The sequence below is a fragment of the Bacillus sp. GbtcB10 genome, from assembly GCF_019091365.1.
GTDB lineage: Bacteria > Bacillota > Bacilli > Bacillales > Bacillaceae > Bacillus > Bacillus altitudinis.
Genome location: NZ_JAGXJP010000006.1, coordinates 113,166 through 170,836, shown reverse-complemented (window position 1 = coordinate 170,836; position 57,671 = coordinate 113,166). Strand labels below are relative to the sequence as shown.

Here is a 57,671-nt window from a genome sequence, read left to right as displayed (position 1 = left end):
CCTGAACGTTTTAAAGAAAAAATGGAGATCATCTTGATGCATTGTGTTGAAACGAGCGGCGGCTTTACACCATCTGATTTTCCGATGGTTCAGCTCACGCAAAAGCAAATAGATGAACTTCCAGACAATGTAGTCGATGTGTATCCGCTGTCTCCAATGCAGCAAGGAATGCTGTTTCATGCACTGCTAGATCAAGCCTCACAAGCTTATTTTGGTCAGGTGCATATGACGCTCCAAGGCTTAACAAACGGCGATGCCTATGAACAAGCTTGGAATCTTCTTGTAGAACGTCATTCCATTTTGAGAACAAAATTCGCTTGGGAAGGGCTGAAGGAGCCTGTTCAGTTCATTCAATCAGAAGGAAGCATCCACCTCACTCTGCACGATGTGCGCCACCTGAGTGACGAGGAGCAAGAAGAGACAATCGAACACTTTTTAGTATCTGATCGTTCAAAGGATTTCAATTTAGACCATATAGATGAACCGCTGATTCGGATTGCTTTATTCCGTTGTGATGAGGAAAGATGCACGTTTGTCTTTAGTTTTCATCACATTTTAATCGATGGATGGAGTTTGTTCAGCTTTATTCAGGAATCCTTTGCGCTTTATCGCTCTCTTGTGGACGAACGAGAGATCAGTCTTTCTACAGTCCGTCCATATAAAGATTTTATCGAATGGCTGCAAAAGCAGGATCAAGAGAAGGCGCAAGAATTCTGGCAGCGTTATATGTCAGGCGTAGAGGAAGCGACACCGCTTCCAGGAGACGGCGAAGAACATGCTTCAGACCAAGAAGCAAGCATGGCGCAGTCCAGCGTCAAATTGACGCCAGAGATGCAACTGAAGCTGGAGAAGATGACAGGCAAGCAGAAGGTCACGTTGAGCACACTGATTCAATCAGCGTGGGGACTGCTCTTGCACCTTCATTCAGGCGCAGAGGATGTCATATTTGGGGTGACCGTATCTGGCCGGCCAGCCGACTTACCAGAAGTGGAAAGCATGACAGGGCTCTTTATTAACACATTGCCGCTTCGTCTTTCGATCCATTCGGACTGGACGATTGCGCGATTGCTCGCCTATACACAGGAAACCGTTTTTCAGATGAGAGAATACGAGTATACTGTACTGCCAGATATTCAGCAGATGACGGAAATTCCAAATGGAGAGGCATTGTTTCACAGCATTGTCGTGTTTGAAAACTATCCGATTGAGTCCATTGAGCCGTATGGCGTACGCATTTTAGACATCGCCAGTCATGAAGAAACAAATTATGACTTAACCCTTGTCGCAGTGCCGGGAGATACACTGGAGCTTCGGATCACATACAACTTACATCAATATACAGAAAAGCAAATACAAACGCTGATGCAACAGCTGATTCACACACTTGAAGCCATGACAGAACAAGTGGATACGCCGCTATCTTCCTTCACAATTGTGACAAATGAGGAAAAAGAGCGGATGATCAGTGATTGGGCGAAAAACGCACATGTCAGCGTGCTATACCCAGACCAAGAAGAAATATATGCAGGCGTACATGATTCTACCTATGAAACGGAAATATATGTCCTGAATGAAGAACATCAGCTCATGCCGGTTGGATTTCCTGGAGATATTTTTATCGGCGCAAAAGAGATCAAAGCACTTTTTGGAGAGCTAGCCGATTGGATGGAGGCGCATAAAATTCCGCATCCATTCAAACATCAAACAGGCGAATACCTTTATCCGACAGGGGATGTCGGCGTTTGGACAGAAGAAAGCAAGATTCAGATTTTGGATTGGATGTAGGAGGAGAAGAAGAATGCTAGTTAGTAGACGAAAAGGAAATGCAGCAAATCATATTGTCAGGATCAATGGAAAACGAATCGATCTCAAAGCATTAGAGAAAGTCTTCATGCTTCACTTTCCACTAAAGGAATGTGCGCTCATCCCGAAGAAAAATCAAGAAGGAGGCCTATCGCTTGTGCTTTTTGCACAAGCGAAGGACCCTTCGCTGACAAGAGAGGATTTGATGAAAGGCCCGCTTCATCCTGATGAAGTGCCAGCCACACTCGTCCTAGTCCCTTCCTTGCCGCGAAAAGAAAGTGGAGCGGTCGATACCGAGGCGCTGCTTGCCATTGATGTACTAGATGAAGAGGAACGAAGAAAGATAGAAGAGCGCACGAAAGCCATAGATGGAGTAGAGGAAGCAGCCGTTTTGATAGAGAGTCAGACAGAAAAACAAACACCCTATCATTTAGATGACCTCTTCCCAGATAGACAGCGTACAAATGGAAACGAATCGTTTTCAAAAGATGAAGTCAGCCAAACCATACAATCCTCCGCACAAGAAAAACCACCAGCTCTTGTTTATGGAGGTGATGTGATCAGAAAGCCAGGTACACCAGTCACATTGACAGAGGTACTGATCCGAGCCGCCTTTATGTCACCAAATCGCGGAGTCACGTATCTCAAAGAAGGCGGTCATGAGGTGATCCAGACTTACCCGGAATTACTCACAGGAGCGGAACGTGTCCTATCTGGATTAAGGGCAGCCGGACTTTCAAACGGCGATCAAGTGCTGCTTCAATTGAAGGACCATCAAGATTTTATCACGGTATTCTGGGGCTGTATTCTCGGTGGAATCATTCCAACCCCAGTCTCTGTACCGCCTGTGTATGATGAAATGAATCAAGGAGTGAACAAGCTCAAGGGCGTGTTTCAGCTGCAAAATGAGCCATTCATTATTACAAACGAAGCGAGTGCTGAGGACATTGCAGGACTGCGTGAAACATTTGAATCAAAAGCGATTCCGATTTTAACAATCGAAACATTACTTGCCTGTGATCCAGATGAACAGCATTATGAGCCAGAGCCGGATGAGCCTGTGCTTCAGTTGCTGTCCTCAGGAAGTACGGGTGTGCCAAAGTGTATCCGGCACAACCATCAAAGCATTTTATCTAGAATCATTTCCTTTGAGCAGGCAAATGGTTTCACGCATGAGGATGTATCAATGAACTGGATGCCGCTTGATCATGTAGGGGGCATTGTCATGTTTCATGTACATGATGTGTACCTCGGCTGCCAGCAAATTAGTCCATCCATTGATCAATTTATCGAACGGCCGATGGTGTGGCTGGATTGGGTAGAAAGATACGGTGTCACAAGGACGTGGGCGCCAAACTTTGCCTTTGCGATGATGAATGAATATGAAGACGACATTCGCAAAGGGAGCTGGGATCTCTCCACCTTGACCTATATCATGAACGCCGCCGAAGCAGTTGTTCCAAAAGTGACGCAGCGTTTCATGCACATCATGGGTGAGCACGGATTAAGCCGCCATGCGATGGTGCCGGCTTATGGCATGTCAGAAACATCATCAGCCATTGTCCAGTCAAAAGAATTCATGCGTCATGATGATCAGGGTGGACAACTGACCATTGATCAGACCTCATTAACAAGTGAGATTCAATATGTGGCGCACGATCATCCGCACAAGATGACCTTTACAGAAGTTGGTGCACCCATCCCTTCTGTATGGATTCGGATTGTAGACGAGCATCACCATGTGCTGCCAGAAGATCAAGTCGGCCGCTTGCAGGTGAAGAGTCCAACGATTATGATGGGCTACTATCAAAATGAGGAAGCGAATGAAGAAGTATTTGCGGAAAACGGCTGGTTTCATACAGGAGATTTAGGATTTATTCATGAAGGGCGCCTAGTCCTCACAGGACGGGAAAAGGATATCATCGTCATCAACGGAGCGAACTATTTGAATTACGAAATTGAAGCCGTTGTGGAAGAGGTTGAGGGGGTTGAAGTCACCTTTGCCGCTGCGTACGGCATTTACAATCCCGAATCAAGTAATGACACACTCGCCGTCTTTTTTGTCACGCAGAAGGATTCGATAGAGGATCAAATCACAATGATTCAGCAGATTAGAGAGAGCATCATTCGCAAAATGGGAATCGAACCTGACCACATCATTCCGGTGAAAAAAGACCAATTTCCGAAAACAGAAAGCGGAAAAATCCAACGTGCTCAACTAGGTGCGGCACTGAAAGCTGGGGTGTTTCATGACATTGAACGTGCACTTGATCTTGCTTCGGAAAATGAACAAACCCTCCCAGATTGGTTCTTTAAACGTATTTGGGTAAAAGAGAATATCGGTCCATCTCAGCCGGTATCCACTGATCATGTACTCGTATTTGAGGATGAAAAAGGGCTTTATCAATCGCTTTATGCCCAATTTGAACAAATGAACCTATCTTATGTTTCTGTGAAAAAGGGTCATGAATTTTTACGCCTGTCAAAAGGGATGTATCAGATGAACCCTCGAATCAAGGGGGATTACGTCAGGCTTGTGGCGGCGCTTGAAGCCGATGAATTAAAAATTGACCGTATGCTTCACTTGTGGAATGTGTCAGACAAGGAGATGATTGCGAGCCCTGCGCAGTTCAAAGAACTGAATGCAAGCACCAGCCAATCCATTTTGTATTTGTATCAAGCATTGAGACAAGAAAATAAAGAGCCGATGCGTCTCGTTGTTGTCACAAAAGGTGGTCAATTGGTGAAACCGCAAGATGAGCTTCATGTGGAGAAAACGTCTCTTGCCGGATTATTAAAAACCATCCCGCAAGAATGGGAAGGGGCAGAAGTGTCTCACCTTGATATTGAAGCGGAGAATGTGGAACAGGATGCCAAGCATATTGCGGACGAACTAGGTGCGATTCATTTGAAAGCAGAAGTGTCTTACCGGCATGGCCAGCGCCTCGTACCAAAGCTGGAAAAAGTGAATATGATGACGGCACCTCAGACAGAAGGGTTTTTAGAATATGAAGGCTTGTACTTGCTGACTGGCGGGCTTGGCGGTATTGGATTTGAACTGTCTAAGCAAATGCTCCAATTTGGCTTGAAGCTCGTGTTAATTGGACGGACATCCCTTGAAGAAGACAGAGAAAAAGAGGCGTCATTCTCACAGCTTAAAGGTCTGGGAGACGTCCTTTATGTACAAGCCGATGTGACGAATTTATGTGACGTCGAGCAGGCGATTTATGAAGCAGAAAAGCATTTCGGACAGTCGATCCGAGGAGCGCTTCATTTAGCCGGTGCTGGCAATGTATCTGAGCACTTTCAGCATGTGGATACGTACACATTGGCTCATACAACAGAAGAAGATTTCGTCAAAGAACTTTCAGGGAAGGCAGATGGCGCTTGGGTGCTGCAAGAAGCCTTCAAGCATGACCCGTCAGTTCCACTCGTCTTTTTTGGATCAGTGAATGGCTATTTTGGCGGCACAACATTTGGTGCATATTCTGCTGCAAACAGCTTTTTAGATGGACTCGCACATGCCCTTACCTATCATGAGGGAAGAAGAGCGATTTCCTTGAATTTCAGCATGTGGGATAATCTTGGTTTGTCTCAGGGACATACTGGGGCCGCGCTAACCGTTCGCAAGGGCTTTCAATTGATTGGAAAAAAACAAGGACTCCATTCATTATGTCTAGGTGTTCGGCTGAATGAAGCGCATCTATTTATCGGCCTAGATGGGGCGAATCAAGAAATCGCTGAACATCTTCAACCAGCACCAATACCATTTTTTGAAAAGAAACTGTACTATACGGTGCAATCAGGCAAAGAAGTGGATGCTGACAAGATCACAGGCATCATAGAGGGGAAATGGGACATCAGGCAAGTGGAAGATATACCGAAAAAACAAGATGGCTCTATTGATCACGAAGCCCTCAAACAGTTCCATCACAAACACGCACAGCCGTTTGAAAAGCAATTGCCAGAAACGAAGACAGAGCAGGTGCTTGCGGCCATATGGGAGGATATTTTAGAAGTCGATCGTGTGTACAAAGAGGATCAATTCTTTGACCTTGGTGGACATTCATTAAAGGCCACTCAAACGATTTCACGTATTAATCATGAGTTTTCACTAAAGGCGCCGCTAAAAATATTGTTTGAAAGCAAGAATCTAGCACACTTGGCACAAATGGTCGATGACATCAATGAAGCACCAGCCATTCAGGAAGCCAGCATTCCAAAGATGGAAAAACGAACAAGCTATGAGCTGTCACACGCTCAAAAGCGGATTTGGTTCTTATCTACATTAGAAAAGAGCCATCATTACAATATATTAGGTGCTTGGAAGCTGATGGGCCAATTACACATCCAAACGTTAACAAAGGCGATCGGTCTCTTAACAAAACGTCATGAAGCACTGCGCGCAACATTTCAAACCATTGGCGGCAAGCCGGTTCAAGTCATCCGTGAAGACCTTCCGCCATCAGTAACCGTTGCGAATTTCTCATTATTTAATGAAAAAACAAGAGCGAGAAGATTGGAACAGCTGATTCAGCAAGAGGCGAACCGCATCTATGACTTAGAACGGGGACCGCTTGCACAGTGGACAATTGTTGATATGGGGAAAGAGGAATATTACTTGCTTTGTGCGCAGCATCATATCATTTCCGATGCATGGTCGCTCAGCCTGCTTATTCAAGAATTAGAAGTCGTGTATGGTGCGCTATTATCAGAGGAAACGCCTGAGCTACCTGCACTTGAGGTTGAATGGACCGATTATGTTCATTGGGAGAATGAGCAATTAAAGAACCACCAGAAGGCTCAGAGCTATTGGCTTGAAACGTTACAAGGAGAGTTGCCGGTATTAGAGCTCCCGTTTGACCGTCCTCGTCCGCCGGTTCAAACATTTAATGGGGCTACAGAGCAAATCGTGATAGATGAACCGCTTGTTCGTCGTTTACATGCCTTGTCGAGGCAGCAGGGGACAACACTATTTATGACGATGTTGTCAGCCTATTATGTCCTGCTTCACAAGTTGTCTGGACAAACAGATGTCATTGTTGGATCGCCGATCGCTGGCCGTGATGTCGAACAATCAGAGAAGCTCGTCGGCATGTTTGTCAATACGTTGGCGCTGAGACAGGACGTTTCAAAAGCCGATACCTTTGCCGATTTACTGGCAAAGGTGAAAGAAATGACGTTAAAAGCCTTTGAGCATCAGCATTATCCATTCGACAAGCTTGTGGATGACCTTTCAATTGATAGAGACCTAAGTCGTTCACCAATTTTCCAAGTCGCCATGGGGTATGTCACTGATTCGCTGGATATCAACCTAAAAGGACTGACATCGGAACAAGTGATGGTCCATCATACCGTCTCTAAATTTGATCTCACCTTGCATGTATTTGAGCAGGAGGACAAGCTGTCTATCCATGTGGAATATAATACGGATTTATTTGAGCAAGAAACGATCCACCGTATGATGAATTATTATCTCAATCTGTTAGATGGCATGACGGCTCAGCCTGAACGGACATTTGCTGACTTTTGCGTCATGGACAAAACAGAACAGGATGCCATGATCATAGGGAAAAATCAAACTGACACGCCTTATCCAAAGCGTACGCTGCAAGAATTATTTGAAGAACAAGTGCAGCGTGACCCGCACCGGATTGCTGTATCTTATATGGAAGAGCATATGACGTATCAAGATTTAGACGAGAAGGCGACAAAACTGGCTGCCTATTTACAATCAAAGGGCGTTGGACCAGGTTCACTTGTCCCGATGCTGTTTGATCGTTCGTTTGACATGATGGTCTCAGTTCTAGGGATCGTCAAGTCGGGTGCTGCTTATGTACCGATGTCACCTGAGTATCCAGATGCCCGCATTGGTCTGATCGTTCGCGATACACAAAGCGATATCATCTTAACCCAGTCGCATCTGATCAATCGTTTAGACGGTCTGAGCGGCACAAAGATTGAAATGGACAAGCCGTTACCAGAAACAGACGCAGTGTATCAAAGGGAAAAATCGATTGTAGGAGAAGACCAGCTTGCCTATGTGAACTACACTTCAGGCTCAACAGGCACACCAAAAGGCGTGATGCTTCCTCATGCAGGTGTGGTCCGCTTAGTGAAAGAAACAAACTATATTGAGCTTGGTTCAGAAGATAAAATGCTTCAGCTGTCTAACTATGCATTTGATGCCTTTACCTTTGAATTATGGGGAATGCTGCTAAGTGGCGGTCAGCTGGTTCTGATCCCGAAATATGCTGCTCTAAATATGGACGAATTAACTCGTTTAATCAAAACGCATCAAGTCACAGCCAACTGTTTGCCAACTGCATTATTCAACCGGCTGATTGAGCATGATCCAAAAAGTGTGGCTGGATACCGTACATTACTCGTTGGCGGAGAAGCCATGTCTAGTGAGCATGCACGAAAGGCATTGCCACATATGAAGGGTGTGCTGATCAATGCTTACGGTCCAACAGAAAACACAACATTAGCGACCACTTATCAAGTCACACACGTACCGGAGGATGCAAGATCAGTGCCAATCGGTGTGCCAGTCGCCAACTCAACGGTTGTCATACTTGATGATCATCTCAATCCAGTACCAACAGGCGTCAAAGGAGAAATCTATATCGGCGGAACAGGGCTGGCAAAAGGATATCTGCATGACCCAGAGCGCACGAAGGAGCGGTTTATTGACAATCCATTCCCGGCATTAAAAGGGGACAAACTGTATCGTTCCGGTGACCTAGGGAAATGGCGGTCTGATGGCAGTATTGAATACCTTGGCCGAAAAGACAACTTGGTCAAAATTAGAGGCTACCGAATTGAATGTGGAGAAATCGAGACAGCCCTGCTCAAACACCCACAAGTAAAAGAATGTACCGTCATTGCTAAAACGTACGGCAGCTCAAAACGGCTGGCAGCTTACCTTGTCATAGATGGGGGAGAGCCTGTTCCCGGATGGAAAGCATTTTTACAGGAAAGCCTGCCAGGCTATATGATTCCAAGTTACTTTATCGTACTTGACGCAATTCCTGTCACAACAAATGGGAAGGTCGATCAAAAAGCACTGCCGGAGCCGACAGACGCAGTCTCATCCTCACATGAAGACGATCAACCGGCAACAGAAACACAGCAGCTGATTGTGACAGCTTTCAGTGAAGTGCTTGGTGTCAAACGAGTAGGAATTCATGATTCATTCTTTGATTTAGGTGGAGATTCCATTATGAGTATTCAAGCCGTTGCCAAATTAAAAGAAAAAGGTGTCCGTGTTGATCCGAAATGGATTTTTATGCACCCAGCGCCAGCACAGTTAGCGGCATATTTGGACACAGTGCCAGAAACAGGCGAGCCTGTCGAAAGAGCGCCGAAAGACTATGTAATCGAGTTGAAAAAAGGGGATCCGGCTGAACCGAGAATTTTCTTTGCACCGCCTGCTGGTGGAACGGTGATGGGGTATATCGATGTGGCAAAGCTCATGACACATGAAGGAGCTGTTTATGCCTTGCAGTCTCCGGGCTTGTATGAGGATGAAGAACCACAATTCCTTCATTATACAGAGCTTGTCACCATTTTTATTGAAGCCATTGAAACATTCTATCGACCAGGCATTGATTATTTGGCAGGGCATTCCATGGGCGGACATCTTGCTTACGGAATGAATCAGAGACTCTGTCATGCAGGAAAAGCGCCAAAAGGATTGATCATTTTAGATACGGTTCCGGTATTAAGAGATGAGGCAGATCAAGCGCTTCATGCCGATATGAACGAAGAAGAAGTGAAAATGCTCGCCCTCGTCCTAGGTATGGGGAACCTCGTCGGCATCAAACCAGAAGCATTACAAGGGCTCAGCTTCCAAGAAGTGAAGCAGAAAATCCTCAAAGAAGCAGAAAAGGATGAAGTCGTTCATCAATTTATGAATGATCACTATTTAGATAAATACTTGCAAATGCAGACTCATAATACCATCATGTCACAAGCCATTGAATTAGAAAAAGACCCATTCTCTGTGCCGTTTTATATTATACAAAGCAGCGATCACGCCACAGATTTCCAGAAGAAATTTGCCGATTGGGAAGCTTACACGAGAGAAACGTGCTCGTATTATCAAATAAAAGGCGACCATGTGACCATGATGAAAAGACCGCAGGCAGATCAACTTGCGCAGATTCTTGAAACGATCGTAAAGGGGTAAGGACGTATGAACCAATTATTTAAAACCTTTGAAAAAAAATCAGATCTCATTCAGCTTATTTGTTTTCCTTTTGCTGGCGGATATTCCGCCTCTTACCGTCCGCTCTTTGAACAGCTGAAGGACACGGCCGAAGTGACAGCAGCAGAGCCTCCGGGTCATGGAACGAACCTCATGCCGCTTGAAACAAGCATTGACCGGCTGGCTGAATTGTATAAAGAAGGACTGACAGGCAAATTAAACCGTCCATTTATTTTGTTCGGACATTCCATGGGCGGACTTGTGGTGTACAGGCTGACTCAGTTGCTAGAAAGGGAAGGCATCGATCCGGCAGCGGTTGTCATTTCTGCCATTCAGCCACCGCAAACAAAAAGACAAATATTGACCCATTTATCGAATGAAGCATTTGTTCAGCATATCGCTGAAATGGGCGGGATTCCAAAAGAATTGTTAGAGAACAAGCCAATGATGGATTACTTTACACCATCCTTACGTGCCGACTATCAAGCATTAGAATCCTTCCAGCACACAGACAAAACAATCATTAAATCACCCGTTTATTTATTGAACGGAAAGCAAGATAAGAAATGCATGGAAGACGCAGACGGCTGGCTAACATGGGCAAACGCCATCGAACGTACTGATTTCGAAGGAGGGCACATGTATATCAACACACACCTCGAGCAGTTCGCAGAACATATGAGGCATGTCATTGAGCAGACAACAAAAAGGCAATTCATCAGCCAATAAAAGAAAACAACGGCCCCGTCAAACGAGGGCCGTTTTCTTTATGAATTCCCCTTCCTCACCACATTCCCGCCAATCACTCCGCCAATAACGAGCACAGCCCCGATGAGGTGAACCATATCAATCGTTTCATGTAAAATAAGCACGCCAGCGGCAATGGTAATGAAAGCAGATAGATTGTTAAAAATACTCACCTTTGCTGCTTCAAGGTGGGAAAGAGCATAGTTTGATAAATACGCTGTGAGCAGTGATGAGAGAATGCCTAAAAAGAGCATAGACCATACAAAGGATGGCTGCGTAAACGGACTGAAAAACTGCGGTAGTGTAGCATGTACCGAGTGCCGAATGAGAGCAGCAGCATTAAAGAAGACAAATCCAAAGAATGTCATCACGAAAGTCAGTTCAATGACATGGAATCGCCGTGTCATCACTCTGGCAAATACGCTATAGGCACTGGATGATAAGGCTGAAAGTAAGATCAGCACATAACCAATGAGATGAGAATGTTTCACATCAATTCCCTTCACCACAAAGAGGAGCATCACCCCGGACACAGAAAGAATGGTAAACAGCACCTGAATCGAGGTAGGACGTTCCTTTAAACACCATGCTGCAAGCACCATTGTCAAAATAGGGATGGTCGCCTGAATAATGCCGGCCTCTGATGAAGAGGTGAACATCAGCCCCCACACTTGAAATGCAAAAAACAACACAGGATAAAGCAAGGAAAAAGGCACAATGTAAATGAGATCACGCCATTGAATGGAAAAACGATACTTTTTTCGCAAAAATGGAAATAACAAAAGAGCCGCTGCAAAAGAAACAGTAAATCGGTGTGCCAATACATCTATCGGATTCGCTGATGCTAAGGCTACTTTGACAAACAAGAATGAAAAACCAATTATACAGGCGTATGCGATCGAAGCAGCATACGCTTTTTGTTTTGACATATCCATCAGAATTCTCCTTACACGAGCATGCATGCTTCAGTTGAATTGACCGGTTCTGTCTTTTTATCGTAAACGGATCAAGTAAAGTGTACAATAAGAGTTATTGATATCTGTACCGGTACAAGGAGGGTAGTACTGTGAGGAAATATGATCAGCTTGTGTTGAATATAAAAAACAAAATCGAGAGCGGCGAATACAATGCTGGAATGAAAATCCCATCCATTCGTCACTTAGCGGCTCAATATGCTGTGAGCAAAAGCACTGTCATAAAAGCACTAGATACATTAGAGCGTGAACACTTGCTGTACTCTGTAGAAAGAAGTGGCTATTTTGTCGTAAAAACCAATCAGTCAGCTGTTAAGAAGGGCAGCACATGGATTGATTTTGCTTCCTCCGCGCCTGATCCCATTGTGTTTCCGTATGTCGATTTTCAGCACTGCATCAATCAAGCGATTGATCTGTATCAAAATGATTTATTTATCTATGGCACCACCAATGGATTACCATCTTTACTGCCAATCATTTCAAAGCGTTTAACGGATTATCAAGTGTTTGCCTCTCCAGAACAGATCGTCATGACTTCTGGTATTCAGCTGGCCTTATCGATTTTAAGCACCATCCCGTATCCGAATGGAAAACAGACCATATTGGTCGAACAGCCAGGCTATCACCTATTCCTCCAATACTTAGAGAAAAACCAGCTGCCTGTCCGGGGAATTCAGCGGACGGAAAACGGACTCGATCTTCAGGAATTGGAGCGTATCTTTCGGGAGGAGGATATTCGCTTTTTCTATACGATGCCAAGGTTTCAAAACCCGCTTGGAACGAGTCTGTCGAAACAAGAAAAAATAGCGATTGCAGCCCTTGCCGAAGCATATGATGTCTACATCGTTGAAGACGATTATTTGGCTGATTTAGAATTCGATACAAAAAGAGACCCGATCTATTCATATGATCGGGCGGGGAAGGTCATTTATTTAAAAAGCTTCTCAAAAATCATTTTTCCGGGGCTTAGAACAGGTGCTGTCGTCTTACCAAACGAGCTGATTGGCCCCTTTAGTGAACATAAACGGCTTATTGATATCGACAGCTCGATGCTCTCGCAGGCTGCTTTAGAAATTTATTTGAAAAGCGGGATGTTTGAGCGTCATAGAGAAAGGATGCAGGCGACCTATAGAGCTCGATCCAAACAACTTGTGGCCTGTTTGAAAAATGATCAAGGCGCTTATGAGCTGGGAGAAGAGGAGCCAGCTACCCATACCCAAGTTCGTGTCGACCGGTCCATTCCGATGAATCAGCTCATTCAGCAGCTAAAAAAGGCTTCTGTGATGGTTCAGCCGATCGACCGCCATTTCATTTCTACTTATCATAAGGAGCCTATACTTCAGCTGAACATTTGGCATGTAAAAGAAGAGGAAATCGCACGAGGCATCGATTTGCTCAAGTCATCACTTCAACAAATCACACGTTATTAAGGCGAGACAGCATGTTCTCACAAGTGAGTATCTCGACATGCTCAGCCGCAGCGGGTTTTCTTGTACAAACCGCCATTTGGTAGGCAGGATCAAGCGAATATGTTTGGACAACGCAAGGGGCTTCGTGATCAGGTAATCTCAAAGTAGCCTGTCCATCCTCTGACAAGCGAGCGGTAAAGGATGAAAGACCATAGGATATTCCCTTCCCTGTCAGCTTAATAAAAGCCTCCTTCATGGACCATAAATGAAAGAAATAGGCTTCCTGCTGTTCTGCCGGTTGTGAGAGTAAATCTTGATATTCGTCAGCTGAAAAAAATCGTTTGGCAATGGCTAAATCAATCGGTTTAATCTCTTCAATATCAATGCCAACAGGCGCATCATCTACTGCGCCCACGACCCAATCACCAGAGTGAGAAAGATTAAAATGAAAAGAAGGAATTTGCCGGACAACAGGCTTTCCCTTCCCTTCTGTTTCAAAAATGATCTGTTCCATAGGCAGTGCGTACATCTCATGAATGATGTGACGAATCAGTACCTCACCTAAAAGCGTTCTTCTTGCATCGATCAAAAAACGAAAGCGCTCAGCGGCGGCGCGTTTTTCAAGTGACACAAAAGGCTTCAGCTGTTCTATTTGTTTTCGTGCATTTTTATCATCTAAAGGTTGTAATTGAATAGCGAAAATCTTCATAACGGACCTCGATTTTTTACATTTATTGTACCATTGGATGAACACATGCAAAAGAGAAACAGACATCCTGTTCAATGAAAGCACAAAATGACAGGAAGGTGCGGGCGGTTCTCGATATAGTGGAAAAGGAAGGAGAGGGAAAAATGATTCACTTGATCATGGATAGTATCAATTATATGGAAGAGAGGCTGGATCAGCCTTTGCAGATCGAAGAAGTGGCAGAGGCCGCCTGTATGTCTAAATTTCATTATCAGCGGCTATTCCATATGCTGACGGGAATTGCAGTAGCAGAATATATTCGCAAAAGACGATTAACCCTTGCGGCAGAAGAATTCATGACCAAGCAAGTGAAAGTCATTGATGCGGCGGTGAAGTATGGCTATGAAACCCCAGAGTCGTTTGCGAAAGCCTTCAAGCGGCATCATGGATATACACCGGCAGCAGTGAAAACAGGCGAGTATACAGTGAAAGCATACCCCCGTCTCTCCTTCGAACTTCAAATAAAAGGAGTCGAACCGATGCATTATCGAATTGTGGAAAAGGATTCATTTTCAATCATGGGCAGAAGACTAAAGACAACAACAAAGAATAGCCAAAACAAACAGGATATTCCCGCCTTTTGGAAGCGTGTCAATCAAGAAGGATGGACGGATTCACTGGCTCATGTAGCTGGAGAACTCGGATATATCGGTGTATGTGCACATTTTGATGAAACGCTTGAAACATTTGACTATATCATTGGGATTGAGCAAGGTGAGGAAGAACCAGATTCGACCATGACAGTCGAGCAGATTCCGGCCAGTACGTGGGCTGTATTTCAGGCAAAGGGGCCTGTCGAAATCGCTGTGCATTCAACATGGACACGTATTTTCACAGAATGGTTTCCTGCCTCAGGATATGAGCATGCTGGGGGAATGGAGATGGAAACGTACCCTTTAGATGGAGAGATAAATTCTCCAGATCATGTGACATTGATTTGGATTCCAATCCGTAAACAATCATAAAAAAGGCAGCGTATCTTGCTGCTTTTTATCCTTGTGTGAGGACGTGAACACCGTTTGGATCGGTCGTATTCATCCCATGAGAATCTATCATCTTCACTTCAAGTAAAGAGAGACGTTCTCCCTTTTTCCAATGAATAGGTTGTGTCAAACCGTCCAGCAACTGATCGACCGTAGGTGTATGAGTCAAATCAGGTACTGCGATCGTCATCTCGGCAATTGCTTCTTCACCAGTTTCAATCACATCTGTCCGCCGCTGCAATTCAAGCCTTAAGCGCATCGGTGTAGAAAGAAACGTTCTTCGCTCCCCGGTCTGGATTGCCCAGTTTCTCTTTTGCGCTTGTACCAGCAGCTGATCATATTCATCATCAGTCACTAGAAAGCCGATGTGATCAAAAAGGACTTTTTTACTATAACCAAATGTGATATTGATCTGTCCCTTTCTCATCTCAATGATTCGGAAAGAGGGCTTCTTCTCTCTAAAATCATCCCATGTCTGCGGAGGGGGAAAGGAACCTTCCTTTGCGAAACGCCCCTTTACTTCAAAGCCTAATGAGGTGTACGCCTTCTCTGTCTCCTCAACAAATGGTGTCCAGTAATGATAATGGAAAAGCTGCATCAGAGGATCATCTCCTGTTTTAAGAATATTGCGTCTATTTAGTTTAGCACAAAACAAGCCATTCATTTAGTAGAATGGCTTGTTCTTATCGGGTAAGGGTCTGAACAGGTTTCTCCGCTGTTTTTGTAATGAGCAGTTGCAAGAGCCGTGTCGATTGTGGCAATGAAAAGCGAAGGACGAGTCCGGTAAAGATGGCCGTCAGAATCGTTCCAATGCCAATCGGGCCGCCGAGCATCCATGCAAATAGGAGCACGGTTAACTCAATACCATTTCGAACCCACTGCACGTTCAGCCCCGTTTTTGCTGAGATGAGCAACATTAATGAATCCCTTGGCCCAGCGCCAAGGTTGGCTGAGACATAAATGCCAACGCCATACCCAGACACAATCACGCCCGTAATAAACACATATAAAGCAGGTAAATACCCATGTGGTGCAGGTAATACTGCATTAAAGAAATCAATAAACACGCCGATCAGCACCATATTGAGCAGGGCGCCGATCTTTGGAAAAGATTTCGTGAAAACAGATGTCAGTGTCACAATCAGTGCACCAATAATGATCGACCATTGTCCAATGGTTAAACCAAAATGCTGAAACAGTCCATAATGAAAAGCGTCCCACGGACCAATGCCAAGGATCTTTCCCTTCACTGTCAGCGATAGTCCAAAAGCAAGTACAATTAATCCAACAAAATAAAAAAACCAACGTAAAAGATGTTCCCGCTTCAAAAGCTTTCCCTTCTTTCTTAAACACTCGATTTCAATCGTAACATACTCGCACGCCCCTTTAAATGGCTTTGCTTAATGTAATCGCTTACTTTGAAAGAGGTAAAAAAAGGCTGTTCTCACATGATGAGAACAGCCTTTTTGATCACACTGGATTCAAAATCCGGTTTAAGAATTGTTTTGTTCGTTCTTCCTTTGGTCGTTTGAAGATTTCTTCCGGAGGACCTTGTTCGACGATGACGCCGCCATCAATAAAAATCACTTCGTCCGCCACTTCTTGGGCAAACTTGATTTCATGTGTGACAACCGCCATCGTCCAGCCTTCTTTCGCTAAATCCTTCATGACCTTTAAGACTTCCCCGACAAGCTCAGGATCAAGCGCAGAGGTTGGTTCATCAAAAAGCATAAGCTCTGGCTGAATGGCAAGTGCACGGGCAATGCCGACACGCTGCTTTTGACCGCCTGACAGCTGGAAGGGATACAAATCTTTTTTATCCTCAAGTCCTACCTTTTGCAGAAGCTGAATCGCTTCTTTTCGCACCGCTTCTTTCGGACGGCGCTGGACTTGGACTGGACCTTCCATCACATTCTCAAGAACAGTGCGATGTGGGAACAGATGATAATCTTGAAACACCATGCCTGACTTCCGGCGAAGCTTGAGCAAATCAGCTTGTTTATTTTTTTTAGAAAAATCAATCGAGAAATCATCGAAGGTAAAGGAGCCGGCATTTGGAATTTCAAGTGCATTTAAACAGCGAAGCATCGTTGTTTTTCCTGAACCTGATGGACCAAGAATCGCCACAACCTGCCCTTTGTTGATCGTAAAATCAATCGACTTTAAAATCTCATTTTCACCAAAGGATTTGTTTAAGCCTTTGACTGTTAGCATGTCGTTCCCTCCTTACCTTGCGACATATCGATCAAGTCGTTTTTCAATTTGGTGTTGAACGAGCGATAGAATGAAGCAGAATACCCAATAGATCAGGGCTGCTTCCATATAAATAAATAATATTTGATCCAAGTTCGCCGCAGCAATTTCCTGTGATTTACGGAACATCTCTGCCACAAGGATTTGGGAGGCAAGCGATGTATCTTTCACCAAACTAATGAATGAATTAGACAGCGGCGGAATCGATACACGCACTGCCTGCGGTAAAATCACGCGGACGAGCGTTTTGCGATGGGTCATCCCAATCGAATACCCCGCTTCCCATTGTCCTTTTGGAACAGAGAGGACGGATGCACGAATAATTTCCGAAGCATACGCACCTACGTTTAAAGAAAAAGCGATGATAGCACTTGGATATGGATCCAGTGTGATATTAAATGTCGGAAAGAAATAGAAAATAATAAACAATTGCACAAAAAGCGGCGTTCCGCGAACGGCCGACACATAGATGGAGAAAATCCATCTGAGGGCTTTGATTTTAGACATTCTAGCAAGAGCTGTCACAAGCGCGATAAAAAGACCAATAATGAAGGCAATGATGGCAAGGGGGATTGTATAATAAATCCCCTGCATCACCATTGGCCAAAAAGATTGCTGAAGAAGATCCCAAGGAATGACGACTCCTAGGGTATTACTTTGTAACATCTTCACCAAACCATTTCTTAGAAATCTTAGCAAGTGTACCGTCTTTTTTCATTTCTTTTAATGCGCCATTCACTTTGTCAACGACTTCGCCGCTGCCTTTTCTGAAGGCAAAATACGTTTCTTGTGGATCTCCTGTTTCAAATGCAACTTTTAGGTTTTTGTTACCGCTTGTTTTCAAGTAATTCAAGACAGCTAATTTATCATTGAACGTCAAATCAGCACGCCCTTGCTGAATCAATTGAATGGATTGTGCAAGACCTTCAACCCCTTCAATTTTAGCGCCAGCATCTGTAGCTAATTTGTTATAGTTACTTGTTAATGATTGCGCTGCTTTTTTGCCTTTCACATCAGAAAGTTTCTTGATGTCATTGTTATCTGATTTTGTCACAACAATGGCTTGAGACGTTGTGTATTTATCAGAGAAATCATATTGATTTTCACGTCCAGTTTTACCAACTTGGTTCGCTACCACATCAAAACGTTTAGAATTCAGACCAGCAAACATGCTGTCCCATTGTGTTTCTTTGAATTCTGGTTTTAAGTCAAGACGTTTTGCGACTTCTGTGATGACCTCGACATCATAGCCAGTTAATTTATCTGTTTTTTTGTCATGGAAGGTGAAAGGAGCATATGTACCTTCTGTACCGATGGTTAATACGCCTTTATCCTGAATGGATTTCCAAAGGTCACCTGATTCCTTAGACCCAGATTGTTTATTTGCGCTGTCATTTGCAGCTGATCCACATGCTGTGATCAATGCAACACAAGCGCCTAAAATAATGGCAAAGAACATTTTTTTCATTTTATTCCCCACTTTTCTTGTTGGTATTTACAACATATGATCTTACAGAGAAGCAACCTAAAAGTAAAGCATTTGAAACTAGCTTGAGCGAATCTCACCAACTTTATGCCTTGAACTGGTTGAACGGATAAACGATAGAACTATACCCAAAACAAAAGGTGGATAAAACCAAACGCATTCTCAAACGATGATGAAGAGAGTTCGATTGATGAGAATGTGAGATAGACTACTTAATGGTAAAATATGCTATGATTTTCACATCGAAAGAAGTTTATGTGGGTGTTGATCAGTCGACTTAAATGACTTTCTAAAGTACAAGATCCTCCAGTGAACAAACGGAATAAAAGGGAAGTGTGATCATTTGCATACATCGAAACAAAAACCTGTCATGATTTTAGTACACGAAATATACGGAATAAATGATCATATGAAGAGTATGATCGATCATTTTGACAAAGCTGGTTTTGAGGTTTATTGTCCTCATTTATTAGGACAGGCTAAACACTTCCCTTATGCCAGTGAGAATGAGGCATATGACTACTTTATGAATAAAGTTGGTTTTGATGAATCGGTAAAGATCGTATTGAATGTGGCAAAAGAGTTAAAAACGAAAAATGCAGAGAGAGACATATGTCTGATAGGTTTTAGTGTGGGGGCAACAATTGCTTGGCAATGCAGCCAATATGATCAGTTGTTTACCGGAGTCATTGGATTTTATGGTTCAAGGATAAGGGATTTTCTTGATATGACGCCTTCCTGTAAAACGCTGTTATTTTTCCCGGAAGTTGAAGCTTCTTTTAACCCTCGGGAGGTTGCGGATGTTTTGGAGAAAAGGGAAAAGCTTTGCGTGAAAATAGTAAAGGGGCAGCATGGGTTCGCCAATCCAGATTCTGCGACTTTTCACGCTGAATCTAAAAATCGCTGCTTTCAAGAAATCGATGGTTTTATCAAAGAGTGTCTACAAAAGGAAAATGACTCATGACTGTTTGAAATGAGACTCGAATAGAGGGAAATGAAACCAGTGTCTCATGTAAGTTTGCATGCTGGTTTTTTCGTACAATTCTGTTGGATATTAGGCATCCTATCAAATGATCAAAATCACCGTATAGTTGTGCGAACATTACTAAAATAAAGACTTTGTTACAGTGACGATAGAAGGAAGCATATTTATTATAAAAGATGTATAATTAGTAGGTTATTTTGAAAATGGAATAATTACATGGAGACATGTTTTGATAACAGAACATCTTAGAAGAAGGAGGGCATCATTGTGGATGTTGGACAAAATCAGCCCGAACAATTGAAAAGGGCGATGACCTCCCGCCATTTATTTATGATTTCTCTTGGCGGTGTCATTGGGACAGGCTTTTTCCTTGGAACAGGCTATACGATTGGGCAAGCAGGGCCAGTTGGAGCTGTTCTTTCCTATATTGTGGGCGGATTGATTATGTATTTAACCATGCTGTGTCTTGGAGAGCTCTCAGTCGCGCTTCCTGTGTCGGGGTCGTTTCATACGTATGCGACGAAATTTGTGAGTCCTGCAGCAGGATTTGCTGTTGGCTGGATTTATTGGCTTGGCTGGGCAGCCACTGTGGCGCTGGAATTTTTATCAGCAGGGCAGCTGATGAGACGCTGGCTTCCACAAGTGGATGTGTGGATTTGGTGTCTCATATTTGGGCTGTGTTTGTTCTTATTAAATGCCAGGTCAGCGAAAGCGTTCGGGGAGTCGGAGTTTTTCTTTTCAACCATTAAGATTGTTGCCATCTTACTATTTATTGGCGTAGGCGGAGCGGCGATGTTTGGTTTTATTCAAACGACGAGCGGGGAACCAGCTCCTTACTTTAGTCATTTTGTGAGTGACGGTCTGTTTCCGAATGGCTTGCTCGCAGTAGTCGTCACGATGATCACGGTGAATTTTTCGTTTCAAGGAACGGAGCTGATCGGGATTGCGGCAGGAGAAAGTGAAAATCCAGAGAAAACCGTGCCTCGCTCGATTCATCAGACGGTTTGGCGCACCCTTGTCTTTTTCGTTTTATCTATTTTTGTCTTAGCGGGCATGGTGCCTTGGAAGGAAGCAAGTGTGCTGCAAAGCCCATTTGTCACTGTGTTTGAGAGAACGGGCATTCCTTATGCGGCAGATATCATGAACTTTGTCATTATCATTGCTTTATTATCTGTGGCGAACTCTGGCCTATATGCCTCTACGAGAATGCTGTACTCTTTGTCGAAGGAAGGAATGGCAGGGAAGGCGTTTAGACGAGTCAATCAGCGGGGCATCCCGATGAATGCCTTACTGCTCACTTTCCTGTTTACAGGTATTTCGTTATTATCAGGATTCTTTGCAGAGAAAACCGTTTTTGCTTGGATCGTGTCTATTGCAGGCATGAGCGCCCAAACCGGCTGGATTACGATTACATTATCACAGCTGCTTTTCCGCAGAAGATATTTGAAAGCAGGCGGAAAGCTGGAAAACCTAAAATTTAAAACCCCTCTTTATCCGGTACTGCCGATCATTGCGATCACGCTGAACTCGATTGTGCTAATCAGTCTTGCCTTTGATGCCGAGCAGCGGATTGGGCTGTATGTCGGCGTACCGCTCATGATCATTGGATATGTTGTCTATCACCGCTATGTGAAAAAACATCAGGTGAAAAGTGAACCGCTCCAGTTGCAAATCCACGGAGATGATGAGATTCGGTTTTAATTCAAAAAAAGAAGCCTTCCCATTTGGGAGGCTTCTTTTTCAATTTAATGCACGCCTTTCATCGCTTTCTTAATCACCGGTGTAAGCAGGAGCATGACACCACATAAAATGATGGCGAGCATACCGATGATCCCGAAATAAACGGTTTCTGGCACTTTATCAAACAGCTTGACCACTTGTGCATTAATGGCTTGTGCCATTGCATTTGAAAGGAACCAAAGGCTCATCGTTTGCGCTGAGAAGGCAGCAGGTGCCAGTTTTGTTGTGGCTGACAGCCCAACTGGTGATAAGCAAAGCTCTCCGATGACGACAAGGAAGAAGCTTAGAACGAGCCATAGTGGGCTTACAAGTGTATGTGGTCCAGACATGTAGGCAGGAATGATCATAATGATAAAGGATAATCCTGCGAACAGAAGGCCAAGTGAGAATTTAATCGGGGTAGACGGCTGTTTCTTACCGAGTCTGACCCATAACCAAGCAAATACTGGTGACAGGAGCACAATAAAGATTGGGTTCAATGATTGGAACCAAGAAGAGGCTAATGTCATGCCAAGGAAATTCAAGTTTGTTCGCTGATCTGCATATGTGGCTAAAATATTTGAGCCTTGTTCTTGAATGGCCCAGAACATCACCGCAGCTAGGAACAATGGAATATAAGCGAGTACCCTCGACTGCTCCACTGCACTCGTTTTTTTACTAAAATACATCACAATAAAATAAACAATTGGAATCAGCACACCAAGGACACTGACAAACCAAGTGAATAGATTAATCGTGAGCGCTCCTGTTTGAATGCCGATGACAGCAAAAACAGCAAGTACAATCACGATCAATGTACCGAAAATTTTGAAGTTCTTGCGTTCAGCAGCTGATAGTGGATTTGTGACATAAGTGCCGGCAAGTCCAAGATTCGGCTTTTTCGTGATGACAAACGTAATCAGTCCAACAAGCATACCAACGGCAGCGAGTGAGAAACCAAGGTGGAAATTCACTTTTTGACCGAGTGTTCCGACAATTAATGGGGCGATAAAACCACCCATGTTGATCCCCATATAGAAAATACTGAATCCAGAATCCCTGCGAGGGTCTGTTTTTGTATACAGGTCACCGACTATGTTTGACACGTTCGGCTTTAGGAGACCTGTTCCAATAATAATCAGCCCCATACTAATAAAGAGCGCTGTTGCACCGCTAGGCAGTGCCAAAATGACATGACCAAGCATAATGAATACCCCGCCATAAAAGACCGTACTGGACGAACCAAATACCCGGTCGGCAAGCCATCCGCCAATAATGCCTGACATGTAGACAAGCGCACCATAGACAGACATGATCGAATTAGCGGTTGTCTGGTCGAAGCCAAGACCGCCTTTTGTCACCTCTGTGTACATATAATAAATAAGCAGTGCACGCATGCCATAATAAGAAAAACGCTCCCAAAATTCAGTGAAAAACAGTGTGTAAAGTCCTTTAGGATGTCCAAAAAACCCTTTTTGAGGAACACTTTTAACAATTTTATCGTGGTCAATTGTAGACATGGCATAGATCCTTTCTTAAAAAAAGAGATATGAGAAAAATGATATTCTTGTATAGTTCTTGTGTCAATATAAAACTATTCTAAAACAGGAAAATGTTAGTTCAATAGGCGTAAAGACTCAAAAAGATGAAAAATTCGCTCAAGTATAAATCATCGGAAAGTTATTCCAGAAGAATTTATATAAAATTTGAAATATCGTACAAGCAAACCTTTCCCACATGCATAGGATGACAAGAGGACATGTGTAAAAAGGAGGGGTTTTCATTGGGGGATGTAAATGAATCTGATCTGAAGAAACCCATTGTCAATGTATTAGACTTTGGCGTGATTGCTGACGGGAAAACAGACTGTACAGCGAAACTGAACGAATGCCTGGAATGGACAAAAGCACAGGGCTACTCCCACGTCTGGCTGCCGAGTGGAACGTATCTAATAGATGCGGTGTACAGGGGGGATCAATTTTTTCCTTTTCGTCATGCCGGCATACGAGTGCCAAGTCATATTTGTATTGAGATGGCATCAGATGCCGTCATCAAAGTGAAACCAAATGATTCGTGGGGATATGCAGCCTTTTATATAGGAGAGGTAGAGCATGTGACCATTCGGGGCGGGCGGATTGAAGGCGACCGTGATGAGCATGTGTATAAGGCGCTCCCGCCAGAAAGAAAAACACATGAATGGGGCTTCGGGGTGTGTATTGAAGGTGCTTCCCATGTGAATATCGATCGTGTTCAAATAAACAATTGTACGGGAGACGGCATCATTGTCAGTCCGCACGGTTTATTGACCCATATCGAATCGTACTCGCCTGCTTCGTCTATTCATATTTCTGGCTGCACCATCACTGATTCAAGGCGAAACAATATTTCTATTACAGGCTGTGATGGTGTCATTGTGGAAGACTGTTTGCTTGAAAGGGCAGGGGTAAACGGGGTCGAGCCAAAAATGGGCATTGATATTGAAGGATACGGAGAAAATGCGACCAACTTGGAGGAACCGCTGAATATTCAGATTCGAAACAACATAGTCAGAGGCGGCGCAGCCAGCTCTATCTATAATTTCAATGGCTATGGTGTGATCATTGAAGGCAATCAAACGGACAGCAGTATCTCCTATGGCTTTGCCACTGAAATGATCATTGCGAATAATTTGATTCGTGCAGTGGGAGGGGGCGTGACAAAAGCAGGGATTACGAGCTTAGGTGTGCCGCTTGATCAATCGGAAAACAATGTGATCATTATTGGCAATATGATTGAAGGATTTGAAAAGGGTATTGATGTGAGGGGAGACAGCGTGCACATCACAGGTAATAAAATCAGTCTTTTTGAAGATGCGGCTGTGACTGTCTACATGGCCAATCGTATTTTAATAGAAGGAAACCATATTGAGTCAGGGACAAACACACGGCTTAGAAGTACATCGCTGCGTATTTATCAATCAGACAGCATTGTTTTTTCAAACAATACCGTCTACTCTGTCATCGATGCGGCGATGGTCAGAGGAACGAATATCTTAATTCAGCATAATCAATTCAAGGAATTCAGCCGAGGGATATGGGTGCAGGAGGGAGAAGCGGGGATCAACGGCAATCACTTTATTCAAGAAGGACATTCACAGCTCGCATCTTCGTATACAATCAGCGTGACAGGAAATGCAAAGGCTTTCATATGGCAGAATCGTTTTAAGCACTATCAAAACTATGCCGTCTACAGCAATACGACCGCTCCTTTAGAGATTAAAGACAATTCCTTTGAAGAAACGTCCTTATATGTGGTGATGTATATTAAAAATGGCTCACCCCAAATTGGTGATAACCGCTTTTATTTAAATCGTTCAATCGGACAGCCGACAGCCGTTTTTCTTGATGAAGTTGTCTCAGCACGTGTGCTGCGGAATAACATCATTAATCTCTCTCCTCAAAAAGCGATTGCCGTCCGCACCATATCTTCCACTCATTCAGTGATTGCCCATAACGTACTGGAGCGCAGTCAATTGATGACACACTCCACGGACCGGCTCATCGGAAATATTGAAATTGATCCACCGTAAACGCCTGTAAATCCCTTTTTTTGGAGGTTCAGAAGGCGGTTGACAATCATGTAAAAAGGGCATATAGTAATAATTATTTTTCATTTTTCGCAACATTTGCCCTTTTTTTATGGATAAAACCGATTAATTCAATCAGAAAAATGTATCTTGTAAAATAATCACTTGATACAAGGAAGATATAGAAAGGATGAAGAACAAGTGTCACAGCCGAAACGGAAGCTCAAGCTAGGCGTATTCATCGCGGGAACTGGACATCATGTCGCCTCTTGGAGACATCCGAAAGCAGTACCAGACGCAGCCATGAATCTTGATTACTTTAAACAATTAGCGAAAAAGGCCGAGGAAGGGAAGCTGGATTTGCTCTTTTTAGCCGACAGCTTATCAATTAATCATACATCTCATCCAAATGTATTAACGAGATTTGAACCGCTCACCCTGCTTTCTTCGATTGCAGAGTCTACCTCTACAATTGGTTTAGCAGCAACAGCATCCACTACATACAGTGAGCCATTCCATATTGCGAGACAGTTTGCCTCACTCGATCATTTATCAGGCGGACGAGCAGCATGGAATGTGGTCACATCTTCTATTGAAGAAACAGCGAAAAATTTTAGCGGAGAAGAGCATTTAGCACACCACAAACGATACGAACGAGCTGAAGAATTCGTCGATGTCGTCAAAGGTCTGTGGGATTCTTGGGAAGAGGACGCACTTATCAGAAACCAAGAAACAGGAGAATTCTTTGAGACTAGTAAGCTTCATGAGCTGCAGCACAAAGGTGAATTCTTCTCCGTACGGGGTCCGCTTAATGTATCACGCACCCCTCAAGGACAGCCGGTGATCATTCAAGCAGGGTCTTCTGAAGATGGTCAAAAGCTTGCGGCTAAAACGGCTGAGCTTATTTTCACGGCACAAAACGATCTCGATAAAGCGAAGGAATTTTACCAAAGCTTGAAGGGAAAAGTAGAGGCTGCTGGGCGAGCTAAAGAGGATGTCAGCATCATGCCGGGCATCTTCCCAATCATTGCCGATACTGTCGAAGAAGCAAAAGCGAAGTATGAAGAATTACAAGAGCTGATTGTTCCAGAGATCGGCCTTAGCATTTTACAAAACTACTTAGGGGGTATTGATCTTTCCCAGTATCCACTAGACGGACCGCTTCCAGAGATTGATCCAAGCGCGTCAAATGCCGTGAAAAGCCGCTTTGACCTTGTGATGAATATGGCGAGAAAGGACAACCTGACCATTCGCCAGCTCTACCAATCTGTTGCAGGGTCCCGTGGGCACCATATCTTCATTGGAACACCAGAGCAGCTAGCAGATGTGATGGAGACATGGCTCGTTGAGGAAGCAGCCGACGGTTTTAACGTGATGCCGCCATTATTGCCAGAAGGACTTGATGCCTTCGTAGACCGCGTCGTTCCGATCCTTCAGGAAAGAGGCCTGTTCAAAACAGAATACACAGGAAAAACTTTACGAGAAAATCTCGGATTAAAACAGCCAAAAAATCGCTACACGACATAAAGGTGAGGTGACTAACGTTGGGATATACGTTTCGTCTGGCAACTGAGGATGATATAGAAGCGCTGCTTGAACTGACAACAAGAGCCTATGAACCGATTCGTGAGCTCGGCATCCAGTTCCAAGCAGCACATGCAGATGTCGCCCTCGTTCAGAAAAATGTACAAAAGAACCTTTGCTATGTAATGGAAGAAAACGGAGAGCTTCTCTCCACCTTATCACTCCGTATGCCTTGGGGAGAACAGCCAGGACCATTCGGCGTTCCGCATATTTGGTGGTTTGCTTCAGAACCAGCGGCAAAAAAAGGCACAGGCTCAGCCTTGCTTGAGTGGGTTGAAACGGAAGTGCTAAGGGACACACTAAAGGTACCGTTTGTCTCTCTTGGGACAGCTGATAAGCATCCGTGGCTCATGGACATGTATGAGCGTAAAGGCTATGTCAGAGCAGGTGAAAAGGATTTAGGCAAAGGCCATATCACCATTTATTTTAAAAAACAATTAAGATCAGATATTACACAACCATAAGAGGAAAGAAGGGTGTACGAACATGAAAAACAAAAAGTGGCTAGTTGTTTTATTTGCGGCAATGCTTGCGGTGTTAGCGGCATGCGGCGGGGGCAATCAGAGTGAAGGCAAAGACGAAAAAGTGCTTAAAGTGGGTGCTACAGGCCAAAGCTATCCATTTGCTTATAAAGAAAACGGCAAACTAGTAGGATTTGATGTTGAGGTCACAGAAGCCATTGCAAAAAAGCTAGGCTACAAACTAGACTGGCAGTTGAGTGAATTCAGCGGACTGATGGGCCAGCTGACATCTGGTAAGCTGGATACCGTATCAAACCAAGTTGCGATTACAGATGAGCGTAAACAAACGTTCAACTTTACAGATACGTATGCATACGCAGGAACACAAATCATTGTCAAGAAGGACAACAAGGACATTAAAGGACTTGATGACTTAAAAGGAAAAACGGTGGCGGCTGTTCTTGGCTCAAACCATGCCAAAAACCTAGAGAGCAAAGATCCAGACAAGAAAATCAACATCAAAACATATGAAACACAAGACGGTGTCTTAAATGAAGTCGCAAATGGCCGTGTAGATGCTTACGTCAACGGACGCAGTGTCTTGTTAGCTCAAATTGAAAAAACAGGACTTCCACTCAAAATCGTCGGCAACCCAATCGTATATGAAGAAGTCGGCTACCCATTTGCCAAAGATGAAAAGCACGACAAGCTAAGAGAAGAATTCAATCAAGCGATCAAAGAATTAAGAGAAGACGGAACACTGAAGAAATTGTCTGAGAAATATTTCAAAGACGATGTCACAGTTCCAATTAAAAAATAACAACAGCGGCGGTGAAAAGCAGACATGAATCACATTGATTGGCAGTATATGGTGACGGTTTTTCCAACCTTGATTCAATACTTGCCGATAACGATCTTCATGGCGATTGTCTCCATGGTATTTGCCATTATCATTGGTGTGGTATTCGCGCTTATAACGAAAAACCGGATACCTGTCTTATACCAATTTGCCAAGCTGTATATTTCTTTTTTCAGAGCGGTTCCAACTTTGGTTCAGCTCTTTCTCATTTATTTTGGTCTTCCGCAGCTATTCCCTGCGATGACCTCAATGGATGCCTTAACAGCGGTCATTATCGGTTTAAGTATTAAAAACTCAGCGTACTTAGCAGAAATTTTTAGAGCGGCTCTTAATTCAGTGGATGAAGGGCAGCTTGAGGCCTGTTTATCTGTCGGCATGACAAGATGGCAGTCTTACGTCAGAATTATTTTCCCGCAGGCCGTCAGAAATGCCATTCCAGCGACGGGGAATACCTTTATTGGTCTTTTAAAAGAAACATCGCTTGCCTTTACCATTGGGGTAGCAGAAATGTTTGCGCAAGGGAAAATGATTGCATCGGCCAACTATAAGTACTTTGAAACGTATTTAGCGGTTGGCATTGTGTATTGGGTGCTCACCATCATTTATAGTTTCCTGCAAGACCTATTTGAACGAAAAATCAGCAAACCTTACCGGAATTAAGGAGGTGTGGACATGATCAAGCTCACCAATTTGAAAAAATCATTCGGCGACCTTGTCGTCTTAGACGGAATTAATCTTGACGTGCAAAAAGGGCAGGTTGTGGCCATTATCGGACCTTCTGGCTCCGGTAAATCAACATTGCTGCGCTGTCTAAATCTATTAGAAACGCCAGATGAAGGTACGATTGAAATTGGCGATGCGAAGCTGAATGCGTCTAAATATACACGTAAAGAAGCCCATCACCTGCGTCAGCAAACGGCCATGGTGTTTCAAAACTATAATTTATTCAAAAACAAAACAGCCCTGCAAAACATTACAGAGTCACTGCTTGTGACGAAAAAAATGACAAAACAGCAGGCAAATGAAATCGGTATGAAGCTATTGAAACAAGTAGGGCTAGAACAAAAAGCTGACAGCTATCCGGTTACACTATCCGGCGGTCAGCAGCAGCGAATTGGGATTGCCCGTGCGTTAGCGGTCGATCCACATGCGATTTTGCTGGATGAACCAACGTCAGCACTAGATCCAGAACTTGTCTCAGGTGTGCTTCAAGTCATTAAATCCATTGCCATTCAAGAAACAACGATGATCATCGTGACACATGAAATGGCGTTTGCAAGAGAAGTAGCAGATCATGTCATTTTTATGGCAGATGGTCATATCATCGAGCAAGGGACGCCAACCGAACTATTTGACGAAACGAAGAATGAACGAACAAAACGATTTATCCAAAAAGAAGCAGCGGCTGAAGAAGCATAAGCTGCTTTTTACTCTTTAGAGGGGTGAGTATCAGTGAAATCATTAGGAAATGAAGCTTTAAACAAACGTTTAATTAACATGCGCCGAGCGCTTCATGAGCATCCAGAGCTGGCATTTGAAGAGTATGAAACGACAAAAAAACTACGAGGCTGGTTACAAGAGGAAGGGATCACAGTACTCAATTTCCCAGATCTTCAAACAGGAGTCGTTTGTGAAATCAAAGGAGAACAAGAGGGACCAACGATTGCTCTGAGAGCCGATATTGACGCACTTCCAATTGAAGAAGCATCTGGCGAACCATTTTCTTCAAAGATACAGGGGAAAATGCATGCATGTGGTCATGATTTCCATACCGCTTCGATTTTTGGTGCGGCCGTCCTATTAAACGAACGGAAACATGAGCTCAAGGGAACAGTCCGCATTTTGTTCCAGCCGGCTGAAGAAGTGGCGCAAGGAGCGAAACACGTCATAGAGGCGGGCGTCTTAAATGGAGTGGATGCGATATTTGGTATGCACAATAAACCTAACCTGCCAGTTGGCACCATCGGGATAAGAGAAAAAGCGTTAATGGCGAGTGTCGATCGGTTTGAAATCGACATTAAAGGAACGGGTGGTCATGCTGGAATTCCAAATCACACAATTGATCCGATTGCCATCAGCGGTCAGATCACAAGCGCCCTACAGCAAATTGTTAGCCGCCGCATTAGTTCCTTGCATCATGCGGTTGTCAGCATCACACGTATTCAAGGTGGCACATCATGGAATGTGATACCTGATCGCGTCGAGATGGAAGGGACCGTTCGGACGTTTGAACCTGAAGTGAGAGCGATGATTCCAGATCTCATGAAACAAATCGTGAGCGGTATCGCAGAAGGGTTTGGCGCAAAGGCAGATGTGAAATGGCATCCGTATTTGCCTTCTGTGATGAATGATGAGCGTTTGACAAAGGTTGTGGAAGAAACGGCGGGAGCGCTTGATCTCGCAGTAGTAGAGGCAGAGCAGTCACCAGGCGGAGAAGACTTTGCCCTTTACCAAGAGCGCATTCCAGGCTTTTTCGTCTGGATGGGGACGAGCGGTACCGAGGAATGGCATCACCCTGCCTTTACGTTAAATGAAGAGGCACTCCCTGTTGCCGCTGCTTTCTTCTCCGAGCTTGCGGTTCGGGCGTTGGAGTCAAGAACATGGAACTAACGAAACAGCTCGCAGAGGCAGTGCTATCTGCTGATCCGCTGCAAGATCAACAGGCCGTTCAAATGGCTCGAAACGGTTTGTTAGACGCTGCGGCAGCAGCGCTTGCTGCAAAAGAGGATGAAGGGATTCAGAAGCTCATGGCGCTGGTGGAACAAGAAGGCGGCGCGGCTCAAATTCCCGTCATTGGACAAGGGAAGAAGGTCAGCCGTCAATCCGCAGCCATGCTAAATGGCTACCTGATTCACGCCCTTGATTATGATGATGTGCATTCTGATGTGAGAGGACACCCAAGTGCGGTGATCATTCCTGCCTTGCTTTCCCAGCTGACAGACGGTGAGGCATATGGTGATCGATTTTTGAGTGCCTACATCACAGGTGTTGAAGTGATGGCAAGGCTTGGGGTATCCATCGGCAAATCGCATTATGAGCGGGGATGGCACAATACGGGAACTCTCGGAGCCATTGCAGCGGTCTGTGCGATTGGTTATTTGAAACAAGTTTCACAGAAAGAGCTGGCGAAAGCGATCGGCTTTGCAGGTGCGCAATCAGCTGGAATGCGAAAGCAGTTTGGGGCTGATATGAAACCATTACAAGCTGGCCTCGCTGCTAAAACAGCCGTATGGTCCATGGATTTAGCTTGTTCAGGTTTTGGCGGGAGTGAATCGCTTCTGGATGGAGAGCTGGGCTTCTTTTCTCTCTATGGGGATCAGAAATTAGCGGAAAGGCGTTTGCTAGAAGACTATGGCACTGCGTGGCGTATCGTGTCGCCAGGTCTATGGTTTAAAGTGTATCCGTTCTGTTCAGCGGCACATCATGCAGCCGATGCGATCGAGTCATTAGTACAAGAATACAATTCCTTACAGGAGAAGATCGAACAGGTCGACGTCATGTTTCCGCCTGGCGGTGATGCCGCACTCACGGAGCGGGCACCTTTGACGGGAGAAGAGGGACGATTTAGTGTCGAGTATGTCATCGCACTAGCGGTGTTTGGACAACCTTTATCACTGGATGCTTTTACGAAAAAAGCCATTTCACCAGAGCTGCGGACATGGATGAAGCGGGTAAATAGAGTATATGATCAAACGATAAAACCCCATCCAGACGCAGTGCCAAAAGGGCGATTTACGATTGTAAAGCTCAACTTATCTGACGGGTCCACCATCAGCAAACGGGTCGATATCCCTCGGGGAGCACCAGGCTGTGCGTTATCGACAGAAGACATCATACAAAAGTTAAGCAGCGTCACCAGCACATCACAGGCAAAGCAGCTTTTACAGGCGGTTGAAGAGGGGAATGACGCTGCTTACTTGCAACTGCTGGCATGACAAGGAAAAGGGCTCATCAATCAGATGAGCTCAGCGTGTAGACAAACCCTCGCATTTGGTGTCAGGTCTGTGCGCCGGTGCTCACGAATGTCAAATTCGCTCCGCTCCGGTGCTCGCCCTTCCTAGACTGCAAAGGTTTTCTATCACGCTGAAAAGAAGACAAAGGGCTAAAATCAAGTTCATTTTAGCCCTTTGTCAACAATTTGGGCTCATCAATCAGATGAGCTTTTTTTCATAACAAAAATCAATGCGGCTCACCTCGACACCCAGCTCCATCAAAAAGTATGAATAAAAGATGACCAAAGCATGATAAGTTCATGAAATCGTATCAATCCAATTGAGATTTGAGAAGGAACATGTAAAATAAAGCTACATAAAGAAAAACAAAGGCAACAGCGGAGGCTGATGATGAAAATATTAATGATTGAAGATAACCAGAGTGTTTGTACAATGACGGATATGTTTTTTCAACGAGAAGGGTTTCAAGCGGAATTCGTCCATGATGGATTAGAAGGATTGAATCGATTTAAGCAAGAGGAGGATTGGGATCTGCTCATCTTAGATGTCATGCTTCCTTCAATGGATGGACTGACCATTTGTCAAAAAGTACGCCAGATTAGTGATGTTCCGATTATTATGCTGACAGCAAAGGAAACGGAATCTGATCAGGTGCTGGGCTTCGATCTTGGGGCAGATGATTATGTGACAAAACCCTTTAGTCCGCTCACCTTAATGGCAAGAATCAAAGCAGTGAAACGACGTTTTGCTCAAACAACATCTACTGAAGAAGGAGCGAAAGAGGACGAACGGCTAGAGACTGAACATTTTCAGTTAGATAAAAAAACGAGAGAAGTGTTTCTAGAGGGGAAACGGATCGAAAATTTAACGCCAAAGGAATACGATCTGCTGTGCTTTTTTATACAGCATCCTCGGCAAGTATTTTCACGAGAACAATTGCTTGAGCAAATTTGGGGATACCAATTTTATGGTGATGAACGAACAGTTGATGTTCATATTAAACGATTGCGCCAAAAAATCGGAGACGGACCTAAGCCCTTTCTGTATACGGTATGGGGCGTAGGGTATAAGTTCGATGAAGATTAAATATTTTTACCAGTTGCTGATTAGTCACCTTGGGTTATTGCTCATTGCCATCATTATTATCAGCACCTTGATGTCTCATTTTGTGAAAGATATTGCTTATCAAAATAGGGTAGACGAAATGAGTTCGTATGGGAATGAAATTTTGGAGAATTTTAAACAATTGTCGAAAGCCGAGATGAACTTCCGTTTGCGTCCATTTGAAGACATTCTTTCGACGAGACAAATCCGTTTTTTCGTCTTTGATGAAAAAGGGACTGTGCTATCTCAGCAGCAAGAGATGCCGCCGCATGAAGCGTTACTCACAAAAGATTTGTGGGCCAAGCTCGCAAAAGGAGAAGAAATTATTGTCAAGCGAAGTGATTCACGCCGGCTTGATCAAGAAGCATCACTTGTGGCACTTCCTGTCATGGAAGACGGAAAGCTGAAGGGCGGGGTGGTGCTCATAGCTCCTATTCAAGGAGCAGAAGAGCTGATTGCTCAAATGAACCGGTATTTATATATCATCGTGTTTGTGGCATTGACGATTACCTTTATTCTCAGTCTGTTTCTGTCGAAGTTCCATGTGAATCGTATCAAAAAACTGAGAGAGGCAACTGAGAAAATTGCGCATGGTGACTACAACATTCATCTTGAAAACAAACACCTTGATGAAATTGGTACACTAGGTGAGGATTTTAATATGATGGCCAATCGTCTTCAACGGTCAAGAGAGGAAATTGACCGGCTCGAAAAGCGTAGGCGACAATTCATCGCAGATGTGTCTCACGAATTGAAAACACCGCTGACGACCATTCGAGGGTTGGTCGAATGGCTGAATACTGCGGATGTGCCGGCAGAAGAGAAAGAGAAATGCTATGCGCTCATCACTGATGAAACAAAACGAATGTTGCGTCTCGTCAATGAAAATATGGATTATGAGAAAATCAGGTCGAATCAAATCACTCTTCAAAAATTTCACTATCCACTCATTGATACGTTTGAAGTGATTAAGGAGCAGCTGAGCCGAATGGCTGAAGAGAAAAACAATCAGCTCATGGTAGAGGTTCACCCTGAACAAAAGGTATACGCAGATTATGACCGGCTCATTCAAATTCTCGTCAACATCACAAAGAACGCCATTCAATTTACAGAAGGCGGCCGTATTTCTTTGAGAGGGAAAGAAGAGAATGGGGAAACGATCATTGAAGTAGAAGACACGGGAATCGGCATTGCACCTGAAGAAGTCAAACACATTTGGGAACGTTTTTATAAAGCGGATATTTCGAGAACGAATACACCATATGGAGAATACGGACTTGGATTGTCGATTGTCAAGCAGCTTGTGGACTTGCATGACGGACAGATTGATTTAAAAAGCGAAAAACATAAAGGAACAACATTTATCATTCGTTTACCGCTACCACAAGAAAAGGGCTAAACTCCGTTTAGCCTCAGCGTGTAGACAAACCCTCGCATTCGGTGTCAGTCCTGCGTGCCGGTGCTCACGAATGTGAAATTCGCTCCGCGCCGGTACTCGTCTTTCCTAGGGCTGCAAAGGTTTTCTATCACGCTGAAAAGAAGAAAAGGGCTAAACTCGGTTTAGCCCTTTTTGGTGTATCATCACTTATTCTGTTTTGGAAAACGTTAGGCCGATATGAGCAAGTGCCTGCGGTAAATCCTTACGAATGGTGATGTCTTTAAATGAAATATTCGATTGAATCGCATTTAGCGCAAGGTCTTGCTTTATTCCTGTTAAAACAGCTGAAATGCCTAAAAGTCTTAACGTTTGCGCATAGCTGACCAAGTATTGAATGCTTTGTTCATTGAGTCGTTTTGTCCCTGAAACATCAATGACCAAATGAGAGAGCGACAGCCTGTAGCTTTCCTGTAAAATGGTTTCTAAAATATGCTGCGCACGTGTCTCTTCGATATCACCAAGAAGAGGGAGCACGGCGACACCGTCAACAACAGGTACGATCGGTACAGATAATTGCTGAATCTGCCGATTGGCCTGGTCGAGTTCTAAGACGTAACTCAACAAAGATGCCATCGTTTCAAACATATGAACATGCTCTTCTGTAAATTGCTGCGGCCTTAGATCAAGTCCACAAATGGTTCCATAGTTCGTACCATCAGTAAAATCGATGGGAACCCCAATAAATGATCCGCCTTGCAGCTGTTTCGTGACGTCTAAGTTTTTTGAACGCTCGTCCAAGCGGATATCAGGGATCAACAGCGTATCGCGATGATCGACCGCCAGCTTGCAAAATGTCTTCTCGTAAGGATTTTCTTCCCCTTCTTCAAGAAGCTGCTCGTCTTGATTTAGCACTTTCACAATCTGATTGGTGTTTTGATCATTTTTAGCAATAAACAGTGTATTCACATGAATGAATTGACTCATCATGTTTAAAATACTTGTAGAAGCATCATGAAAATTGCGAAACTGTTTTAATAGTTGTTGACGAGGCATGGATTAGGACTCCTTGTAGCTCCGATCAATGGCCGGAACAATAGTTGATTTGTCTCTATCATACAAAATCAAACGAGAAATAGATATACTTTAATGCGCAAATCGTGCGAGATCAAAAAGACTGCCGATCCGGAGATCTGACAGTCTGCTGATTAAATGGAGACAGGCACCGTGGACATAGAGAAAAATTCCTCATATAAGGCTTGAACGGCTTCTTTTTCTTGAGCCGCTTTGACGCCAAACATCATGCTCACCTCTGAAGAGCCTTGGTTGATCATTTCAATATTCACTTTGGCTTTTGACAGCGCTTTTGCCGCTCTTGCTGTTGTACCAACATTATGACGCATCGCTTCTCCTACGACCATAATAAGCGAGAGGTTCCGCTCTAGAACCACTTCATCTGCATCAAGTACAAGCTTTAATCGGTCTAAAAGCTCTTGTTCAATCTGCTGCTCCTCCAGCTGATCCTGTCTTAAAATAATGGTCATATCATCAATGCCAGAAGGCACGTGTTCATACGTAAGTCCATATTCCTCTAACGTTTGCAACACCTTACGTCCAAAGCCCACTTCTCGGTTCATCAAATACTTGGAGATATAAATACTGCAAAATCCATTGTCTGATGCGATTCCCACAACAGGGCCATTCGTATGATCCCGTTGATTTACAATTTTCGTACCTTTGGCCGTTGGATTATTGGTGTTCTTAATCTGAACAGGAATGCCTGCCCGAAAGGCTGGAATAAGTGCCTCATCATGAAATACAGAAAAACCCGCATAGGACAATTCACGCATTTCACGATATGTCAGCTCTGTGATTTCCTTTGGTTCATGAACGATCGTTGGATTGACGGCGTAGACTGCATCCACATCCGTAAAGTTTTCATACACATCTGCCTTCAGTCCATTTGCCAAAATGGAACCGGTAATGTCTGATCCACTGCGGGAAAAAGTGACGATATCACCCGCTAGACTAAAACCGAAAAAGCCAGGGAACACAATGATGCCAGAGCGTTCTCTTAATTTGTACAAATGATCATACGATTCTGGAAGGACTTGCGCTTGACCAGGCTCGTCGCTGACAAATAGACCGGCTTCTTTTGGATTCACATAGTGCGCTTCGACGCCTTGATGCTGAAAGTAGGCTGCAATCAGCTTTGCGTTATTATCTTCACCGCTTGCTTTAATCGCATCAAGATAACGCTCAGGATGAGAAGAATCAGCCTGTAATAACGTGTTTACATCTTGCCGGATGGTGTCAATAATGTCATGACCTAACCCCAGCTCATCCGCAATCGATGCATATCGCTCGATGACAGCTTCTTGTAAATCGTGTGCTTCACCTAAACGTAAATATTGTTCACCGCAGCTAATTAATAGATCGGTGACCTTCGTATCCGTTGAATGCCGTTTTCCTGGTGCGGAAACAACGACTGCTTTTCGAGCTGGATCTGCTGTGACAATGTCAAATACCTTTTGCAGTTGCTTGCCAGAAGCAAGAGAACTGCCACCAAATTTAACGACCTTCAATGCATACATCTCCTATAGTAAAAATTTTCTCACAAATTGAATAGTTTCTATTATCAACTCTTTTCTTCAAATTATCAAGGTTTTTCTTCTCTATATGAACAAATGTGTTTTCTGAGAGGACGATGTGTGTAAATATATGAAAAAAGAGCCGGCGATATGCCGAGCTCTTTGTCTTTATGAAGAAGAGGACGAAGAAGATAACTCCTGCTTCATCACTTTGTTTTTACGTTTTTCTTTTAAGAAGAATGAAAGGACGAGTCCAATGACCGCAATAGCACCAGACACGATAAATGACGTATTCATGCCATGAACGGCTGACTTCATTGGATCGGATAATGCTGCATTGGCAGCAGAGCTGCTCATAATGGAGACAAGCACAGCCGTCCCGATAGAGCCGCCCATTTGTCTCATTGTATTATTCATTGCTGTCCCGTGCGGAATCAAATGCGGTGGTAACGAGTTAATACCGGCTGTTGTCAGCGGCATCATGATCATCCCAACCCCGATTAAGCGAAGCGTGTAGGCCACTGTAATGAGGGTAATCGATGAATCAAGGCTGAGCATCATAAATGGCAGGGAAGTGACAGCTAATATCGTAAACCCGCCTAGAGCCAGCCCTTTACCGCCTACTTTGTCAAAAATTCGTCCGATAATCGGTGATAGGAATCCCATAAAGAGAGCCCCTGGCAATAAGATCAGCCCTGTATCAAGGGCAGATAATCCTCTGACATTCTGCGTATAGAGCGGCAGAATCGTCTCTGTTCCAATCAGTAAAGCAAAGACGAGCATACCGAGGAAGGTCGTTAAGCTAAAGATCGCAAACTTAAAGACGCCAAACTCAAGCATCGGTCTTTTCAAATTCGACTGACGCAGGATAAAGAAGAACAAGCTCACAGCGCCGACAATGAGTGAAATCAGAACGGTCGCACTCGTCCAACCATACGTTCCGACACTTGAAAATCCGTACAGCAGTCCACCAAATCCGAAGGAAGACAGGATCACCGATAAGACATCGATACGAGTGTCTCTTTGCTGTGTGACATTTTTCATTAAGAAGAAAGCAAGAATGAGATCAATAATACCGATTGGTAGAACAATATAGAATAAGAACTTCCAGCTAAAGGAATCGACAATCCAGCCGCCAAGTGTTGGTCCAAGCGCCGGTGCGAATGAAATCACTAGTCCGACCATACCCATGGCTTGCCCGCGTTTTTCTTTTGGGAAAATGGTTAAAAAGATCGTTTGCATGAGCGGCATTAAAATCCCTGCGCCAGCTGCCTGCACGATACGTGCTGCAAGTAGCACCGGGAAATTCGTGGCGAACGAAGCAAGAATGGTACCTGCTGTAAAAATGCTAAGAGCCGTTAAGACTAAAGAACGGCTTGAAAATTTCTCAATTAAAAAGGCCGTAATTGGGATGAGAATCCCGTTTGTCAGCATAAAGGCTGTGGTCAGCCATTGGCCTTTACTGACATCGATATTGAATTCTTCCATGATATGCGGGATCGCTGGAATGAGAAGCGTTTGGTTTAAGATCGCAACGAACGCCCCAACGAGGAAAATCCCAACAATCACAGACCGGTTATACGATGTTGTTGATTGGTTCATATTATCCCTTCTTTATCTATAAAATAATGCTTTTCAGCTGTGACACGTTTTGAGATAAAACGCTGTGTTTGCCTAAATAATCAAGCAATGAGCTAATTAAAAAGGTTCTCGGTTGGTCCTTTGACAGTTCTTGACTCAGCAGTTCAAACGCAGAGAGGAGATCGTCCTTTTCTTCTCCATTTGAGAGTGTGTGAAGCTCTTGTTTCAACTTTGTTAAGTACGAGATGACAAGCTTTTCTTCATCATATTCTTCCTGTGTGGAAAGCAAATAAGAGTCCATCAGCTGATCTGTTAGCACAGGCTCAATGGAGCAAGGCTTTATTGATACACGGTCCATTACACCGATGATCATTTCGGCGGCATTTTCTAATTGGATGTTCTTGTGCTCAATCGCCAACATCAAGATGAATTCTCTCATTAATCCGTTGAGGACAATCACAAGATCCCACACATAAGGCGCAACAGATTCACCATATGTGCTTAAAATGATGTCTCTGTGCCGCTGCATGATAATGGAGCGTGTCTCACGTAAATGCTTAATGACGATGGGCGAATGCTGTGAAAAAGCTTCAAAGGACAGCATATTCAAAAATTTATGATTCTCTTTAAACTCTTCAAGCTCAAGCTTAATCTTTTTTGTGAATTTTTCCTTTTTAGACAGCGTCGTTTCGGAATGAATGATCTGAGAAATCTCTCTCATTTTGCGCTGATTGTATTTAATCAGTTCCAATAGAAGAGCTTCCTTTGAATCAAACAGTTTATAAATAGACGCTTTTGATATTTTACAGGCATCAGCAATTGACTGCATGGAGACACTCATATAGCCTTTTTGAGAAAATAATTTCTTCGATACCCGCAAAATCTCTTCTTGCTTTTCGTTCATCTTCATAAGTCCTTTCCGAATCGGCAAAACCATATGGTCACAATGGAAACCGAGTGGTCACTTTTGCTATGATAACAAAACCAATGGCACATGACAAGAAAATGAACTTAAAAAAATACATGTCTCAATGACATGTATCCGATTGTTGACAAAGGGCTAAAATGAACTTGATTTTAGCCCTTTGTCTTTTTTGTCATAGGCGAGTAACGAGATTGTATGTTAGAACAAAATACGATACATTTATCGTATGAATAATCCAAATCATCCAACCCAAGAAAACATGAGACTCATTTCTGTGCTGCAAGCATTGGCTGACCCTGTTCGGCTGGAGATTGTCCGCTGCTTAGCAGAAGCGGGTGAGAGAACATGCGGTACGTATCATATGAACATTGCCAAGTCCACGCTGTCGCATCACTTTAAAGTACTAAGAGAGGCAGGCATCGTGAAAGTGAGAATTGACGGGAAGCACCGTTACTACTCTCTCAGAAAGGACGACATTGATATCGCTTTTCCAGGCCTCTTGTCATCCGTATTAGCTGTAGACAAGGAGCGGTGGTAAGAGAATCTTGCATCAACAAATGACAAATCCCCAAGGCATTTTAACCTTGGGGATTTGTCATGCGTCTCGTGTAAAACGGAATTAGGCCATTGAATGATCCATAGACAGATGGACAATGTCATAAATGTGAATCTGCTGCTCTATATTCTCTGGTAATGAGTCCAGAAAAGAATATTTGACGCATTTCCATTTATCGGGATTATATACGATGACTTCACCCTTATTGTCGTTGAAATGGGAAAAGAGATGGGCGATATCTAGATTTTCAAGGCAATCAGTAGGATGAATCGTCACATACTCTTCAAGAACGAATGTGCTACGATGAAAGTCATTTGTTAAATGAACGGAATACGTGATGCCAATATTGATTTGTTTCCAGCCAAAAGAACGTAAAATATGATCAAATGACCCCTTAAACACAAAATCCGTCATGCCCTCAGATTGTTTCCAAATATACAATGGGCAATAGCCATTGTGTAAACTTCTATGTTTGTCTTTTTCAGTGATCAAATAAGCTTTAAATAATAAATCCTGATATCCATCTGTTTTCCATCCATTGTTCAGTACTCTTTTTCTAATGATATTCATATCATAATCCGCAGGCAGATCCACATGATATTGCATGGCATGCATAGAAACACTCCCTTTCAATAGCCATCATAATCGACTTCAAACCAGTTGAATAATACATATTTGTGTTATTGTTATCACAAAAAGTGATAGGTGATCATGATGAATATAAATGATTTGATTATTTTTATAGAGGTGTATCAAAAAGAATCGATTAATCAAGCGGCTAAAGCTTTAGGGTATGCGCAATCCAATATTTCTCAAAGAATCAAAGCGCTTGAAACTTTATATGATTCAACATTTTTTATCCGGCATCATCATGGAATCAGTTCAACAGGACAGGGGGATTTATTTTATCAATACGCTCAAAAAATCGTAAAAGAAACGAAGGACATTCAACAAAAATTGACTTCACAGAAAAAGACCGTTTTATGCTCTGAACTTCTATTTAACGTTTTGTACGAGCAACGAGTTTTAGAGGATATTCAAGCCACTGATTTTATCATTGCTTCATCAAGTACGATCAACAAAAAGTTAACAGAGGATGTGTATGATCAAATTATTTCTTTTAATCAAATGGAAAAACCGGAATATCAATTAAAAGAGGTAAAGAGCTTGGCATTGAACGTATATGGAAAATCCAAAGAGATATACGATGATGATATTTCATTGGTCGTGAATCGTGATCAGCTTTGCCCATTAAGACATGAGGCCACGCGTATGCTGGGTGATCGAACCCTATTTGAGTTAGATTCGTTTGAAGGAATGATCAAAATCGTTGAACAGGGAGATGGTATTGCGTTACTGCCAACCAACTTAAAAAGCCTTCAAACACTCGTGAAATTGCTAGAAAAAAATATTCACATCAACTATTACGTTTATGAAAGAATGTGATCGTAACACTCCTCTGTCGGTTTAGTCCCGTCAAAGGAGCGCCACGATTCATCTACATGAGCTGTTTCATTTCCCATAAATCGAGTCATACAGGCGTTTCACCGCTGGCTTAATATCCTCTGGCCGCATGTGCGAAAAGCCGAGGACGAGCGGGACAAAGCCTTCTTTGTGACCAGGCACATGCTCATCAAGGGTAAAACGGTCCATCCCGTACATTTTCAGCTTTCGGTCTTTGGCGCGTTGTAAAATCTCATGCTGCGTCCGATCTGAGCGGAATTCTGCGATAAAATGCAGCCCTGCATTTTCCCCGATAATCCGTACATTGTCACGAAAGACAGTGTCGAGTTCTCCAATGAGCTGTTTTCGTTTTTCCTCATATAGCCCATTCATTCTTTTAATATGCCGCTGATAGGCGCCATCTTTTATAAAATAAAGAAGGGTGTATTGTGTAAAAAGGTTAGCCGTTTGAATAAAAAAGTGCTGTTCTTCTTTATAGCGTCTTAATAAATGCTGCGGCAGCACCATGTAGCTGATCCTCAAGCCGGGCAGCAATGATTTCGAAAAGGTCCCCATATAAATGACTTTGTCATAGCGGTCAAGGCTCTGCAGCGCCGGTATGCTGTCTGTGCCGTACTTAAATTCACTGTCATAATCGTCCTCAATGATATAGCGATCTGGCTGATCAGCTGCCCAGTTTAATAGCTGTATCCGCCTAGAAATCGGCATGATCACCCCTGTTGGGAACTGATGAGAAGGCGTAATGATCAAGACATTTGGCTCTTTCTTCTGAATATCGCTCATCCGCACCCCTTTTTGATCAATGCCAATCGTTTCAATCCGGTGATGATTGTTTTTCAGCATTTGATACAGTCTGCGGTAGCCGGGGTTTTCTAATCCATATATTTGATCAGCTGGAAGGATGCTAGATAACGAATGAATGAGCGACTGTGTACCTGCACTTAAAATGAGCTGTTCAGGGTAGCATTTGACCCCTCGTGCAAGTCCAATCAGCCGGGCAATCGTTTCCCGCAGCTCATAGACGCCTTGTGGGTGCGGCAGCTCACCAAAGGCGTCTTGGTGGAGATGAATCGCTTTTTGCTCACTTTTCAGCCAGCTTTTAAAAGGAAAATTGGCTGTATCAACAGAAATATGTGAAAAGGAATACCAGTCATCTCGCTCAATCGGATTTTCCTTTAAATCTGCTGGAAGGGAAGAGGGTTTCAGTTGACCTGATTCATGAAATGTTTCCAGTGATTCCACAAAAAAGCCTTTCCGTTCAACTGAATATAAATATCCCTCGGCAAGCAGCTGCTGATAGGCGCCATTCACTGAATTGACGCTGACGTTTAAAGTATCTGCTAACTCTCGTTTAGATGGTAATTGATCGTGTGGTTGCAGGTTACGGTTTAAAATTTCCTCTTTAATTTTTGTATAAATTTGATGATAAATAAATCCGTTTTCCCCTGTTTGATCTAGTTGAATTGTCAGCATCTCGTCATTCCATCCTCTCTGGTACCATGAAAAAAATGATATTGGTACTTTCTATCATACCAAAAAATATTCAGAATAATAAAAAAGACATAAAGGGGATGGATGACAATGAGTCAAACGACAACAAACCGTTTTTCAACAGAGGAATGGCAGGGGAAAAGAGATCAATACGTCGCAAGAGGCGTAAGTAATGGCAACCGTCATCTTGCAGCGAAAGGGAAGGGAGCCGAGCTTTTCGATATCGACGGCAATCGTTTTATCGATTTTGCAGGGGCCATCGGTACATTAAATGTAGGACACTCTCATCCAAAGGTTGTGGAAGCAGTCAAAGCGCAGGCAGACAGCCTGATTCACCCAGGATTTAATGTCATGATGTACGAATCCTATATCGAATTAGCAGAAAAGCTATGCCACCTTACACCAGGCGACCATGACAAAAAAGCCATTTTCTTAAATTCAGGTGCAGAAGCGGTTGAGAACGCAGTGAAAATTGCCCGTAAATATACGAAAAGACAAGCGGTTGTCTCATTTACAAGAGGGTTCCACGGAAGAACGAATATGACGATGAGCATGACAAGCAAGGTCAAGCCTTATAAATTTGGATTCGGCCCATTTGCATCAGAGGTCTATCAAGCGCCGTATCCTTATTACTATCAAAAACCTGAAGGATTAAGCGATGCAGCCTACGACGAATACATCATTGATCAGTTCAATCAATTCTTTGTCGCAACCGTTGCACCAGAAACGGTCGCTTGTGTGGTGATGGAGCCAGTCCAAGGGGAGGGCGGATTCATTGTACCATCGAAGCGTTTTGTCCAGCACGTCGCTTCATTCTGTCAGCAGCATGGAATCGTATTCGTGGCAGATGAAATCCAAACAGGATTTGCAAGAACAGGGAAATATTTTGCGATTGAGCACTACGATGTGGTGCCAGACTTAATTACTGTGTCAAAATCACTTGCAGCTGGCCTGCCGCTGAGCGGTGTTGTTGGCAGAAAAGAATTACTTGATGCAGCGGACCCAGGGGAGCTAGGAGGAACGTATGCTGGCAGTCCATTAGGCTGTGTGGCAGCTTTGGCTGTACTTGATATTATTGAAACAGAACAACTGAATGAACGATCTGAATACATTGGACAAGTCATTGAGGACAAAGCGAATGAGTGGAGAAGTAAGTACTCATTCATCGGGGAAGTCCGGCGATTAGGGGCAATGGCGGCCATTGAAATTGTGGAAGATCAAACAACGCGTACACCAGATAAGAAGACAGCCGCAGCGATTGCAGCCTATGCAAACAAGCACGGACTACTCTTATTAACGGCAGGGATCAATGGGAATATTATTCGCTTTTTAACACCACTTGTCATCACAGATGAGCTGCTGCAAGAAGGACTAGGGATTATCGAAGACGCCTTCACAGCACGCTAAACAACAAAGGGGGATGGTTGTATGCAAAAACAACAAATGGCTAAAACCATGTCGCAGTCAGACGTACTGTTTTTATCCATTGGTGCAATGCTTGGCTGGGGCTGGGTTGTACTTTCGGGAGATTGGATTTTAACAGCTGGATTTTTAGGAAGTGTGATTGCCTTTGTCATAGGGGGCATTCTCGTCATTTTTATTGGGCTAACGTATGCAGAGCTTTCCTCTGCGATTCCAGAAACAGGCGGAGGACTCGTCTTTGTCCAGCGGGCATTTGGGATCAAATCAGCGTTTGTCTCCGCATGGGGCGTATTGTTCGGTTATGTGTCCGTGATTACGTTTGAAGCTGTCGCACTTCCGACAGTCATTGACTATGTCATTCCAACACAGCATGTTGGTTTCCTATGGAATATAGGAGGATGGGATGTTTACTTTACATGGGTATTGATTGGATCTGGCGGTGCACTGTTTTTAACAGCTCTGAACTACATTGGCGCAAAGCCTGCTGCCATTTTTCAATCGGTGTTCACAGTGGCCATTATCCTGACAGGTTTTCTTCTATTAGGCGGAGCTACATTTAATGGAGATTTTGCAAACCTTGAGCCGATGTTTCAGGGCGGGGTTGGCGGTCTGATGGCTGTGTTAGTGATGATTCCCTTTTTATTCGTTGGGTTTGATGTCATCCCGCAGGTAGCGGCGGAGATTAACGCACCTAAGAAGATCATCGGGAGAATTTTGATTATCTCCATTGTGAGTGCGGTTGTATTTTATCTGCTCATTGTCTTTGGAGTAGCGGCAGGATTGTCAAAAGGTCAGCTTGAGGCTTCATCACTGGCAACAGCAGATGCCATGGTACAGCTTCTTGGTCATCAGGCGTTTGGGACTGTGCTTGTCATTGGTGGTGTAGCAGGCATTGTGACGAGCTGGAATGCATTTATCATTGGTGCAAGCCGTATCCTCTATGCAATGGCGGAAAGAGGCATGATTTCCAAATGGTTTGCGTATATTCATCCGAAGTATAAAACACCGACAAATGCCATTTTGTTCTTAGGTGCACTTGCATTTTTTGCACCATTACTAGGCCGACCTGCCCTCGTGTGGATTGTTAATGCAGGCGGTGTGGGCATCATCGTTGGGTATTTGATTGTGTCCATTGCCTTTATGAGACTTCGCAAGACAGAACCTGAGCTTGAGCGACCATACCGCATTAAATATTGGCGGACGACCGGCGTTTTAGCCATTGGACTCAGTTTCCTTTTTCTTTCATTTTATTTTCCAGGGATGCCGGCCTCCTTATCATGGCCAGCTGAATGGATTTTGCTTTTAGGTTGGGCACTCATTGGGTATATACTATATGTAATGAATCCAAGAACGAAGGAGAAGGTAGAGCATGACAAACGAACTCAAAGTGTATAATCCTGCAACCGGAGAAGAAATTGCCTCAGTTGCTCAGCATACAAAAGAACAGATTGAAGATGCGATCACTCGCTCACACAAAGCATTCAAAACATGGGCAAAAACGTCGGCCCATGAACGTGCAAATATCATTCGCAAATGGTTTGATCTCATGATCGAGCATAAAGAAAGACTTGCAAAAATCATCACAGAAGAAAACGGGAAGCCGTATCAAGAAGCATTAGGGGAAATCGTCTATGCCGCTGGATATATTGAGTGGTACGCAGAGGAAGCAAAGCGGATTTACGGTAGAACGATCCCATCTCATACGACAAACAAACGCCTATTTGTCACAAAACAGCCAGTCGGTCCTGTTGCGGCGATTACACCATGGAATTTCCCTGCGGCGATGATTACAAGAAAGGCAGCACCAGCGCTTGCGGCGGGCTGTACGTTTATCGTGAAACCTGCTGAAGACACGCCGCTTACGGCCATTGAGCTTGTCAAATTAGGCCATGAAGCCGGAATTCCAGAGGATGCCTTACAATGGGTGATTGGAGATGGAAAAGAAGTGGGGGAAATCTTCACAGATAGTCCATTGATCCGCAAGATCACATTTACTGGCTCAACACCAGTTGGAAAACATCTCATCAAAAACAGTGCGAGCACAGTGAAACACGTTTCTATGGAACTTGGCGGTCATGCCCCGCTGATCGTAGATAAGGACGCCAACCTTGAATTGGCTGTGAAACAAGCAGTGGCATCTAAATTCCGTAATGCAGGCCAGACGTGTGTTTGTGCCAATCGCTTAATCGTCCATGAAGAAATTCATGAAGCATTTGCGCAAAGCTTCAGCAAAGAAGTGGAAAAGCTGAAAGTAGGAAATGGGTTTGAGGAAGGCACGTCCATCGGACCGATTATCAATAAGCGAGGCTTCGATAAAATTGTCGACCAAATTCAAGATGCCGTGGATAAAGGGGCGAAAGTTCTTGTCGGCGGCGATACACATTTTGACGATGAGAAGTCGTATTATTTTGTTCAGCCGACGGTGCTAACTCATGTCGACCCTTCAATGAACATTATGCATGAAGAGACGTTTGGTCCAGTTGCACCCATTACGACATTTAGCACATTAGATGAAGCCATTGAATTAGCAAATGATACACCTTTTGGACTTGCGGCTTATTTCTTTACAGAGAATTACCGCAATGGTCTCTATATATCTGAGAATCTAGATTACGGGATTATTGGCTGGAATGACGGGGGACCATCCGCTGTGCAGGCACCTTTCGGCGGTATGAAAGAGAGCGGTATTGGTCGTGAAGGCGGCATCGAAGGCATCGAGCCTTATTTAGAAACGAAGTATGTGTCAATTGGTTTAGACGAATAACATGTGAAAAAGACTGTCCGAGAAGCCTCGGCAGTCTCAGCGTGTAGGCAAACCCTCGCATTCTTTGTCAGTCCTGCGTGCTGGTGCTCACGAATGTCAAATTCGCTCCGCGCCAGTACTCGTCCTTCCTAGACTGCAAAGGTTTTCTATCACGCTGAAAAGGAAGACAAAGGGCTAAAATCAAGTTCATTTTAGCCCTTTATCAACAATCTGTGACTGTCCGAGAAGCTTCGGCAGTCTTTTTTATGTTAAACAGCCGGTGGGAAAAGTTGATCCACCGTTTCTTTTGTTTCTTTGAGTATCTCGTGGATGTCGTCTGTAGATGCTTGTTCCATGCTGCTGAACAAGAGCCGTTCGACTGGCTCAACGCCGATCAGATCGAAGGCGGCTGTATCTGTCGTCATGTGATGGCTGGGGGTGATGATCATATTTGAATCAAGAAAGGTCCTCGGTGCATCATGCGTATTAATAATGACCCCTTTTTTGTCTCGAAGCAGATTTTTCACCACTCCGTTTTCATTGATCTCATACGCAAACCCCTCTGAAAAAACGCGCTCCACATAACCCTTTAGCATCGCCGGCAAGCCTGTCCACCATATTGGAAAGATAAACGTGAGGACATCAGCTTGTTGAATCAGCTTCTGCTCTCTTTGAACCGGTGCCGGCACATGTCCGTTTCTCATGGCAACCTTTTCTGCTGTTGTCAGCTCTGGCGGAAAGCCAATGCTATACACATCACGAACCGTCACATGATGACCATTGTTCAAAAGAGTGCTTACAACAAGATCTAATAGGGTTTGATTTAAGCTTTGCTGGGGATGAGCAAATATGATTAGATGGTTCATCTCATAGCCTCCTAGGTGGTCATGTGTCTCATTATGGCACGCACAAGTATCCTATTCAATCCTATATTGGAAATGATAGGTTGGGAAAATAAAAAGCGACCGCTTGAAAAAACGATCGCTCATGTAAGGTTTATTTCTTTCTAAAAGCAAGTCCAAGTGCAATCAATGCCACAACTAAGGCTGCAATGGACAGACCAAGAACAAGTGGTGAAGAAGAAGCAGAGGCTGTTTCAGATGCCTTTTCTTCTTTTGGTTTTTCTTGACCATGTGAATCCGTTACGGTATTAGACGCAACAATGTTTGTGATCGAATGAGGCTTATCAGCGTCCTTGTCGCCAGTCCATTCAACTACTGTTCCATCCTTGTAATATTGATAGGCATCCCATGCCGCTTCGCCGGCTTTTTCAGGGTTTTTTGCGACAAACACGAATTGCTGGAACTGGCCAGCAAGGACACCATCGCCAGTTGCTTCCCAAGTGACTCTTGTGACTTTTCCGTTTTTCTCTTCAGTTGTTGTTTTCCAGCCAGGCACTGGCTCGTATTGCTGGAATTCTACGCCTTTAGGCATCGTGATGACAACCTTTGTTGTCGGACTGTCGCTTTCAGAAGGTACTTTTAACGTATAGGTTTCCCAAGCATTCGTTGCAGATGTATCAGGTTTGACTGTCACGTGTGCACTCACAGGAATCGCCAGTAAAAATGAAGCGAGAAGCATTGGTAATAAAGCTTTAACGTATTTTTTCATATGATATGAACTCCTTTTAGTTTCTTCTAATGAATGTCGTATCGATGTTGTCAAAAGAACCAGTTAATGCATGAATCTCAATTTTCCAAGTGCCTTTTTCATTTAGTAAGAGGTTTTCAGCCGAGAAGTGTCCATTCTTTAATCGTTTCAGCTGAAATTCGTTTGGCGTTTCATCACCGAACAAGGAGACTTTGTGGATCTTAGCTGTCACAGATTGAATGTCTGTGATCGTTTGTCCATCCTTCTTCGTAAATGCCACCTCGAACGTGTTTTTACCTGGAGCATTCGGGGTAATGCTCAAAGACACAAGGTCACGATGCTCCACCTGATTGGCTCCAAAGAATGGCTCTGGTGCAGGCGGCGGAGGGCTTGGGATATTGGTGAATACGGCTGTTAATAGTAAAATAGCGATCCCAATGATCCACTCTGCTCGTAAAGATACGTTTCGTTTCTGCTTCTTTTCCCATCTCAGCATCAAATAATGGACGAGCCCAAGGAGACCCATGATGATAAATAAACCAAGTTTGATTAAGAAGGTGCGTCCATAAGCTGATTGGAAAAGGGCATCAAATGATTGCAGAATAAAAATCGCATTCACAAACCCAGAAAACACAATCAGTCCAACTGAGAGCAGTGCCCACGGATGAAAAGCTGTCAGGGTGCTGCGTATGAGCGGCTGATCTTCATTCGGCAGTTTCTTCATCAAAAGAAGGACAATGGCTGTTAAGCCGCCGACCCAAATAGATGCAGAAATGAGATGAATGAAGTCAAGTGACGTTGTCAGTATTTTATTATCTGTAGCGGCTGGATGACCGATTTGTGCTTTCAGCCAAAGGAGCACAGTGAAAATGAGCAGCGGGAATAGCCATACTCGAAAGGAAGTGAAGATTCCTTTTTTCATCGCCACAATCGTCCAAATCATCAGAAGAACAAATGACGCCATCAGCATCATCCACAGACTCCCACCCGAAGTCGACGCAATGGTTTCTTGTAAAAGCGATGGTTGAAATGCCCCTAAAAAGGACACGTCTGCCGCTGATTTTGTTTGAATCGGCAGCTGGAACAAGAGTGCTCCGCCCATCATGATCAGTGAAACAGTCAAAAGTCGCTTCATTCGCCGGGCTAAAACGTCGGTTATGGGCGCTTTAAACCATAGAAGCCCAAATAAAATGGTTCCAAGAAATAAGCTGAATGACGTATACAGAAAGGCTTTGTCAATGGTTGAAGCCATATCGATGGATTCACTTGATTGTCCTTGATCTAATTGATCAAATCCTCCATCCGCTTTTCCGATACTAAACGGAATCATGCCAGACACAGAGTGTCCATCGGCTGATACCGCGTTCCACTGAATGGTGTAAATGCCTTTAGGTAAATCCTTTTTTAAAGCTGCTTCCATGATCTTTTGCTCTTTGATGACCGTATCTCCTTGATCCACACGATCCCCTTTTGCATTAAACACCTTAATGGCATGAAATCCGCTTTCGATTCCTTCACTAAAGGTGATCGAGACTGCAGGAGGCTGCTGATCCAGCTCTTCATTTGCTACTGGATTTGAGCTCACCACATATGCATGAGCAAATGCTTCTTTTGGAATGAAAAATGAGAACATGAAGAGAAGCAGCAGAAGCCACTTACTATATTTCAACAATGTGAATAACCGCCTTTCTACCTATGAAAATGTCTCATGTATCAGAAAGAAAGCGGCAGTAAACTGTGAGTCACAGAAAAAACCGCTCTTTCTATTGTACCGCCCACTCTAAAAGGTAAACGAAACAAATAGCAAGATGGTTCACTTTTTCTGTGTCATGTCTTGTCTGCGCAGACGTTTCTTGAATGTTTGATCAATATAAGCCTATTCGATTTAAGTAGAGGAAACAAGAAGTGACGATTTGAAAGTTGTGAAATTCCAATGAATTTTGCGCCAAAACAACAGTAGATTCAACTTTTACCCCGCTATCATCTATGGTATGCCGAGAAGTGTCACATCATTTTTCAATTTTGTCACACACTAAGTGACAAAGTGACATTTAGTTTCAATTGAAGGGAAAGTGAAAGCGTTTTACGATAGGTATAAGGGCTTCACTGACTCTTGTTCTTATATCTTTTGACCTATAAAGCCCGAAATAAAGGGAGAGAAGAAAGGGGTTTTCACAGATGCAGGAAAAAAGCGGATTCCGCGTGAAAGTACAGCGCTTTGGAAGCTATTTAAGCGGCATGATTATGCCGAATATTGGTGCATTTATTGCATGGGGACTCATTACAGCTTTGTTCATTCCAAGTGGTTATCTTCCGAATGAGCAATTAGCTACACTCGTTGGACCGATGATTAACTACTTACTGCCGCTCTTAATTGGTTACACAGGCGGTAAACTCGTCTATGACCATCGAGGCGGAGTGCTCGGTGCTACAGCTACGATTGGGGTCATTGTTGGCTCAGACATTCCAATGTTTTTAGGTGCCATGATCATGGGGCCGCTGGGCGGTTATCTTATTAAGAAAATCGACCAGCTGTTTAAAGACCGAATCAAATCTGGCTTTGAAATGCTTGTGAATAACTTTACGGCAGGTATCCTCGGTGCCATTCTTGTTGCCATTGCATTCTATGCTATCGGCCCAGTGGTACTAGGTCTGAATAAAGCCCTTGCGGCAGGTGTAGATATCATTGTCAATGCTCATTTACTACCGCTGGCAAGTATCTTCATTGAACCTGCAAAAGTATTATTCTTAAACAACGCGATTAACCAAGGTATTTTAGGTCCGTTAGGGGTCGAGCAAGCAGCGAAGACAGGGCAATCTGTTCTGTTCTTGCTTGAAACAAACCCAGGGCCAGGCTTAGGTGTTCTTCTTGCGTATATGTTCTTTGGAAGAGGAAATGCGAAACAGTCTGCACCAGGTGCCATTGTCATTCAGTTCTTAGGAGGAATCCATGAAATTTACTTCCCGTACATCTTAATGAAACCAAAACTCATTTTGGCTGTCATTGCAGGGGGAGCAAGTGGTGTCCTGACGTTCACATTATTAAATGCAGGATTAAAAGCTGTGCCGTCACCAGGAAGTATTATTGCGCTTATGCTGATGTCTCCAAAAGGCGGTCACCTTGCCGTTTTAGCAGGTGTTGTCGTAGCAGCTATCGTATCGTTCCTTGTCGCATCGGTCATTTTGAAAGCATCTAAAGAAGTTGACGAAGATTTAACAGCAGCAACAGAAAAGATGCAGGACATGAAAGGCAAGAAAAGTGCAGCAGCCGCTGCTCTTACGGCACAAAAAGAAGACGCTCAAGCAAACGAGCAAGCAGCATCTCCAAGTGATGTCAATCCAGATGACGTGAACAAAATCATCTTTGCCTGCGATGCAGGGATGGGTTCAAGTGCAATGGGTGCGTCCATTCTGAAAAACAAAGTGAAAAAGGCAGAGCTTGATATCGATGTGACAAACACTTCTATCAGCAACATCCCAGACGATGCGGATGTGGTCTTTACTCATAAAGATTTAACAGACAGAGCAAAGGCAAAGCTGCCAGGCGCTGTGCATATCTCAGTGGATAATTTCTTAAACAGCCCGAAATATGATGAGCTGATTGAGAAATTGAAAAAATAACATGACGAAACGGGTTGAGTCCAATTTTTCCTAATTGAACTCCCCGTTTTGGTTGTTTTCCTGATTTTTATTCTAAAAAAGGTGTGTGATCATGTATGAAACAAGTACTTTCTAAAGACAATATTTTTCTAAACGAACAAGCAGGTTCTAAAGAAGAAGCCATCAAAAAAGCAGGCGAAGTCCTCGTAGCAAACGGCTATGTCACAAGTGATTATGTCGACAAAATGTTTGAAAGAGAAGAGATTTCTTCTACATTTATGGGGAACGGCATTGCAATCCCTCATGGAACAGAGGATGCGAAAGCGGCAGTCCTTCATTCAGGGATTTCGATTATCCAAATTCCAGATGGTGTTGAATATGGTGAAGGAAATGTGGCGAAAGTCGTCTTTGGGATCGCTGGGAAAAACAACGAGCATCTTGATATTCTGTCTCAAATTGCGATTGTCTGTTCAGAAGAAGAAAATGTAGAACGGATCATTCATGCAAAGGATCAGGATGAACTGATCGCCATCTTTAATGAGGTGAACTAATATGAAGGCACTTCATTTTGGAGCAGGGAATATCGGCAGAGGGTTTATCGGATCTTTGTTAAAGACATCAGGCTTTGAGCTTGTCTTTACAGATGTGAATGAAGCGGTCATCAATGAGCTGAATGAAAGAGGAGAATACACGGTTGAACTGGCAGCACCAGGGCAGAAGCAAGAAGTAGTCGGGCCCGTATCAGCGATCAATTCTTCGCAAAATCCAGCAGCATTAACAGAGGCCGTTGCCACAGCCAATTTGATTACAACAGCGGTTGGACCAGCCGTATTGAAGATCATTGCCTCATCAATTGCTGAAGGATTAAAACAAAAAAAGCCTGACCATATCATCAACATCGTGGCATGTGAAAATATGATTGGGGGAAGTGCTCATTTAAAAGAAGCGGTGTTCTCTCATTTAACAGCAGATGAGCAAGCAGCGATATCACAAACCGTTGGCTTTCCAAACGCTGCGGTTGACCGCATTGTTCCGATTCAGCACCATGAGGACATTCTCAAAGTGTCAGTTGAACCATTTTTCGAGTGGGTCATTGATGAGACGGGCTTTATTGGAGATGTTCCGCAAATTGACGGAGCGACCTTTGTCCAAGATTTGACGCCGTATATTGAACGGAAGCTTTTCACCGTCAATACAGGACATGCACTAGCGGCTTATGTCGGGTATCAGCAAGGCGTAAAAACCATTAAAGAAGCTGTTGATACACCAGACATTCGTCAAGTTGTCGAAGGTGCCCTTCATGAAACGGGCAGTTATTTAATTGACGCGTATGGCTTCCGAAAAGAAGAACATGATGCGTACATTCAAAAAATCATCAAACGATTTGAAAATGCGTTTATTTCCGATGAAGTGACTCGTGTCGCACGCTCTCCTCTTAGAAAGCTGGGAGCAGATGACCGTTTAATCGGTCCAGCGAAAAAGATCAAGCAGCCAGTGTACTTAATCAAAGGGATCGCTGCTGCTTTGGCTTACGACTTTGCAGAAGACGAAGAAGCGGTTCGCTTGCAGGCATTAAGGAAAGAAAAAGGAATTGAAGGTGTGCTTCAAGAGGTATGTGGACTCAAACCTGAAGACGATCTCTATCAAGCCATCCTCAAAGAAACCGAGCGATAATCAAAAAATCCCTTTCTAACGTGAAAAGAAGACAAAGGGCTAAAATCAAGTTCATTTTAGCCCTTTGTCAACAATCTGAGATCCCTTTCTAACGTGAAAGGGATTTTTTCTATGACTTTTTTAATACTTTCCCCTGCATGACGATATATGTAGTAAGGGGGAATTAGAACATGAAAAAGAAAGCGTTTGCTTCAAGGAGTGTCTTTTTTCAATTGATGTCAGCCATTATCGTTATTACAATTTTAACAGGCGGACTTGTAGGAACAACGGGGTATTTTTTAGCGAAAAATGTCTTAATTGATGCAGGGAAAGCAGATTTAAAACACATCGTAAATGGAGCGATGGCCACTCTTGAACAATTGAACGACCGTGTGGAGAAAAAAGAACTGACGCTTGAACAGGCGCAGGAACAAGCCCGTATTTATTTGAACGGGCCGAAGAATGACGACGGCAAAGGGTATCAATTTCAAAAATCAGATTTCATCTATAAAAATAAAGGCTACCTTGTCGCATATGGAGCCGATTATTCATCACAGGTTCATCCGGTTAACGACATCGGCGTCATCCCAGATAACACGACAAATCGTCAAAAAATGGTCGCTGGCGCCACAGCAAAAGGCGAGGATGCACACTATATCACCTATATGGATAAAGACGATGCCACGGGGGAAGAAAAGCAAAAACTCGCTTATATGAACCAGTTTACACCGTGGAATTGGAGTATAGGAATCGCTGTATTTCAGGATGAATTTTATAAAGAACTAGAGCAGATGAAGCTCTATATTATTCTCATTACAGCAGGTGTCGCTCTTTTAAGTATGGGTGTCTTTTATTTGGCAGCCCGAGGAAAAGTGAGATTGCTTAAGCAAGTCACGGCTGCTTCAAAAGAAATTGCGGCAGGCAATCTTGAACGCACCAGCTTAAAAGAAACCTCGGATGAAATTGGGCAGTTGGCAAAAGGTTTTAATCATATGTCAGGAGAGCTTAGAGCACTTGTGAGCGGTTTGCAGGAAACGAGCAGCCAGCTCGTCGAATCTGCGACAGATCTATCCGCCATCTCTGAAGAAACATCCGCTAGCAGTGAAGAAATTGGCAGAGCGATTGGAGACATCTCAACAGGGACTCTTCATCAGGCATCAGACCTTGAGGTAGCCAATCAACAAATGACTCAGTTCAATCAATCCATTGAAAACGTCAAAGAAAAAAGCGACCAGATCAAACGAATTTCAGACCAGTCGAACCAATCTTCCCAGCAGGGTCAGCAAATTGTCCAGCAATTAAAACAATCAAATGAGCAATCCATTCAGGCATCTCAAGGCATTCGATCAGGGATTGAGCAGTTAAGTACAAAAGTACAAGATATTTCTCAAATCACAGATACCATTGAAAGCATTTCAAACGAAACGAACTTACTGGCCCTGAATGCGAGCATTGAAGCAGCTCGTGCAGGAGAGCATGGCAAAGGATTCTCGGTTGTGGCGAGTGAAGTGCGGAATTTAGCTGAACAGACAAAGCAATCAGCTGTTCAAATACAGCAGATGATTCAAGGCATTAAAGAAGAAACGACGGCTACAGCTGGCATGATGTCCAAAACAATGGATCGTTTTGCCGAGCTTGATGAAGCGGTTCATGCAACAGAACAAGAATTCAATTCCATCTCTACATCGATTTCACAAACCATCGTTGAAACGAATGCGATGGCAAAAGAGCTGAATACATTACTGGAACAAAACGACCTCATCACAAAAGCGATGCATGGTGCAGCGCATATTTCTCAAGAAAATGCCGCAGCGATTGAAGAAATCACTGCATCTACAGACGAACAAGTCACCGCCATCTCCAATGTGGCGAAGGCAGCAGAAAGGCTCAATGAGCTAAGCATGCGATTGAATCAAGATATTGCACGTTATCGTTTATAAGGTATGGTCAAACGGACGTCGAAAAGTCGATGTCCGTTTTTTTATTTAGACGACTTTCGTCCTTTTTGCCCGTCGCTTTTGATTTGTTTGGTACGTTCGATAGGCTTTCCAAGCATTGGCACATAAAAGCCCTGTGAGTAAGTAGGATAAGCTGTTAAATAAATAGAAGTCCACACATGAAACGACAGCACAGAGGATACCAAAGATGATTTGATCACGATTCTTTGCTGGTGAAGTAGGTGGATCAGTCAACATAAAGAATGCAAGGAACAAGACGGCATTTAAGTAGGGCGTCATAAAAGCAGATGAAGCATCCGTTAAGCCAATGAATCCCAATATGAGGTGAATGAGTCCGTATGCGGCTAGAAAGGCGAAAACTTGCGGGAACTTTTGTACGCGGCTTGTCACCAAATAACCGCCGACCACCACAAGGAATAGGGTCCACCAAGGTAGAAGAGACATACCGCCCCACCAGCTTTGATTGGAAGAAAATAAAATGACTGAGAGCCATAAACCAAACGCAGCTGGATTCAAAATCGGCTTCTTTTGATAAGTGATGACATGCTTAGATAAAATGGCTACTGCGGCTGTGAAAGTAGATACAGCAAAAGAAGTGGCTGGACTGAGAACAATGCCAATAATCAGCCCTGTGAGCAGAGCTCCATCAGGGAATGTGTGTTTATTGTTTTTCCAAACCACTCTTGAGATAAAAGAGTCAAGAATTAGTGCTGTCCCGATGCTGGTGGCAACTGTAGTGAGACCACTAAGAAATCCAGTGTGCAGACTGCCGGCGGCTAGAAGAACCAAAAGAATGGCAATGACATACCGTTTCGGCGTCCGAATGTAGGTTTTTAGTGAAGGCGATGATTTCAAAAATGTTTGGTCTGTGGTTGGTGCTGGCTGTAATTCCATGATGGAACCTCCTTCATCTCCGGTGTTAGGGTCATATCAGCATCTTGATCCACCATCACGGCAGGTATTTCATGTTCGGCTAAAAAAGAATAACCTCCTTCTCTACCTAATAAAAAAGCAGCTGTAGAGAGACTATCTGCGAGCATACCGAGTGGTGCAATGACGGTACAGCTTAACAAACTTTGTTCAGACTGTTTCGTTTGAGGGAGAATCAAATGGTGCGTATGAGGATCATTACGGCTGATCCGTTCATAGCTTCCAGATGTACAAATCGCACAATTTGTGGTTTGCATGACCATGATATTGGTCTTTTTTTGAAGGGGATGCCGAATCCCAATTGACCACTCTTCTTGTTGTTCGTTAAACCCAGATACCAACACATCCCCGCCAGCATTCATCATAAAGCCCTCCCATGCTTCAAGCTCTTTTGCGGCAAGATCGCACGCAAATCCCTTTGCAATAGAACCGAAATCCAAAATCAACGGTTTGTTCAAATAAATCGTCCGATTCATCTCGTTTAACTGGACGTCACGGTAATGAACAGCTGTATGTGGTACGTCATCTGATGAAAAAGTTTGTCCTGTCGTGTACAACCGATTGAATCCTTTTTGTTCCATGACTTTCCCGATGGTTGGATCATACTTTCCATTTGTTAATTCAGCTAACTCTAACGCATAGGCTGTTAAATCGAAAAGCATTTCACTGACAACTACCTCTTGCTTTGAACGATTGGCTAACTTCATGACTTCAGAATCAGAGCGGAAACGGCTAAAACGATGCTCGATATCGTAAAAAATGGAAAAGGCACGGTTGATGTCTTCTAAAACAGCTCGTCGATCTTCTTCATAGGCAACCACTTGAATATTGATAACAGTTCCCATAGCCAGCATGGATTTTTGATAAGTCATCAGTTTTTGTTGTCCTAACCATTTCATCATAGTGTCTCCTCTCTATGCCTTTGCCTGCTCTAAAGCCTGAGCAAC

At 43.7% G+C, this 57,671-nt stretch carries 46 protein-coding genes (2 of these 46 cut by a window edge); 26 read left to right on the top strand and 20 right to left on the bottom strand.

All coding sequences use genetic code 11. The features are described 5' to 3' along the window. The 3 genes in view from KVT11_RS18380 to KVT11_RS18370 are tightly spaced (at most 13 nt apart) and all read left to right on the top strand, a layout consistent with a single transcriptional unit that may run on beyond the window. Positions 1–1,785 carry the 3' end of a non-ribosomal peptide synthetase gene (locus KVT11_RS18380; RefSeq protein WP_217609106.1) on the top strand. It extends 8,358 nt beyond the left edge of the window, so the window shows 1,785 of its 10,143 coding nt (coding positions 8,359–10,143); the start codon falls outside the window, past its left edge; the stop codon is at positions 1,783–1,785. Between the two features lie 13 nt (positions 1,786–1,798). Beyond that, complete coding sequence (locus KVT11_RS18375; RefSeq protein ID WP_210552302.1) at positions 1,799–9,997, top strand: non-ribosomal peptide synthetase; 8,199 nt, start codon at positions 1,799–1,801, stop codon at positions 9,995–9,997. 6 nt (positions 9,998–10,003) lie between these two features. Continuing rightward, complete coding sequence (locus KVT11_RS18370) at positions 10,004–10,744, top strand: thioesterase II family protein (RefSeq protein ID WP_048001291.1); 741 nt, start codon at positions 10,004–10,006, stop codon at positions 10,742–10,744. Between the two features lie 38 nt (positions 10,745–10,782). Here the strand turns inward: KVT11_RS18370 and KVT11_RS18365 are convergent, their stop codons facing one another. Then, positions 10,783–11,697 carry a DMT family transporter gene (locus tag KVT11_RS18365; RefSeq protein ID WP_008347299.1) on the bottom strand — a complete coding sequence of 305 codons (915 nt, stop codon included), beginning with the start codon at positions 11,695–11,697 and terminating at the stop codon, positions 10,783–10,785. Between the two features lie 131 nt (positions 11,698–11,828). Here KVT11_RS18365 and KVT11_RS18360 point away from each other — a divergent pair, with 131 nt between their 5' ends. Further along, a complete protein-coding gene (locus KVT11_RS18360) occupies positions 11,829–13,166 on the top strand; it encodes an aminotransferase-like domain-containing protein (protein ID WP_210552303.1) in 1,338 nt (445 codons plus the stop codon). Here the strand turns inward: KVT11_RS18360 and KVT11_RS18355 are convergent. Next, positions 13,153–13,854, bottom strand: a complete 702-nt coding sequence (locus tag KVT11_RS18355; protein ID WP_136944918.1) for a 4'-phosphopantetheinyl transferase family protein — start codon at positions 13,852–13,854, stop codon at positions 13,153–13,155. The genes KVT11_RS18360 and KVT11_RS18355 overlap by 14 nt on opposite strands. Positions 13,855–13,997: 143 nt before the next feature. On the opposite strand from KVT11_RS18355, the gene KVT11_RS18350 reads away from it, so the two are divergent. Continuing rightward, the gene (locus KVT11_RS18350) at positions 13,998–14,858 is read left to right on the top strand and encodes an effector binding domain-containing protein (protein ID WP_025206735.1); all 861 of its coding nucleotides are present in this window, start codon (positions 13,998–14,000) and stop codon (positions 14,856–14,858) included. 25 nt (positions 14,859–14,883) lie between these two features. On the opposite strand, the gene KVT11_RS18345 is transcribed toward KVT11_RS18350, so the two are convergent. The 5 genes from KVT11_RS18345 to tcyA all read right to left on the bottom strand — a co-directional run bounded on the left by KVT11_RS18345 (position 14,884) and on the right by tcyA (position 18,597). Then, positions 14,884–15,474 (bottom strand): hypothetical protein, encoded by a 591-nt coding sequence (locus KVT11_RS18345; protein ID WP_017358533.1) that lies wholly within the window; start codon positions 15,472–15,474, stop codon positions 14,884–14,886. A gap of 85 nt (positions 15,475–15,559) precedes the next feature. After that, positions 15,560–16,204 (bottom strand): YczE/YyaS/YitT family protein, encoded by a 645-nt coding sequence (locus tag KVT11_RS18340; protein WP_007498187.1) that lies wholly within the window; start codon positions 16,202–16,204, stop codon positions 15,560–15,562. Between the two features lie 142 nt (positions 16,205–16,346). Next, complete coding sequence (locus KVT11_RS18335; RefSeq protein WP_007498183.1) at positions 16,347–17,090, bottom strand: amino acid ABC transporter ATP-binding protein; 744 nt, start codon at positions 17,088–17,090, stop codon at positions 16,347–16,349. 12 nt (positions 17,091–17,102) lie between these two features. Further along, entirely contained in the window at positions 17,103–17,795 is a 693-nt protein-coding gene (locus KVT11_RS18330; RefSeq protein WP_017366604.1) for an amino acid ABC transporter permease, read from the bottom strand. Beyond that, positions 17,782–18,597 carry a cystine ABC transporter substrate-binding lipoprotein TcyA gene (gene tcyA, locus KVT11_RS18325; RefSeq protein ID WP_007498178.1) on the bottom strand — a complete coding sequence of 272 codons (816 nt, stop codon included), beginning with the start codon at positions 18,595–18,597 and terminating at the stop codon, positions 17,782–17,784. Before tcyA ends, KVT11_RS18330 begins: the two co-directional genes overlap by 14 nt. 361 nt (positions 18,598–18,958) lie before the next feature. Here tcyA and KVT11_RS18320 point away from each other — a divergent pair, with 361 nt between their 5' ends. After that, on the top strand, positions 18,959–19,579 hold the full coding sequence (locus tag KVT11_RS18320; protein WP_050826943.1) for a dienelactone hydrolase family protein: 621 nt from the start codon (positions 18,959–18,961) through the stop codon (positions 19,577–19,579). A gap of 288 nt (positions 19,580–19,867) precedes the next feature. Next, positions 19,868–21,301, top strand: a complete 1,434-nt coding sequence (locus KVT11_RS18315) for an amino acid permease (protein ID WP_008347282.1) — start codon at positions 19,868–19,870, stop codon at positions 21,299–21,301. A 44-nt stretch (positions 21,302–21,345) separates the two neighbouring features. Here the strand turns inward: KVT11_RS18315 and KVT11_RS18310 are convergent, their stop codons facing one another. Further along, positions 21,346–22,839: a peptide MFS transporter gene (locus KVT11_RS18310; RefSeq protein ID WP_039166246.1), complete on the bottom strand. Its 1,494-nt coding sequence runs from the start codon at positions 22,837–22,839 to the stop codon at positions 21,346–21,348. A 263-nt stretch (positions 22,840–23,102) separates the two neighbouring features. Here KVT11_RS18310 and KVT11_RS18305 point away from each other — a divergent pair, with 263 nt between their 5' ends. The 10 genes from KVT11_RS18305 to KVT11_RS18260 all read left to right on the top strand — a co-directional run bounded on the left by KVT11_RS18305 (position 23,103) and on the right by KVT11_RS18260 (position 34,244). Next, on the top strand, positions 23,103–24,887 hold the full coding sequence (locus KVT11_RS18305; RefSeq protein ID WP_116307415.1) for a right-handed parallel beta-helix repeat-containing protein: 1,785 nt from the start codon (positions 23,103–23,105) through the stop codon (positions 24,885–24,887). A gap of 198 nt (positions 24,888–25,085) precedes the next feature. Then, entirely contained in the window at positions 25,086–26,411 is a 1,326-nt protein-coding gene (locus KVT11_RS18300) for an LLM class flavin-dependent oxidoreductase (RefSeq protein ID WP_116307416.1), read from the top strand. Positions 26,412–26,428: 17 nt separating this feature from the next. Beyond that, a complete protein-coding gene (locus KVT11_RS18295; protein ID WP_024720188.1) occupies positions 26,429–26,932 on the top strand; it encodes a GNAT family N-acetyltransferase in 504 nt (167 codons plus the stop codon). 22 nt (positions 26,933–26,954) lie between these two features. Further along, a complete protein-coding gene (locus KVT11_RS18290; protein ID WP_007498164.1) occupies positions 26,955–27,749 on the top strand; it encodes an amino acid ABC transporter substrate-binding protein in 795 nt (264 codons plus the stop codon). Between the two features lie 24 nt (positions 27,750–27,773). Continuing rightward, the gene (locus tag KVT11_RS18285; protein ID WP_007498163.1) at positions 27,774–28,448 is read left to right on the top strand and encodes an amino acid ABC transporter permease; all 675 of its coding nucleotides are present in this window, start codon (positions 27,774–27,776) and stop codon (positions 28,446–28,448) included. Positions 28,449–28,460: 12 nt separating this feature from the next. Beyond that, complete coding sequence (locus KVT11_RS18280) at positions 28,461–29,207, top strand: amino acid ABC transporter ATP-binding protein (protein WP_007498162.1); 747 nt, start codon at positions 28,461–28,463, stop codon at positions 29,205–29,207. A gap of 33 nt (positions 29,208–29,240) precedes the next feature. Then, complete coding sequence (locus KVT11_RS18275; protein ID WP_108611491.1) at positions 29,241–30,398, top strand: amidohydrolase; 1,158 nt, start codon at positions 29,241–29,243, stop codon at positions 30,396–30,398. Beyond that, positions 30,389–31,723, top strand: a complete 1,335-nt coding sequence (locus tag KVT11_RS18270) for an MmgE/PrpD family protein (RefSeq protein ID WP_116307418.1) — start codon at positions 30,389–30,391, stop codon at positions 31,721–31,723. Before KVT11_RS18275 ends, KVT11_RS18270 begins: the two co-directional genes overlap by 10 nt. Positions 31,724–32,131: 408 nt before the next feature. Beyond that, positions 32,132–32,827, top strand: coding sequence for a response regulator transcription factor (locus KVT11_RS18265; RefSeq protein WP_046527591.1), 696 nt, complete (start codon positions 32,132–32,134; stop codon positions 32,825–32,827). Continuing rightward, a complete protein-coding gene (locus KVT11_RS18260) occupies positions 32,817–34,244 on the top strand; it encodes a sensor histidine kinase (RefSeq protein ID WP_007498154.1) in 1,428 nt (475 codons plus the stop codon). The genes KVT11_RS18265 and KVT11_RS18260 overlap by 11 nt, the downstream gene beginning before the upstream one ends. A 186-nt stretch (positions 34,245–34,430) precedes the next feature. On the opposite strand, the gene KVT11_RS18255 is transcribed toward KVT11_RS18260, so the two are convergent. The 4 genes from KVT11_RS18255 to KVT11_RS18240 all read right to left on the bottom strand — a co-directional run bounded on the left by KVT11_RS18255 (position 34,431) and on the right by KVT11_RS18240 (position 39,296). Beyond that, a complete protein-coding gene (locus KVT11_RS18255) occupies positions 34,431–35,276 on the bottom strand; it encodes a GAF domain-containing protein (RefSeq protein ID WP_025206746.1) in 846 nt (281 codons plus the stop codon). A gap of 152 nt (positions 35,277–35,428) precedes the next feature. Further along, on the bottom strand, positions 35,429–36,805 hold the full coding sequence (locus KVT11_RS18250; protein WP_008347247.1) for an aspartate kinase: 1,377 nt from the start codon (positions 36,803–36,805) through the stop codon (positions 35,429–35,431). A 174-nt stretch (positions 36,806–36,979) separates the two neighbouring features. Then, the gene (locus KVT11_RS18245) at positions 36,980–38,413 is read right to left on the bottom strand and encodes an MDR family MFS transporter (protein WP_007498149.1); all 1,434 of its coding nucleotides are present in this window, start codon (positions 38,411–38,413) and stop codon (positions 36,980–36,982) included. 16 nt (positions 38,414–38,429) lie between these two features. Beyond that, positions 38,430–39,296, bottom strand: coding sequence for a TetR/AcrR family transcriptional regulator (locus KVT11_RS18240; protein ID WP_223255659.1), 867 nt, complete (start codon positions 39,294–39,296; stop codon positions 38,430–38,432). 247 nt (positions 39,297–39,543) lie between these two features. On the opposite strand from KVT11_RS18240, the gene KVT11_RS18235 reads away from it, so the two are divergent. Then, complete coding sequence (locus KVT11_RS18235) at positions 39,544–39,855, top strand: ArsR/SmtB family transcription factor (protein WP_026050045.1); 312 nt, start codon at positions 39,544–39,546, stop codon at positions 39,853–39,855. Between the two features lie 81 nt (positions 39,856–39,936). Here KVT11_RS18235 and KVT11_RS18230 read toward each other — a convergent pair whose 3' ends face one another. Then, positions 39,937–40,488: a DUF4865 family protein gene (locus KVT11_RS18230; protein ID WP_210552304.1), complete on the bottom strand. Its 552-nt coding sequence runs from the start codon at positions 40,486–40,488 to the stop codon at positions 39,937–39,939. 99 nt (positions 40,489–40,587) lie between these two features. Here KVT11_RS18230 and KVT11_RS18225 point away from each other — a divergent pair, with 99 nt between their 5' ends. Next, the gene (locus tag KVT11_RS18225) at positions 40,588–41,319 is read left to right on the top strand and encodes a LysR family transcriptional regulator (protein WP_210552305.1); all 732 of its coding nucleotides are present in this window, start codon (positions 40,588–40,590) and stop codon (positions 41,317–41,319) included. Positions 41,320–41,385: 66 nt separating this feature from the next. Here the strand turns inward: KVT11_RS18225 and gabR are convergent, their stop codons facing one another. Then, positions 41,386–42,810: a MocR-like transcriptional regulator GabR gene (gabR, locus tag KVT11_RS18220; protein WP_007498139.1), complete on the bottom strand. Its 1,425-nt coding sequence runs from the start codon at positions 42,808–42,810 to the stop codon at positions 41,386–41,388. Positions 42,811–42,918: 108 nt separating this feature from the next. Here gabR and gabT point away from each other — a divergent pair, with 108 nt between their 5' ends. Genes gabT through KVT11_RS18205 form a run of 3 tightly spaced genes read left to right on the top strand, consistent with a single transcriptional unit; the run spans position 42,919 to position 47,014 of the window. Next, positions 42,919–44,235, top strand: a complete 1,317-nt coding sequence (gene gabT / locus KVT11_RS18215; protein ID WP_035390451.1) for a 4-aminobutyrate--2-oxoglutarate transaminase — start codon at positions 42,919–42,921, stop codon at positions 44,233–44,235. Between the two features lie 21 nt (positions 44,236–44,256). Further along, a complete protein-coding gene (locus KVT11_RS18210) occupies positions 44,257–45,645 on the top strand; it encodes an APC family permease (RefSeq protein WP_017358512.1) in 1,389 nt (462 codons plus the stop codon). Further along, on the top strand, positions 45,620–47,014 hold the full coding sequence (locus KVT11_RS18205; RefSeq protein WP_007498133.1) for an NAD-dependent succinate-semialdehyde dehydrogenase: 1,395 nt from the start codon (positions 45,620–45,622) through the stop codon (positions 47,012–47,014). Before KVT11_RS18210 ends, KVT11_RS18205 begins: the two co-directional genes overlap by 26 nt. A gap of 248 nt (positions 47,015–47,262) precedes the next feature. Here the strand turns inward: KVT11_RS18205 and KVT11_RS18200 are convergent, their stop codons facing one another. The 3 genes from KVT11_RS18200 to KVT11_RS18190 form a co-directional block, all read right to left on the bottom strand. Then, complete coding sequence (locus KVT11_RS18200; RefSeq protein WP_073414906.1) at positions 47,263–47,859, bottom strand: NAD(P)H-dependent oxidoreductase; 597 nt, start codon at positions 47,857–47,859, stop codon at positions 47,263–47,265. Positions 47,860–47,989: 130 nt separating this feature from the next. Beyond that, positions 47,990–48,604 (bottom strand): YcnI family copper-binding membrane protein, encoded by a 615-nt coding sequence (locus KVT11_RS18195; RefSeq protein WP_039166206.1) that lies wholly within the window; start codon positions 48,602–48,604, stop codon positions 47,990–47,992. 16 nt (positions 48,605–48,620) lie between these two features. Then, positions 48,621–50,255 (bottom strand): copper resistance CopC/CopD family protein, encoded by a 1,635-nt coding sequence (locus KVT11_RS18190; protein WP_116307428.1) that lies wholly within the window; start codon positions 50,253–50,255, stop codon positions 48,621–48,623. Between the two features lie 506 nt (positions 50,256–50,761). On the opposite strand from KVT11_RS18190, the gene KVT11_RS18185 reads away from it, so the two are divergent. From KVT11_RS18185 to KVT11_RS18170, 4 genes are all read left to right on the top strand, one after another. Next, complete coding sequence (locus tag KVT11_RS18185) at positions 50,762–52,204, top strand: PTS mannitol transporter subunit IIBC (RefSeq protein ID WP_007498124.1); 1,443 nt, start codon at positions 50,762–50,764, stop codon at positions 52,202–52,204. Positions 52,205–52,299: 95 nt separating this feature from the next. Further along, positions 52,300–52,734: a PTS mannitol transporter subunit IIA gene (locus tag KVT11_RS18180; RefSeq protein WP_019743148.1), complete on the top strand. Its 435-nt coding sequence runs from the start codon at positions 52,300–52,302 to the stop codon at positions 52,732–52,734. A gap of 1 nt (position 52,735) precedes the next feature. Then, positions 52,736–53,857, top strand: a complete 1,122-nt coding sequence (locus KVT11_RS18175; RefSeq protein WP_065459851.1) for a mannitol-1-phosphate 5-dehydrogenase — start codon at positions 52,736–52,738, stop codon at positions 53,855–53,857. Between the two features lie 170 nt (positions 53,858–54,027). After that, a complete protein-coding gene (locus tag KVT11_RS18170) occupies positions 54,028–55,776 on the top strand; it encodes a methyl-accepting chemotaxis protein (RefSeq protein WP_116307430.1) in 1,749 nt (582 codons plus the stop codon). A 45-nt stretch (positions 55,777–55,821) separates the two neighbouring features. Here the strand turns inward: KVT11_RS18170 and KVT11_RS18165 are convergent, their stop codons facing one another. The 3 genes in view from KVT11_RS18165 to KVT11_RS18155 are tightly spaced (at most 15 nt apart) and all read right to left on the bottom strand, a layout consistent with a single transcriptional unit that may run on beyond the window. Next, on the bottom strand, positions 55,822–56,688 hold the full coding sequence (locus KVT11_RS18165; RefSeq protein ID WP_116307432.1) for an RnfABCDGE type electron transport complex subunit D: 867 nt from the start codon (positions 56,686–56,688) through the stop codon (positions 55,822–55,824). Beyond that, positions 56,646–57,623 carry an FAD:protein FMN transferase gene (locus KVT11_RS18160; protein ID WP_051626194.1) on the bottom strand — a complete coding sequence of 326 codons (978 nt, stop codon included), beginning with the start codon at positions 57,621–57,623 and terminating at the stop codon, positions 56,646–56,648. Before KVT11_RS18160 ends, KVT11_RS18165 begins: the two co-directional genes overlap by 43 nt. Positions 57,624–57,638: 15 nt before the next feature. Continuing rightward, positions 57,639–57,671 carry the 3' end of an FMN-binding protein gene (locus tag KVT11_RS18155; protein ID WP_035703841.1) on the bottom strand. 432 nt of this gene lie beyond the right edge of the window, so the window shows 33 of its 465 coding nt (coding positions 433–465); its start codon lies off the right edge, out of view — the gene reads right to left on this strand; its stop codon occupies positions 57,639–57,641.

Coding starts and splice junctions, on each gene's coding strand:
- KVT11_RS18270 (WP_116307418.1), top strand. CDS start 30,389: ATGGAACTAACGAAACAGCTCGCAGAGGCAGTGCTATCTGCTGATCCG.
- KVT11_RS18365 (WP_008347299.1), bottom strand. CDS start 11,697: ATGGATATGTCAAAACAAAAAGCGTATGCTGCTTCGATCGCATACGCC.
- KVT11_RS18225 (WP_210552305.1), top strand. CDS start 40,588: ATGAATATAAATGATTTGATTATTTTTATAGAGGTGTATCAAAAAGAA.
- gabR (WP_007498139.1), bottom strand. CDS start 42,810: ATGCTGACAATTCAACTAGATCAAACAGGGGAAAACGGATTTATTTAT.
- KVT11_RS18205 (WP_007498133.1), top strand. CDS start 45,620: ATGACAAACGAACTCAAAGTGTATAATCCTGCAACCGGAGAAGAAATT.
- KVT11_RS18290 (WP_007498164.1), top strand. CDS start 26,955: ATGAAAAACAAAAAGTGGCTAGTTGTTTTATTTGCGGCAATGCTTGCG.
- KVT11_RS18285 (WP_007498163.1), top strand. CDS start 27,774: ATGAATCACATTGATTGGCAGTATATGGTGACGGTTTTTCCAACCTTG.
- KVT11_RS18375 (WP_210552302.1), top strand. CDS start 1,799: ATGCTAGTTAGTAGACGAAAAGGAAATGCAGCAAATCATATTGTCAGG.
- KVT11_RS18165 (WP_116307432.1), bottom strand. CDS start 56,688: ATGGAATTACAGCCAGCACCAACCACAGACCAAACATTTTTGAAATCA.
- KVT11_RS18245 (WP_007498149.1), bottom strand. CDS start 38,413: ATGAACCAATCAACAACATCGTATAACCGGTCTGTGATTGTTGGGATT.
- KVT11_RS18260 (WP_007498154.1), top strand. CDS start 32,817: ATGAAGATTAAATATTTTTACCAGTTGCTGATTAGTCACCTTGGGTTA.
- KVT11_RS18185 (WP_007498124.1), top strand. CDS start 50,762: ATGCAGGAAAAAAGCGGATTCCGCGTGAAAGTACAGCGCTTTGGAAGC.
- gabT (WP_035390451.1), top strand. CDS start 42,919: ATGAGTCAAACGACAACAAACCGTTTTTCAACAGAGGAATGGCAGGGG.
- tcyA (WP_007498178.1), bottom strand. CDS start 18,597: ATGAAAAAAATGTTCTTTGCCATTATTTTAGGCGCTTGTGTTGCATTG.
- KVT11_RS18240 (WP_223255659.1), bottom strand. CDS start 39,296: ATGAACGAAAAGCAAGAAGAGATTTTGCGGGTATCGAAGAAATTATTT.
- KVT11_RS18170 (WP_116307430.1), top strand. CDS start 54,028: ATGAAAAAGAAAGCGTTTGCTTCAAGGAGTGTCTTTTTTCAATTGATG.
- KVT11_RS18255 (WP_025206746.1), bottom strand. CDS start 35,276: ATGCCTCGTCAACAACTATTAAAACAGTTTCGCAATTTTCATGATGCT.
- KVT11_RS18235 (WP_026050045.1), top strand. CDS start 39,544: ATGAATAATCCAAATCATCCAACCCAAGAAAACATGAGACTCATTTCT.
- KVT11_RS18350 (WP_025206735.1), top strand. CDS start 13,998: ATGATTCACTTGATCATGGATAGTATCAATTATATGGAAGAGAGGCTG.
- KVT11_RS18265 (WP_046527591.1), top strand. CDS start 32,132: ATGAAAATATTAATGATTGAAGATAACCAGAGTGTTTGTACAATGACG.
- KVT11_RS18355 (WP_136944918.1), bottom strand. CDS start 13,854: ATGAAGATTTTCGCTATTCAATTACAACCTTTAGATGATAAAAATGCA.
- KVT11_RS18230 (WP_210552304.1), bottom strand. CDS start 40,488: ATGCATGCCATGCAATATCATGTGGATCTGCCTGCGGATTATGATATG.
- KVT11_RS18335 (WP_007498183.1), bottom strand. CDS start 17,090: ATGCTAACAGTCAAAGGCTTAAACAAATCCTTTGGTGAAAATGAGATT.
- KVT11_RS18180 (WP_019743148.1), top strand. CDS start 52,300: ATGAAACAAGTACTTTCTAAAGACAATATTTTTCTAAACGAACAAGCA.
- KVT11_RS18200 (WP_073414906.1), bottom strand. CDS start 47,859: ATGAACCATCTAATCATATTTGCTCATCCCCAGCAAAGCTTAAATCAA.
- KVT11_RS18280 (WP_007498162.1), top strand. CDS start 28,461: ATGATCAAGCTCACCAATTTGAAAAAATCATTCGGCGACCTTGTCGTC.
- KVT11_RS18175 (WP_065459851.1), top strand. CDS start 52,736: ATGAAGGCACTTCATTTTGGAGCAGGGAATATCGGCAGAGGGTTTATC.
- KVT11_RS18370 (WP_048001291.1), top strand. CDS start 10,004: ATGAACCAATTATTTAAAACCTTTGAAAAAAAATCAGATCTCATTCAG.
- KVT11_RS18330 (WP_017366604.1), bottom strand. CDS start 17,795: ATGTTACAAAGTAATACCCTAGGAGTCGTCATTCCTTGGGATCTTCTT.
- KVT11_RS18345 (WP_017358533.1), bottom strand. CDS start 15,474: ATGCAGCTTTTCCATTATCATTACTGGACACCATTTGTTGAGGAGACA.
- KVT11_RS18160 (WP_051626194.1), bottom strand. CDS start 57,623: ATGAAATGGTTAGGACAACAAAAACTGATGACTTATCAAAAATCCATG.
- KVT11_RS18310 (WP_039166246.1), bottom strand. CDS start 22,839: ATGTCTACAATTGACCACGATAAAATTGTTAAAAGTGTTCCTCAAAAA.
- KVT11_RS18195 (WP_039166206.1), bottom strand. CDS start 48,604: ATGAAAAAATACGTTAAAGCTTTATTACCAATGCTTCTCGCTTCATTT.
- KVT11_RS18210 (WP_017358512.1), top strand. CDS start 44,257: ATGCAAAAACAACAAATGGCTAAAACCATGTCGCAGTCAGACGTACTG.